At 72.0% G+C, this 56,293-nt stretch carries 51 protein-coding genes (2 of these 51 cut by a window edge); 29 read left to right on the forward strand and 22 right to left on the reverse strand.

Features of this window, described 5'->3' with window-relative positions:
* The 3 genes from P5G50_RS06665 to rhaS all read left to right on the forward strand — a co-directional run.
* Positions 1–663, forward strand: the 3' portion of a protein-coding gene (locus tag P5G50_RS06665) for an ABC transporter permease (protein WP_301210586.1). It extends 381 nt beyond the left edge of the window; only the last 663 of its 1,044 coding nucleotides appear in the window; its start codon lies beyond the left edge, outside the window; it ends in the stop codon at positions 661–663.
* A complete protein-coding gene (locus P5G50_RS06670; protein WP_301210587.1) occupies positions 660–1,700 on the forward strand; it encodes an ABC transporter permease in 1,041 nt (346 codons plus the stop codon). Before P5G50_RS06665 ends, P5G50_RS06670 begins: the two co-directional genes overlap by 4 nt.
* 61 nt (positions 1,701–1,761) lie before the next feature.
* Positions 1,762–2,808, forward strand: a complete 1,047-nt coding sequence (gene rhaS / locus P5G50_RS06675; RefSeq protein WP_435870846.1) for a rhamnose ABC transporter substrate-binding protein — start codon at positions 1,762–1,764, stop codon at positions 2,806–2,808.
* On the opposite strand, the gene P5G50_RS06680 is transcribed toward rhaS, so the two are convergent.
* Positions 2,798–4,570 (reverse strand): amylo-alpha-1,6-glucosidase, encoded by a 1,773-nt coding sequence (locus tag P5G50_RS06680; RefSeq protein WP_301210588.1) that lies wholly within the window; start codon positions 4,568–4,570, stop codon positions 2,798–2,800. The genes rhaS and P5G50_RS06680 overlap by 11 nt on opposite strands.
* Entirely contained in the window at positions 4,567–6,417 is a 1,851-nt protein-coding gene (locus P5G50_RS06685) for a glucosidase family protein (RefSeq protein WP_301210589.1), read from the reverse strand. The genes P5G50_RS06680 and P5G50_RS06685 overlap by 4 nt, the downstream gene beginning before the upstream one ends.
* Positions 6,418–6,558: 141 nt before the next feature.
* Between P5G50_RS06685 and P5G50_RS06690 the strand changes: the two genes are divergently transcribed.
* The 6 genes from P5G50_RS06690 to P5G50_RS06715 all read left to right on the forward strand — a co-directional run bounded on the left by P5G50_RS06690 (position 6,559) and on the right by P5G50_RS06715 (position 12,005).
* The gene (locus P5G50_RS06690; protein WP_301210590.1) at positions 6,559–7,899 is read left to right on the forward strand and encodes an ABC transporter substrate-binding protein; all 1,341 of its coding nucleotides are present in this window, start codon (positions 6,559–6,561) and stop codon (positions 7,897–7,899) included.
* Between the two features lie 54 nt (positions 7,900–7,953).
* Complete coding sequence (locus tag P5G50_RS06695; protein WP_301210591.1) at positions 7,954–8,880, forward strand: carbohydrate ABC transporter permease; 927 nt, start codon at positions 7,954–7,956, stop codon at positions 8,878–8,880.
* A 113-nt stretch (positions 8,881–8,993) separates the two neighbouring features.
* Positions 8,994–9,791 (forward strand): carbohydrate ABC transporter permease, encoded by a 798-nt coding sequence (locus P5G50_RS06700; protein ID WP_301210592.1) that lies wholly within the window; start codon positions 8,994–8,996, stop codon positions 9,789–9,791.
* Between the two features lie 34 nt (positions 9,792–9,825).
* Complete coding sequence (locus P5G50_RS06705) at positions 9,826–10,881, forward strand: LacI family DNA-binding transcriptional regulator (RefSeq protein WP_301210593.1); 1,056 nt, start codon at positions 9,826–9,828, stop codon at positions 10,879–10,881.
* Positions 10,882–10,929: 48 nt separating this feature from the next.
* Positions 10,930–11,487 carry a dihydrofolate reductase family protein gene (locus P5G50_RS06710; protein ID WP_301210595.1) on the forward strand — a complete coding sequence of 186 codons (558 nt, stop codon included), beginning with the start codon at positions 10,930–10,932 and terminating at the stop codon, positions 11,485–11,487.
* Between the two features lie 47 nt (positions 11,488–11,534).
* A complete protein-coding gene (locus P5G50_RS06715) occupies positions 11,535–12,005 on the forward strand; it encodes an MSMEG_6728 family protein (RefSeq protein ID WP_301210596.1) in 471 nt (156 codons plus the stop codon).
* On the opposite strand, the gene P5G50_RS06720 is transcribed toward P5G50_RS06715, so the two are convergent.
* From P5G50_RS06720 to P5G50_RS06730, 3 genes are all read right to left on the reverse strand, one after another.
* Entirely contained in the window at positions 11,990–13,435 is a 1,446-nt protein-coding gene (locus tag P5G50_RS06720; RefSeq protein ID WP_301210597.1) for a hypothetical protein, read from the reverse strand. The two genes, P5G50_RS06715 and P5G50_RS06720, sit on opposite strands and share 16 nt — an antisense overlap.
* Complete coding sequence (locus tag P5G50_RS06725) at positions 13,432–13,671, reverse strand: hypothetical protein (protein ID WP_301210598.1); 240 nt, start codon at positions 13,669–13,671, stop codon at positions 13,432–13,434. Before P5G50_RS06725 ends, P5G50_RS06720 begins: the two co-directional genes overlap by 4 nt.
* Positions 13,672–13,811: 140 nt before the next feature.
* Complete coding sequence (locus P5G50_RS06730; RefSeq protein ID WP_301210599.1) at positions 13,812–16,529, reverse strand: lamin tail domain-containing protein; 2,718 nt, start codon at positions 16,527–16,529, stop codon at positions 13,812–13,814.
* A gap of 95 nt (positions 16,530–16,624) precedes the next feature.
* Between P5G50_RS06730 and P5G50_RS06735 the strand changes: the two genes are divergently transcribed.
* Complete coding sequence (locus P5G50_RS06735) at positions 16,625–16,957, forward strand: hypothetical protein (RefSeq protein ID WP_301210600.1); 333 nt, start codon at positions 16,625–16,627, stop codon at positions 16,955–16,957.
* A gap of 3 nt (positions 16,958–16,960) precedes the next feature.
* On the opposite strand, the gene P5G50_RS06740 is transcribed toward P5G50_RS06735, so the two are convergent.
* Positions 16,961–17,596 (reverse strand): TetR/AcrR family transcriptional regulator, encoded by a 636-nt coding sequence (locus tag P5G50_RS06740; RefSeq protein ID WP_301210601.1) that lies wholly within the window; start codon positions 17,594–17,596, stop codon positions 16,961–16,963.
* Positions 17,597–17,680: 84 nt separating this feature from the next.
* On the opposite strand from P5G50_RS06740, the gene P5G50_RS06745 reads away from it, so the two are divergent.
* The 6 genes from P5G50_RS06745 (at position 17,681) to P5G50_RS06770 (ending at position 23,412) form a co-directional block, all read left to right on the forward strand.
* Positions 17,681–19,126 (forward strand): purine-cytosine permease family protein, encoded by a 1,446-nt coding sequence (locus P5G50_RS06745; RefSeq protein ID WP_301210602.1) that lies wholly within the window; start codon positions 17,681–17,683, stop codon positions 19,124–19,126.
* A complete protein-coding gene (locus P5G50_RS06750) occupies positions 19,123–20,787 on the forward strand; it encodes an amidohydrolase (protein ID WP_301210603.1) in 1,665 nt (554 codons plus the stop codon). Before P5G50_RS06745 ends, P5G50_RS06750 begins: the two co-directional genes overlap by 4 nt.
* Positions 20,788–20,830: 43 nt before the next feature.
* Entirely contained in the window at positions 20,831–21,598 is a 768-nt protein-coding gene (locus P5G50_RS06755; protein WP_301210604.1) for an SDR family NAD(P)-dependent oxidoreductase, read from the forward strand.
* A gap of 121 nt (positions 21,599–21,719) precedes the next feature.
* A complete protein-coding gene (locus tag P5G50_RS06760; protein ID WP_301210605.1) occupies positions 21,720–22,658 on the forward strand; it encodes a DUF2599 domain-containing protein in 939 nt (312 codons plus the stop codon).
* A 16-nt stretch (positions 22,659–22,674) separates the two neighbouring features.
* On the forward strand, positions 22,675–23,070 hold the full coding sequence (locus tag P5G50_RS06765; RefSeq protein ID WP_301210606.1) for a hypothetical protein: 396 nt from the start codon (positions 22,675–22,677) through the stop codon (positions 23,068–23,070).
* Positions 23,071–23,148: 78 nt separating this feature from the next.
* A complete protein-coding gene (locus P5G50_RS06770) occupies positions 23,149–23,412 on the forward strand; it encodes a hypothetical protein (RefSeq protein WP_301210607.1) in 264 nt (87 codons plus the stop codon).
* A 13-nt stretch (positions 23,413–23,425) separates the two neighbouring features.
* Here the strand turns inward: P5G50_RS06770 and P5G50_RS06775 are convergent, their stop codons facing one another.
* Genes P5G50_RS06775 through P5G50_RS06785 form a run of 3 tightly spaced genes read right to left on the reverse strand, consistent with a single transcriptional unit; the run spans position 23,426 to position 26,919 of the window.
* Positions 23,426–24,103: an NUDIX domain-containing protein gene (locus tag P5G50_RS06775; RefSeq protein WP_301210608.1), complete on the reverse strand. Its 678-nt coding sequence runs from the start codon at positions 24,101–24,103 to the stop codon at positions 23,426–23,428.
* A 52-nt stretch (positions 24,104–24,155) separates the two neighbouring features.
* Entirely contained in the window at positions 24,156–26,162 is a 2,007-nt protein-coding gene (locus P5G50_RS06780) for a potassium transporter Kup (RefSeq protein WP_301210609.1), read from the reverse strand.
* Positions 26,163–26,217: 55 nt separating this feature from the next.
* Positions 26,218–26,919, reverse strand: a complete 702-nt coding sequence (locus tag P5G50_RS06785) for a hemerythrin domain-containing protein (protein ID WP_301210610.1) — start codon at positions 26,917–26,919, stop codon at positions 26,218–26,220.
* Between the two features lie 57 nt (positions 26,920–26,976).
* On the opposite strand from P5G50_RS06785, the gene P5G50_RS06790 reads away from it, so the two are divergent.
* The 3 genes from P5G50_RS06790 (at position 26,977) to P5G50_RS06800 (ending at position 32,114) form a co-directional block, all read left to right on the forward strand.
* Positions 26,977–29,379 (forward strand): FUSC family protein, encoded by a 2,403-nt coding sequence (locus P5G50_RS06790; protein WP_301210611.1) that lies wholly within the window; start codon positions 26,977–26,979, stop codon positions 29,377–29,379.
* Between the two features lie 116 nt (positions 29,380–29,495).
* Complete coding sequence (locus tag P5G50_RS06795) at positions 29,496–30,626, forward strand: DUF998 domain-containing protein (protein WP_301210612.1); 1,131 nt, start codon at positions 29,496–29,498, stop codon at positions 30,624–30,626.
* A gap of 120 nt (positions 30,627–30,746) precedes the next feature.
* Positions 30,747–32,114: a flavin monoamine oxidase family protein gene (locus P5G50_RS06800; protein WP_301210613.1), complete on the forward strand. Its 1,368-nt coding sequence runs from the start codon at positions 30,747–30,749 to the stop codon at positions 32,112–32,114.
* A 643-nt stretch (positions 32,115–32,757) separates the two neighbouring features.
* On the opposite strand, the gene P5G50_RS06805 is transcribed toward P5G50_RS06800, so the two are convergent.
* Entirely contained in the window at positions 32,758–33,678 is a 921-nt protein-coding gene (locus tag P5G50_RS06805) for an aldose 1-epimerase family protein (protein WP_301210620.1), read from the reverse strand.
* A gap of 116 nt (positions 33,679–33,794) precedes the next feature.
* On the opposite strand from P5G50_RS06805, the gene P5G50_RS06810 reads away from it, so the two are divergent.
* Entirely contained in the window at positions 33,795–34,406 is a 612-nt protein-coding gene (locus P5G50_RS06810) for a VOC family protein (RefSeq protein WP_301210621.1), read from the forward strand.
* Positions 34,407–34,413: 7 nt separating this feature from the next.
* Here the strand turns inward: P5G50_RS06810 and P5G50_RS06815 are convergent, their stop codons facing one another.
* Positions 34,414–35,877, reverse strand: a complete 1,464-nt coding sequence (locus P5G50_RS06815; RefSeq protein WP_301210622.1) for a PucR family transcriptional regulator — start codon at positions 35,875–35,877, stop codon at positions 34,414–34,416.
* A gap of 92 nt (positions 35,878–35,969) precedes the next feature.
* Here P5G50_RS06815 and gabT point away from each other — a divergent pair, with 92 nt between their 5' ends.
* Together gabT and P5G50_RS06825 are read left to right on the forward strand one after the other, a co-directional pair.
* On the forward strand, positions 35,970–37,346 hold the full coding sequence (gene gabT, locus P5G50_RS06820) for a 4-aminobutyrate--2-oxoglutarate transaminase (protein WP_301210623.1): 1,377 nt from the start codon (positions 35,970–35,972) through the stop codon (positions 37,344–37,346).
* Positions 37,343–38,827 carry an NAD-dependent succinate-semialdehyde dehydrogenase gene (locus P5G50_RS06825; RefSeq protein WP_301210624.1) on the forward strand — a complete coding sequence of 495 codons (1,485 nt, stop codon included), beginning with the start codon at positions 37,343–37,345 and terminating at the stop codon, positions 38,825–38,827. The genes gabT and P5G50_RS06825 overlap by 4 nt, the downstream gene beginning before the upstream one ends.
* A 39-nt stretch (positions 38,828–38,866) precedes the next feature.
* On the opposite strand, the gene P5G50_RS06830 is transcribed toward P5G50_RS06825, so the two are convergent.
* Positions 38,867–39,082, reverse strand: coding sequence for a three-helix bundle dimerization domain-containing protein (locus P5G50_RS06830; RefSeq protein WP_301210625.1), 216 nt, complete (start codon positions 39,080–39,082; stop codon positions 38,867–38,869).
* 59 nt (positions 39,083–39,141) lie between these two features.
* On the opposite strand from P5G50_RS06830, the gene P5G50_RS06835 reads away from it, so the two are divergent.
* The 4 genes from P5G50_RS06835 to P5G50_RS06850 all read left to right on the forward strand — a co-directional run bounded on the left by P5G50_RS06835 (position 39,142) and on the right by P5G50_RS06850 (position 42,258).
* Positions 39,142–39,843 carry a PhzF family phenazine biosynthesis protein gene (locus P5G50_RS06835; protein ID WP_301210626.1) on the forward strand — a complete coding sequence of 234 codons (702 nt, stop codon included), beginning with the start codon at positions 39,142–39,144 and terminating at the stop codon, positions 39,841–39,843.
* Positions 39,840–40,724, forward strand: coding sequence for a Vgb family protein (locus P5G50_RS06840; RefSeq protein ID WP_301210627.1), 885 nt, complete (start codon positions 39,840–39,842; stop codon positions 40,722–40,724). Before P5G50_RS06835 ends, P5G50_RS06840 begins: the two co-directional genes overlap by 4 nt.
* Before the next feature lie 65 nt (positions 40,725–40,789).
* The gene (locus P5G50_RS06845) at positions 40,790–40,945 is read left to right on the forward strand and encodes a hypothetical protein (protein ID WP_301210628.1); all 156 of its coding nucleotides are present in this window, start codon (positions 40,790–40,792) and stop codon (positions 40,943–40,945) included.
* Positions 40,942–42,258, forward strand: coding sequence for a glycosyltransferase (locus P5G50_RS06850; protein ID WP_301210629.1), 1,317 nt, complete (start codon positions 40,942–40,944; stop codon positions 42,256–42,258). The genes P5G50_RS06845 and P5G50_RS06850 overlap by 4 nt, the downstream gene beginning before the upstream one ends.
* Before the next feature lie 78 nt (positions 42,259–42,336).
* On the opposite strand, the gene P5G50_RS06855 is transcribed toward P5G50_RS06850, so the two are convergent.
* The 4 genes from P5G50_RS06855 to P5G50_RS06870 all read right to left on the reverse strand — a co-directional run bounded on the left by P5G50_RS06855 (position 42,337) and on the right by P5G50_RS06870 (position 46,670).
* The gene (locus tag P5G50_RS06855; protein ID WP_301210630.1) at positions 42,337–43,833 is read right to left on the reverse strand and encodes a catalase; all 1,497 of its coding nucleotides are present in this window, start codon (positions 43,831–43,833) and stop codon (positions 42,337–42,339) included.
* On the reverse strand, positions 43,830–44,261 hold the full coding sequence (locus tag P5G50_RS06860) for a Fur family transcriptional regulator (protein WP_301210631.1): 432 nt from the start codon (positions 44,259–44,261) through the stop codon (positions 43,830–43,832). The genes P5G50_RS06855 and P5G50_RS06860 overlap by 4 nt, the downstream gene beginning before the upstream one ends.
* A gap of 83 nt (positions 44,262–44,344) precedes the next feature.
* Positions 44,345–46,072, reverse strand: coding sequence for a cation:proton antiporter (locus P5G50_RS06865; RefSeq protein WP_301210632.1), 1,728 nt, complete (start codon positions 46,070–46,072; stop codon positions 44,345–44,347).
* A gap of 22 nt (positions 46,073–46,094) precedes the next feature.
* A complete protein-coding gene (locus P5G50_RS06870) occupies positions 46,095–46,670 on the reverse strand; it encodes a TetR/AcrR family transcriptional regulator (RefSeq protein WP_301210634.1) in 576 nt (191 codons plus the stop codon).
* A gap of 175 nt (positions 46,671–46,845) precedes the next feature.
* Here P5G50_RS06870 and P5G50_RS06875 point away from each other — a divergent pair, with 175 nt between their 5' ends.
* Positions 46,846–48,585, forward strand: coding sequence for an MFS transporter (locus tag P5G50_RS06875; RefSeq protein WP_301230575.1), 1,740 nt, complete (start codon positions 46,846–46,848; stop codon positions 48,583–48,585).
* Positions 48,586–48,699: 114 nt separating this feature from the next.
* Here P5G50_RS06875 and P5G50_RS06880 read toward each other — a convergent pair whose 3' ends face one another.
* The 3 genes from P5G50_RS06880 to P5G50_RS06890 all read right to left on the reverse strand — a co-directional run bounded on the left by P5G50_RS06880 (position 48,700) and on the right by P5G50_RS06890 (position 50,595).
* Complete coding sequence (locus tag P5G50_RS06880) at positions 48,700–49,515, reverse strand: CPBP family intramembrane glutamic endopeptidase (protein WP_301212618.1); 816 nt, start codon at positions 49,513–49,515, stop codon at positions 48,700–48,702.
* On the reverse strand, positions 49,512–49,916 hold the full coding sequence (locus P5G50_RS06885; RefSeq protein ID WP_301212619.1) for a hypothetical protein: 405 nt from the start codon (positions 49,914–49,916) through the stop codon (positions 49,512–49,514). The genes P5G50_RS06880 and P5G50_RS06885 overlap by 4 nt, the downstream gene beginning before the upstream one ends.
* Before the next feature lie 121 nt (positions 49,917–50,037).
* A complete protein-coding gene (locus P5G50_RS06890) occupies positions 50,038–50,595 on the reverse strand; it encodes a GIY-YIG nuclease family protein (RefSeq protein WP_301212620.1) in 558 nt (185 codons plus the stop codon).
* A 196-nt stretch (positions 50,596–50,791) separates the two neighbouring features.
* Here P5G50_RS06890 and P5G50_RS06895 point away from each other — a divergent pair, with 196 nt between their 5' ends.
* Together P5G50_RS06895 and P5G50_RS06900 are read left to right on the forward strand one after the other, a co-directional pair.
* Positions 50,792–52,159, forward strand: a complete 1,368-nt coding sequence (locus tag P5G50_RS06895) for a ferredoxin reductase family protein (protein ID WP_301212621.1) — start codon at positions 50,792–50,794, stop codon at positions 52,157–52,159.
* An 89-nt stretch (positions 52,160–52,248) separates the two neighbouring features.
* Positions 52,249–52,995, forward strand: coding sequence for an FAD:protein FMN transferase (locus P5G50_RS06900; RefSeq protein WP_301212622.1), 747 nt, complete (start codon positions 52,249–52,251; stop codon positions 52,993–52,995).
* A 2-nt stretch (positions 52,996–52,997) separates the two neighbouring features.
* Here P5G50_RS06900 and P5G50_RS06905 read toward each other — a convergent pair whose 3' ends face one another.
* The 3 genes from P5G50_RS06905 to P5G50_RS06915 form a co-directional block, all read right to left on the reverse strand.
* On the reverse strand, positions 52,998–54,776 hold the full coding sequence (locus P5G50_RS06905; RefSeq protein ID WP_301212623.1) for a glycoside hydrolase family 15 protein: 1,779 nt from the start codon (positions 54,774–54,776) through the stop codon (positions 52,998–53,000).
* Positions 54,777–54,910: 134 nt separating this feature from the next.
* Positions 54,911–55,909 (reverse strand): class I mannose-6-phosphate isomerase, encoded by a 999-nt coding sequence (locus tag P5G50_RS06910; RefSeq protein ID WP_301212624.1) that lies wholly within the window; start codon positions 55,907–55,909, stop codon positions 54,911–54,913.
* Positions 55,910–55,924: 15 nt separating this feature from the next.
* Positions 55,925–56,293: the final stretch of a class I SAM-dependent methyltransferase gene (locus P5G50_RS06915; protein ID WP_301212625.1), read on the reverse strand. It continues 573 nt past the right edge of the window; 369 of the gene's 942 nt are visible here — the last part of the coding sequence; its start codon lies beyond the right edge, outside the window; the stop codon is at positions 55,925–55,927.

Consider the following 56,293-nt stretch of genomic DNA (forward strand, 5'->3'; position numbering starts at 1 on the left):
AACGGCGCGCTCGTCGCCTTCGGCAAGGTCCCTGCGCTGGTGATCACGCTCGGCACGCTGTACGCCTACCGCGGCATCGACGTGCTCTGGGCCGGCAGCAACCGCATCAACGCCAGCGACATGCCGCCCGGGTTCCTCGACCTCGGTACGGGATCGTTCCTCACCATCCCGTACCTCACGATCCTGGCGCTCGTCGTGCTGCTGATCGCCGGCTGGTACCTGCGCAACCGGCGCGGAGGCCGCGAGCTGTACGCGATCGGCTCCGACCCGGCCGCGGCCGAGCTGTACGGCCTGAAGGTCACCCAGCGCGTGCTCGTCGCCTTCGTGCTCTCCGGCGCGCTGGCGGGCCTCGCCGGGGTGCTGTTCGTCGCCAGGTACGGCACGGTCAGCTCGCAGACCGGCAGCGGGCTCGAGCTGCAGGCCGTCGGCGCCGCGGTCATCGGCGGTGTCGCCATCTTCGGCGGCAGCGGGTCGGTGTACGGCGCGGCGCTGGGCGCGGTGCTGCTGCTCACCATCAACCGGGCGCTGCCCATCCTCGGCATCCAGGACTTCTGGCAGCAGGCGGTCGTCGGCGTCCTCATCATCGGCGCCATCGTGCTCGACCGCGTGCTCGCCGTGCGGCTCTCGCGCCGCCTCGTCGCAGAAAGGGAGGTGACGGCATGACCGGCATCGACTCCGCCACCAGCACTGCCCCGGCGCGCAGCTACCCCGACTACAGCCGCCCGCTCTGGCAGCGCTGGGTGCTCACCCGCGAGTCCGCCGTCATCGCGGCGCTGGTGATCGTGGTCGTGGTCGCGGCCGCCGCGGTGCCGAACTTCGGCACGCCGATCACGCTCAGCTTCCTGCTGCTCGACATCACGCCCATCCTGCTGATCGCGCTGCCGATGACGCTCGTGATCGTGGCGGGGGAGATCGACCTCTCGGTGGCGAGCACGCTCGGCCTCAGCTCCGTGCTGCTCGGCGTGCTCACCAAGGCGGGCTGGCCGATCGAGGCCGCGATGGTCGTCTGCCTCGTCGTCGGGCTGGTGGCGGGGGCGATCAACGGCTTCCTCGTGACGGTCGTCGGCCTCCCCTCGCTCGCGGTCACCATCGGAACGCTCGCGCTGTTCCGCGGCATCGCGGTCGGCCTGCTCGGCACGACGGCGGTCACGGAGTTCCCCTTCTTCTGGCAGAACCTCGTGCAGGCGCGGTTCGGCACGAGCGGCATCCCCGTCGTGATGGTGCTCGTCGTCGTCCTGATCGTCGTGTTCGCGCTGCTGCTGCACGCGACCCCGTACGGCCGCGGGCTGTTCGCGCTCGGGCTCAGCTCCGAGACCGCGCAGTTCTCGGGCGTCAACGTGGCGCGCACGAAGTTCATCGCCTTCCTGCTGACGGGCCTGATCTCGGCGCTCGCCGGGATCTACTGGACGCTCCGCTACGGCAGCGCCCGCGGCGACAACGCCGTCGGGCTGGAGCTGTCCGTGATCGCGGCGGTGCTGCTCGGCGGCGTCTCGATCTTCGGCGGCAAGGGCGCGCTGCACGGCGTCATCGCCGGCGTGCTGCTCATCGGCGTGCTGCAGAGCGCGCTCCGCCTCGCCAACGTCAGCTCGGACGCCATCAACATCATCACCGGCGTCCTCCTCATCGTCTCCGTGCTCTCGCCGCGCATCATCGGCTGGGCACGGACCGCCCGCGCCTCCCGGCGACGATCACCCGCCTAGTGGCGATCGCACGCCGGCCGGGGCGCACCGCACCACCTGCACTCACCCATCGAAAGGAACAATGATGTTGCCCTCCACCCACCGCCGCACCACCACGCGGCTGCTCACCCTGGGAGCCGGTGTCGTCGCCGTCGCTCTCGCCCTGACCGCGTGCTCGAGCGGCTCCGGCGGCAACGGCTCCGGCTCGGGCGACAAGAACTACAAGGTCACCTTCCTGCCCAAGAACCTCGGCAACCCGTACTTCGACACCTCCGACAAGGGCGGCGAGACGGCGGTCAAGGAGTTCAAGGGCACGTACAACGAGGTCGGGCCGTCGACCGCGACGGCCGACGCGCAGGTCTCGTACATCAACACGCTCACCCAGCAGGGCGTCGGTGCGATCGTCCTCTCGGCCAACGACCCGACCGCCCTCGGCAGCGCCCTCACCCAGGCGAAGTCGGCCGGCGTGAAGATCGTGACCTTCGACTCCGACACCGACGCCAAGTACCGCGACGTGTTCGTCAACCAGGCGACCGCCGAGGGCATCGCGAAGGTGCAGGTCGACACGATCGCCAAGGAGATCGGGGACAGCGGCGAGATCGCCATCCTCTCGGCCTCGGCGAACGCCACGAACCAGAACGCCTGGATCGAGCTCATGAAGAAGGACCTCGCGGCCGACCACCCGAACGTCAAGCTGGTCGACACCGTCTACGGCAACGACGACGACCAGACCTCGTTCGACAAGACCGCGGCCCTCCTGCAGACCCACCCGGACCTGAAGGGCATCATCTCGCCCACCACGGTCGGCATCGCGGCCGCGGCGCGGTACCTGTCGACCTCGGACGCCAAGGGCAAGGTCAAGCTGACCGGCCTCGGCACCCCGAACCAGATGCGCGAGTACGTCAAGAACGGCACGGTCGACGAGTTCGCGCTGTGGAACCCGGAGGACCTCGGCTACCTCGCCGCCTTCACCGCGAAGGCGCTGATCGACGGCGACATCACCGGCAAGAAGGGCGACTCCTTCGAGGCCGGCAAGCTCGGCAAGTTCACCGTCGGCGACAACCAGACGGTGCTGCTGGGCGACCCGTTCGTGTTCAACAAGGACAACATCGACAAGTTCAACTTCTGATCGGATCCAGACGGCGGGAGCCGGTGGCCTGTGCACCCTGCGCAGGCTGCCGGCTCCCGCCCGTCTGCGCGGTGTCCGCGATGAGCAGCAGGAACACGGAGGCGGTCCAGCTCATCGAACGGTCGCGCAGTCCTGCGCCGGTCAGCGCGTCGAAGTTCTCCGCCATCCCCTCGGCGACGCAGGCGTCGGCGAAGGCGCGGCCGATGCTGGCGGCCAGGTCGGCGCGCCCGCCGCGGCGCAGGCCGTCGACCAGCAGGAGCGTGGTCGGCGCCCACACCGGGCCGCGCCAGTACCCGTCCGGCACATAGTGCGGGCTGGTGGGAGGCTCTGTCGCCGGGCCGTGCCCCGTCAGGTAGCCGCCGGTCACGAGCGTCTCCACCGCCGAGCCGAAGACCTCGCGCGGCAGCATCTCGCCGAGGGTCAGCGGCATCAGCGTCAGCAGACTGGCGGAAGGGATCGGTGTGCCCGTGCGGGTGTCGATGGCCGTGAACCGCTCACCGGTCCAGAACCGGTCGAGAAGGGTCGCGACCGTGTCCGCGGAACGCGCGCGCCACTGCGCAGCATCGGCCGGCCGGCCGAGACGCTCGGCGATCCGGGCGAGCGCGTCCTCCTGTAGGGCCAGGAAGGCCAGCAGGTCGGGGCTCTGCACGGGGACTCCCGCGCCGAACACCGTCGCGTTGTCCCAGCCGGAGTCGTTGCCGTGGTTGTACGACGGGACGCCGTCGCCGCGGTAGTCGCGATGCTGTCGCCACCATCGGGTCCAGCGCTGCAGCGGCCGGTCCAGAGAGGCGAGTTGCGCGTCGTCCAGGGCGCCGAGCCCCAGCAGGCGCGCCACGGTCCAGCCGTGGATGGGAGGCTTCGCGAAGTTGAACTGCACTCCGGCGTCGTCGATGTGGTCCGGCAGTCCGCCGTGCTCGTCCTGATGGTCGAAGATCGTCAGCAGCTGCCCGACGGCCGCGTGCGGGTCCCGGTGCAGGGCGAGCGCGTTGAAGCAGTGGTCCCAGCTCCAGATGTGGGCCATCCGGTTCTTCGAGACGAGCATCGACTCCCGCGTGAGGGCGCCGCCCGCGGGCACGAGGGCCGACCAGGTGACGTACGCGGCCAATCGCGCGGCATCGGCCAGGGCCGGGTCGGCCGCGTCGAGCCGCGGCAGCGCCGGAGCTCCGTGCAACGCCCACCAGCCCTCGAAGTCGTCCGCGGCCGCGGCGACGGCCCCGCCGAAGTCCGCCACGTCGTCCGGCGGCGGCGCGCTCCCGAACTCGTCGAGGACGAGCGTCGCGGCGCCGTCCACGGCCGAGATGTCGAGCACTCCGTCGGTGCTGTGCTCGGCCTCCCAGCCGCTCCGGAACTCCGAGCGGCCGGAGGTCAGCCGGAGCCGGTAGTTGCGGACGGCGCCGCTGTCGATGAAGCGCCAGGCGTCATTGCGCTCGGCGAGCACGACGTCGTACCGGTTGCGCACGCAGAACTCGAGCCGCAGGGTCCCGCTGAGCACGCGGATCAGCGCGCGCCCGGGGCCGGAGAGGGCGATCTCCGCCGTGCAGTCCCCGCCGGTGACGGTCAGTCTCCCCGCCTCCACCGAGACGCTCGAGACCTCGACGCCGCCGGGGAGGAGCCGCAGCACCTCCCGGTTCCTGGCGCCCCCGCGCACGGTGCGCAGGTAGAGGCCGGGGATCACCTGGTCGTCGGGCACCGACAGGGCGAGGAAGGATCCCCGCACGCTGAACGGCACCTGGCGGAGCGCGACCGGCAGCGGCGCGCTCATCCGGCGGCGCCCAGCAGTACGGTCTCACCCGCGGCGAGCTCGACGCGCTGCACGACTGCGTCGGGGACGACGCCGCCGAGGTCCACCTCGAAGGTGCGTGTCTCGTCCGCGAGATTCGTCAGGCGGAACCCGTGGTCATCGAGCGTCCAGCTCAGCCGGTAGGCGTCCTGCTCCAGCGTCACCGTGCCGGGGCCGCAGAGCGGTGCGATGCGGAGGTCGGCGGTCAGCGACGGCCGCAGGCCCAGGTACTCGTGCATGAGCACCCACGAGAACACGCACGGGTACTCGTAGTAGTGGGCGGCGCCGTGCCAGGGCGATCCGTCGACGTAGTAGACGTGGTCCATGTCGTAGCGCTCGCCCATGACCCAGCCGTCGGTACGCCCCTGCCGGGCGACGGTCTCGAGCTGCTGCCGCAGCATCCCGCTGTTCCCCCGCGACGACCAGTAGGCCGCATCCCAGCACCAGTACCGGCCGGCGGCGCAGAGGTCATAGGGGCCGCCGTCGCCGATCTCGCTCTCGGTGTAGTCCTCGACGCGGGCGGCGAGGAAGGTCGGGAAGCGCTGGAACTCGTCGAGCTCGCGCCCGACCAGCTCGTCGACCGCGCTGACCTGTTCGGCGGTGGCCTGCCCGAGCGCGGCCGGCAGCACGTTGGCGAGCAGGTGGATGTGGTCGTGCACGCGACCGGACCGGTCCACCCAGTCGGTGAACCTTCCCGCCTCCTCGTCCCAGTAGCCCTCGGGGAGCGGCTTCACGAGAGCGGCGGTCAGCTGCGCGGCGCGCTCGCGGTACAGCACCGCCCGCTCGCCGCGGCCCAGGAGCTCCTCGAGCTGGGCGAGCAGCCCGAACGACCGGATGGCGAGCGACGCCGACATGGTCTCGCGGCCGTCCTTGATCACCTGATCCTCGTAGTAGACGTCGGACCAGAGCCGGCCGAGCGGGTCGATGCAGCCCTCGACGAGCGAGGTGGCGCCCTCCAGCTCGCCGATGTGCTCGCCCAGCCACGCGAGGTCGCCGGTGCGGGCGATGTAGAACCAGACGGACTCGACAACCCCGATGTTGCCGGTCACCAGGAACATCACGGCGTTCTCGCGCCCGTCGAGGCTGTTGCGCCGCACGTGGTACTCGCGATCGCCGTCCGGCTGCACCGCGCACGGGTCGCGCCAGAGGCCGGTGGGATCCTCGCGCATCATCCGCAGCTGCAGCTCGATCATCCGACGGACGACGTGGAGGTCGGCTCGGTCTCCCCAGGCGAGCCTGCCTTTGATCTGGAACTCGTGGTCGACGTCGGGGTAGGTACCGAGGTACTTGTCGGCCAGGGTGCTGATCACGTACCCGGAGGAGTCGGGGTAGTCGGCTGCGACCGTGCGCTCGACGACGCTCGGCAGCATGGTTCCCCAGTAGAAGCCGGCCAGCGCGTCGGCGAGCAGCCCGCCGTCCGGGAGGTCGAGGGCGTAGGGGGCGCCGGTCACGTCCGCGTGCGGCCGGGAGCGGTGCCGCGTGAGCCGGGCCGTCTCGCTCGCGATGGTGACCACCACGTGGTCGCCGTCCCGATGCAGCTCGATTGGCCCGTCGCCCTGGAACAGCCAGGCCGGCTCGCCGCCCTCCGGTTCGGCGGGGAGGACCCATGCCGTCCCCGCGCCGTGCAGCGGGCCGGTCGCCGCGTCCCCGGGCACGATGAAGAGCTCGCCATCGGCGTCCCCGCCATCGAGCAGCACCGCCTGTCCGCCGAACAGCCGGAATTCGATCGCGCGGTCTCCGGCCACCCTCCGCGCGGTCCAGACGTCGCCGTCGACCGGGGTCAGTTCGGCCGAGGTCGAGGGGAGGGCGGAGGATCGGAGGGTGTGCATGGGGTGCTCCTTCGTCGGGGCCGGGGTCGTAGATCAGTTTGCAACTTTCTATTGCAACTTTGCAAGATGGTTTGCAATACTCACCTCGGAGCCCCGGCGCATCGCCGGTCCTGCCATCGATCAGAGAGGATCCCGATAGCAATGATTCCTTCACGCATCCGCTCGCGGCGCCTGGCCGCACGGGCCGGTGCCCTCGTTCTCGGCCTCGCGGTCACCGCCGGAGCCCTGACGGCGTGCAGCAGCTCCTCCGGGGACACCGGCGGAGACAAGACCATCACCGTGTGGGGCTGGGGCGACCCGGTCAAGGGCATGAAGGCCGCCGTCCCCTCCTTCGAGAAGGCGCACCCCGGCGTCACGGTGAAGGTGCAGGATGTCGGCAACCCTGCGATCTGGGACAAGATCACGACCGGCATGGCCGCCGGCGGGTCCGGCCTCCCGGACGTCATGGACATCGGCGCCGACTACATGAGCAACTACCTCGAGACGTTCCCGGACGGATTCGCCGACCTCACGCCCTACGGTGCCGACGAGCTCGAGAAGGACTTCCCGACCGGCCTCTGGGGCGGCGCGCAGAAGGCCGACGGACACCAGTACGGCATCCCGTTCGAGGTGAACACCAGCCTGATCTTCTACCGCACCGATCTGTTCCAGCAGGCGGGCGTCGACCCCGCCGCCATCACGACCTGGGACCAGATGCTGGACGCGGGCAAGAAGATCAAGGCCGCGACGGGCGCCTCCCTGTTTGCCGTCGACAAGGCAGCGACTCAGGCCGATGCCGCCAACTTCTGGCAGATGCTCGCGCGCCTGGACGAGACCTTCTTCTTCGACAAGAAGGGCGACATCGCCTTCAGCAGCGAGGGCGGCGTCAAAGCGCTGGAGTACCTGAAGGAGGCGAACGACGCCGGCCTGATCGCCGACGTTCCGCAGAGCCAGGGCACCACCTCGCAGGCCAAGGGCGAGACGCCCGTCGCTCTGCTGCCGCTGGCCTCGTGGGCGGTGAACACGTTCGCGAACGACGCCCCCGACATGAAGGGCAAGTGGGCGGTACGCACACCGCCGGCCGTCGAGCAGGGCGGGCTCACCTCGGCCTCCGCCGGCGGCACCTACCTCACGGTCGCGAAGTCCAGCAAGAACCCGAAGGAGGCGTACGAGTTCGTGAAGTACTCGATGGCCACGCTGGAGGGGCAGCAGGAGGTCTACAAGGGCGGAGGGCTCTTCCCGAGCTTCCGCCCCATGTGGGACACCGACGTCTTCAAGCAGGACAACGCGTACTTCGGCATCAACACGAACGATCTCGTGATCGACGCGCTGAACCAGAAGACGCCGCCGGACTACTACACCAAGGACTACGCGAAGGCGCTCAAGGCCTACGACGACGCGCAGACCCAGGTGCTGGTGAGCGGCGCCGACCCGAAGAAGGCCCTCGACGAGGCTGCCGACCTGCTTGCGCAGCAGACCGGCCGGAAGATCGCGAAGAACTGACCGACCGGCGCGGGTGCGGAGCTTCCGCACCCGCGCCCCGACCTCGGAAGAAGCATGTCCACCCTCACCCGCACCACGCAGGCTCCAGCCCGGGCGCAGGTCGGCACCAGACGGCGCCGCCCGCTCTGGCCGCGGCTCGTGCCGTTCGTGTTCCTCGCGCCCGTGATCGTCCTGTTCCTGGGCTTCAAGGCGTACCCGGTCGTGTACGCGCTCTACCTCAGCTTCACCTCGAACAAGGGCGGCATCGACGCCTTCGTGGGCGTCGACAACTACATCCGGCTGTTCGGGGATCCGCTGTTCGCACGGGCGCTCGTCAACACCGTCGAGATCCTCGTCATCCAGGTCCCGGTCATGCTGGTGCTGGCCGTGCTGCTCGCCGTCGCCTTCAACTCAAAGCTCCTGAAGGCGCGGGCGCTGCTGCGGGTGGCGTACTTCGTCCCGATCGTCATGGGCCTGGTCGCGTACGGCATCCTGTTCTCCGCGCTGCTGAACTACCAGGACGGCTTCCTGAACTTCCTGCTCAGCTCGGTCGGCCTTCCCAAGGTCCCCTGGCTGGCCGACCCGACGTGGGCGAAGGTGTCGATCATCCTCGCTCTCACCTGGCACTACACCGGCAACAACGCGGTGATCTACCTCGCACAGCTGCAGTCCATCCCCGAGGAGCTGTACGAGGCGGCGTCGATGGACGGCGCCACCCGCCGTCAGCAGTTCTGGTACGTCACCCTCCCCGGACTGCGCCCGGCGCTCATCCTGACCGTGATCCTGTCGACCATCGGCACCCTCCAGCTCTTCGACGAGCCGTACGTGCTCACGGGCGGCGGGCCGGACAACGCGACCCTCACCATCGGCATGTACCTCTACAACAACGCCTTCAAGTACTTCGACTTCGGGTACGCCTCCGCCATCGCCTACGTGCTCACGGCCATCGTCGCCGTGTTCTCGATCGCCCAGCTCGTCATCCTGCGCAGGAGGAACGCATGACCGCCGCGACAGCAGCGCCCGTCCGCGAGGCGGGCCGAACCGAACCTCGGCCTGGGCGCCGTCCTGCCCGGCGCAGCAGGCTCGTCTCGCGCACGGACCGGATCCTCAGCGCTGTGCTGACCACCGTGATCGCCCTCGGCGCGCTCGTCATGATCGGGCCCTTCATCTGGCTCTTCGTCGCGACGACGCACAACACCGCCGACATCTTCTCCTCGCCGCCGGCCCTGTTGCCGGGCGGACGGTTCTGGGACAACCTGACCGGGCTGCTCCAGTCGGTGCAGTTCGGCGACGCCATCCGGAACTCGCTCGTCGTATCGGTGACATACACGGTGCTCGGGCTGATCGTCTGCAGTTCGGCCGGCTACGCGTTCGCGAAGTTCCGTTTTCCCGGGCGCAACCTCATGTTCGGGCTGCTGATCGCCTCCCTGGCGCTGCCCGGCCAGGTGACTCTCGTTCCGCTGTTCAAGATCATGGTGCAGCTGGGCTGGCTGAACTCGTACCAGGCGCAGATCGTGCCCGACCTCGCCCTGCCGTTCGGCATCTTCCTCATGCGGCAGGCCATGCAGGCGGTGCCGGACGAGTTGTTGCAGGCGGGGAGGGTGGACGGTGCCGGCGAGTTCCGCATCTTCTTCCGCATCGTGCTGCCGACCATGAAGCCCTCGCTGGCCGCGCTCGCGATCTTCCTCTTCCTTGCACGGTGGAACGACTTCGTCTATCCGCTGATCATCCAGCGCACCCCGGACGCGTACACGCTGCCGGTCGCCCTGGCGACCTTGCGCGGGATCGGCACCACCGACTACGGCCAGCTGCTCACGGGCACGTTCCTGTCGATCCTCCCCGTGCTCGCCATGTTCCTGTTCCTGCAGCGCTACTTCGTCGCCGGGCTGCTCGGCGGCTCGGTGAAGCAGTAGCGCTTGTAGGCTTTCGACGGAGAGGAAGACAACCATGGCGATGGACGCATCATCGGGAGATGCGCCGGTCAAGCGCCGCCGGGCCTCGCTCGGGTCGGCGAACCTTGCCCAGGTCGCGCAGTTGGCCGAGGTCAGCGAGGCGACCGTGAGCCGGGTCCTCAACCGCAAGTACGGCGTGTCCCCGGCGACCCGTCAGGCGGTGGAGGAGGCCCTCCGCGAGGTCGGCTACGAGCGCCCGATGAACAACGAGCTCGTGCTCATGCTCACGCCCAACCTGCTCAACCCGATCTTCGCCCAGCAGGCCGACAAGATCGAGAGCGAGCTGAGCCCGCACGGTCTGAAGTCGATCATCTGCCAGGTCTACCCCGGCACCCCGCAGGAGCGGGACTATGTGGAGGCGCTGATCGACTCCGGTGTCGCCGCGATCGTCTTCCTGTCGGCGAGCAACACGCTGTTGAAGGCCGACCACCGCGTCGTGCAGCTCATCGCCTCTCGAGGCATCCCGTTCGTAAGCATCAACGGCGGCTTCCCCGAGACGGTGGCGCCGGTCGTCTCCACCGACGACTGGCGCGCGGCGGAGATCGCGGTCGCGCACCTTCACGACCTCGGGCACCGACGGATCGGCATGCTCGCAGGACCGGTCGACAACATCCCCGCCGACCGTCGGGTCGACGGCTTCATCCAGGCCATGGAGCGCCGCGGTATCGACGACCCCGAGCAGTTCGTCGCACGCAAGCACTTCAATTTCGAGGGCGGGCAGCAGGCCGCTTCCGCGCTGCTGGCGCTCGGGGTCACCGGACTCGTCGCATCGAGCGACGAGATGGCCCTCGGGGCGTACCGGGCGGTCGCTCGTGCCGGACTGAGTGTTCCCCACGACGTCTCGGTCATCGGCTACGACGATTCGGCGCTCCTCGACTTCACCGCGCCGCCCCTGACGACGGTGCGGCAGCAGACCGAGCGGATCGCCGAGAACGTGGGCCGGATCGTGACGTCTCTGATCGCGCAGCGTCCGGTCGGCACCGACGAGATCCTGATCGACCCCGAGCTCCACCTGCGCGGCTCGACCGCCATCCCGCCGGTCCAGGGCTGATCAGCGCCACCGCTCCCGTCGCCGCCACGCACCCGCTAGCCTGACCCCGTGCTGATCTACTCCATGGGCGTCTCCGCGGACGGGTTCATCGCCGACGATGAGGGCGGGTTCGCCTTCACGACGCCGAGCGACGAGCAGTTCCGGTTCCAATTCGCGCAGACCGCCGAGCTGGGCGGGTACCTCATGGGGCGCCGGCTCTACGAGACGATGCGGGTGTGGGAGACCGACGCCTCCCTCCGCGGCACAGGTATCGGCGCCGCGTTCGCCGACGCCTGGGCCGCGCTGCCGAAGGTCGTGTTCAGCCGCACGCTGAGCGCGGTGGAGGGCAACGCCCGGCTCGCCGAGGCGCCGCTCGCCGACGAGATCGCCGCGACCGTGGCGGCCACCGGCAAGGACGTGTCGATCGGAGGCGCGGACCTGGCCGCCGAGGCGATCGCCCTGGACCTCGTCGACGAGTACCGCCTCTTCCGGCACCCCGTGGTCGTCGGCGGCGGCACCCGCTACTGGCCGCCGCTGCCCGCGCCGCTGCAGCTCGGGCTGGTCGGCACGCGGACGTTCGGCGGGCGCGTGGTGTACGAGCAGTATCGTCGGCTGCGGTACGCCTAGGGGCTGACCCGCGTGACGCCGGAACCCCGCGGCGTACCGTGTGCCCCGTGCAGACCTTCCTGCCCTACCCGTCCTTCGCGCGCAGCGTGCGCGTGCTCGACCGCGCCCGGATGGGCAAGCAGCGGGTGGAGGCGCTGCAGGTCCTGCGCGCTGTCACCGTTCCCGGGTACGGCTGGCGGCACCATCCCGTCGCGAAGATGTGGCGCGGTTACGTGCCCGCGCTCACCAAGTACGCGCTGGAGTCGGCCGATGCGTGGATCGAGGCCGGTCACGCCGACACCGTCCGGCCGCAGGTGCTGGCGTTCGCGCCCGAGGTGGAGGGGATGGCGCAGGAGGAACTGGAGCTCCCGCCCTGGATCGGCGACACCGCCTTCCACCTCAGCCACCAGTCGAACCTCGTGCGCAAGGACCCGGAGTTCTACCGCGCGTTCTTCCCCGACGTGCCCGACGACCTCCCGTACGTGTGGCCCGCCGCTCAGGAGGGCCGGCAGCAGGCCGCGGATCAGGGCCGCCCGTAGGACAGGAAGTACGGGCTCTGCGTCTCACCGCCTCCCGACGCCTTCACGGTGAAGTACCCGAACGCCGCGAACCGCCGCCCGTCGCGCACCGACGGCCGCACGGTGATGTAGTCGCCCCACCGCGGCTCGCTGCCCGCCCCGGCGGTCGCCGTCGAGGTGTCGCGGAAGTAGACGACGTAGTCGCCGAGGATGCCGAAGCACGAGTTGGGGTAGTCGCTGCTGCCGCCGACCGCGACGCCGTAGCCGACGTCTCCGTTCGGTCCGATCGCCAGGCAGCCGTAGGCGAAGGCGTAGTCGTCGTTCCAGACCTGGCGCTCCTCCAGTCGGGTCCACGAGGTGCGGTCCACGCGGGCGAGGCGCACGTGGGCGTTCTTGAAGGTGGGGGAGTCGCCGCTCCCGCTCGCTGCGGCGTCCCACGCGATCCACAGGTCGTCGCCGCGGACCACCGAGGCCGAGACGTTCGCCACGCCGCGGGTGAGCCAGTCGATGCCGTCAGGATCCTTCGAGGAGAGATCGGTCGCGGTCGGGAACTGGCCGACCGTGATGTCGTGGAAGGAGTACACGCCGGCGCCGTCGTCGAAGAACATCGCCTGAAGGGTTGAAGCGTCCTTGATCGCGACCGAGTAGACGTTCGACGGGTTCTGCTGCGATAGGCACGAGAACTGGTACATCGCGTCGAGCGGATCGGTGTAGCCGTAGCCGAGCGCGCCTCCCGCCGCCAGCTCCTGCAGACTCAGCGAGACCACGATGCGACCTTTGCCGACGAGGTTCGTCGTCAGGTAGAGGTGGGACTCGTCGAAGGCGAGGTCCTGCCGGTCGGTCGCGGTCTTCGGGGCGCCGAACATCGACGAGGTGAAGTCCCACACGGTCCACGCCGTCTTCACGTCCGCCGCCACGTCCTTCGCCGCCGCGACGGCCAACCGGAACGTGCCGTCGCCGGAGCCGTCGGTGCCGTGCTGCATCATCCACGCGAACAGGTCCCGGTGGGGCACGTACGTCATCACCTGGTCGACCGCGCGGCCCACCGCTGCGGGCAGGAACGCGGTCGGGTCGACGTCGGTGAAGCTCCCGCCGCCGTCCGTCGACACCGACAGATACGAGTTGCCGAGCATCAGCACGACGTCGCGCTCGCCGTCGGCGCCGGTGGGGTCGGGAGGCTGCAGCACGCCCCGCGGCGGCGTCACCGGCGTGTAGGTCTCGAACACCACCTCCCCACGTTCGCCGGGCGCGGTGGGGGAGGGCGCGGTCGGCGGCGACTGATCGACGGGCTCCCCTGGCTTGAACGGGATGCCCTTGCGCTGCACGCGCTCGTCGAGGCCGCGCTCGGCCAGCCGGCGGCGCGGCTTCGGCAGCAGCTCGGGCTCGTGCGTGCTGGGCCGCAGCCCTTCTCCGCGCTGGAGCTTGCGCTCCTCGCGCTGCTGCTCGCTCATGACGACACCCCCCTGTGCCAGGCGATGCGCCCGCTGACGACGGCGAACGCGGCGAAGGCGACCGCTGCGGCGCCGAGGACCCAGAGCGCGACGCCGCGCTCGGCCTCCCCGCTGCCCTCGTCCGGGTCGACGCGGAGGACCGCCTCGATCCACTCCGGCTCCACCAGTGTCGCGACGAACGCGGTGACGCTCAGCACGGCGAGCACGACGGCGATCCAGAACAGGGTCCTGGCCATGGGCAACCACCCCCTCGCCGGGGCGGCTGGGCGCTCCGACGAGCCCGAGGATAGCCACGTGGCGTGCGTGCGGGGAGGGGGTTAAGAGCAGGAGGGCGGCCCGCTCGACGCGGACCGCCCTCCTGCTTACGTCCTCCCGGTCACTCGCTGACGGCGTCGCCCTTGCGTCGGCGGCGGATCACCAGCAGCGCACCGCCGGCGAGCAGCAGTGTGACCGCCGCGGCGATCCCGGCGATGCCGAGGTCCGAGCCGGTGGAGGCCAGGGCCGGGTCGACGACGGCGCTCGCGCCGTTCCCCGTGCTCGATCCGTCGCCTGCGGGCGCCGGACCGGCAGCAGCCGCGGTCACCGTGAACGCCGCGGAGGCGACGACGGTGCCGTTCACCGACGCCGTGACCGTGTGGGCGCCGGCCGGCACCTGCGGCACCGCGAAGGCGAAGCGCAGCGACCCGTCGTCGGCGGCCGTCGTCGCGCCCAGCTCGACCGGGGTCGAGTTGAACACGAACGACACGCGGCTGCCGGCGGCGAAGCCCTCGCCCTCGACGGTGACCGTCGTGCCGACCGTGCCGGAGCCGGCGGAGAGGCTCAGCGTCGCGGCCGGGTCCTCCGGCCCGCCCGGGGCGGGCACGCCCTGGTCGCCCAGCTTCAGGTCGCAGTCGATCCGGCCGCTGAAGAGGGCGTGGCCCTCGGTCGCGCTGCCGGCGCCGACGCCGTAGATGCCGTCGTCGGACCAGACGGCCTCCTTCGTCCCGTCGACGCAGGTCGACGACGGGGCCAGGGCGAACCCTTCGAGGTTGTTCACCGGGAGGCCGGCCGGCTTCGCGTAGGCGACGCCCGGCACGATCGCGCCGGTCGTGCTCACCTTCAGCAGCGTCGAGACGACGCCGCAGGTGTTGTCGCAGAGCGCCCAGATGCGCTGCGTGTCCGCGTTGTACTGCACGTCCATCACGTGGCCCATGCCGGTGTCGACCACGGCGACGCGCTTGAAGCTGTGGTCGCTGTTCAGGGCGTACGCGTACAGCTTGCCGTCGTTCTCGAGCGCGGCGAAGTAGAGGCCGGTGCCGTGGAGGGGGTAGTCGGCCGGCTTGTAGGTCTTACCGGTCGACTGGTCCACGAACCCGTACTTCGTCAGGTAGCTGTCGGGCACGAAAGTGACGCCCTCGAAGCCGAGGTTCGCCTCCGTCTTGTTGCCCGGGTGCAGCTCGGGGAACTCCGCCGTCAGGTCCCACTGGTCCGTCGCCACCAGCTGCGTCGCCGACGAGGTCGGGTCGAAGCGGAGGATCGAGTTCAGCGGGATGGTGTTGGCGGCGTTGTTGCGCTCCGTGGTGACGTAGAGCGCCCCGTCGGCGCCGATGGTCAGGCCCTCGGAATCGGGCTGGTTGGTCGCGGTGTCGGTGCTGCCCGGGAAGAAGATCTGCTTGCCGGCGCCCCAGCCGTTCGCGGTGTCCGCCACCCAGAGGCCGCCCTGCTTGACCATCCGGTAGACCCAGCTCTTGTTCTTGACCGAGTACAGGACGTTCGGGTCCTTCGGGTCGAAGACGAGGCCGCTGACGTCGCGGCCCTCTGGGCCGGTCGTCGTCTTCCACGCGCACTGCTGGTCGGCGACGGTCACGTCGGCGCTGCCGGGCCAGACGGCAGGGGTGAGCGCACCGGACGGCAGCGTGCCGGTGCCCGAGGGCGCCTCCGGCTCGCAGTTCAGCGTCGGCCCGTTGCCGCCGTCGGCGGGGTTGGTGAGCACGGTCTTGCAGGCGTCGGCGTTGGAGGCGCCGAAGCTCTTGTCCTTGACCGACACGAAGGCGCCGGTGCCGTCCTCGCAGCGGGCGTACGCACCCGCGCCGAAGCCGTTGGTCTCGTCGGTGCCCGCCTCGCCGGCGGTGTAGTCGACCGAGTCGACCAGCGTGCCCGCTGCTCCGTTCGCGCCGTCCGGGAGGTACACCTTCACGCTGTCGCCGCCGCTGCCGAGGCCCTTGGTCGACGAGAAGTACACGTAGCCGTGCGCCGGGATGCTGGTGGTCGCCGTGCCGTCGGGCAGCTTGGCCGCGAAGGCGGTGGCGGCGGAGGCCGCGCCGCTGTCGATCTGCAGCCAGCCGTCGATGCTGACGGCCGCGTCGCCGCTGTTGTACAGCTCCACAGCGTCGCCGACCGGGGTCGCGCCGTTGTCCGACGACACCTCGTTGATCCGCACGGACGACCAGTCGGGGGTGCCGCCGGCCGGGGCGAAGCGGCTGGTGCCGGGGGAGCCGATGTCGCTTCCGCCGGCCCCCGGGACCGAGAGGCGCGACGACTCCGTGTCGCCGACCGCCGAGAGCTGCCACTGCGACGCGTCGTTCGCGCCCAGCGCGGCCGCGGTCTTCGGGATGCCGGAGACGCCCTGCGTGCGCGGCCCCTTGGTCGTGTCGGTCGCCTGGTCGTTGTAGGTCAGCCGGTCGACGAGGTTCGCGACGGCGTCGGTGCCGTCGAAGATGTTGATCTCGTCGGCGCGGCCCAGGCCGACCGTGTTGCCGGCGAGGAACTTCACGCCGCCGCTGAGCCCCCACTCGGCCCGGAACGTCGCGTCGGCCGACTCGGTGACGATCGCCGACTCGCCGACGGCCAGGGTGCCGAGGCTGTCGAGCGGGACCGTGCCAGGAAGGCGGCTGTCGTCGTCGAACGACCAGCCGGCGAGGCTGACCGGCGCCGTGCCGAGGTTGGTGAGCTCGAAGAACTCGCCGGAGGAGTTGACCGGGTTGTACATCCACTCGGTGATCCGGACGTCCGGTGTCGCCGCGGCCTGCGCGGCGGTCGGGACCGCGATGGCGAGAGCGCCTGCGGTGGCGGCGGCCGCGATGGCCCCCGCAGCTCGGGTGAGGTGAAGTCGCATGGACCGGACGCTAGTGACGCCGCCGATCCGGCGCGGGAAGAGCAGGTGAACGGCAGGGAAACGCGCACGGCCCGGCGCGGGGCTAGGTTCGAGGGGTGGAGAGTCCTGTGCGCTTCTGCCCCAGCCGCAACGCCGGCCGCCGCTGCACGAAGCCGCTGGGCCACGCCGGTCTGCACCGCAACCAGGGCCTGCTGTGGTCGGATGCGGGCGCCGATCCCCTCCACTGCGCCGGTTCGGGTGAGCCGGGCACGTCGGCGGCGACTCTCCCGGACGGCTTCCCGGGCGGCCGCGCGCTGTGCCCGGTGTGCCTGCGCTTCATCCCCCTGGACGAGGGAGGCCGGGTCGACGCGCACGACACGAGCGACCCCGACGAGTCGGAGGCGGAGATCGCGGGCCGCCGGGAGTGGTTCAACACCCATGGGTGGTGACGGTCAGCCCCGCAGCGACCCCGCCTCCAGGCCCAGCGTCCACTCCACGACGTCCGCGACGAAGTGCACCTGCGCGGGGTCGCTCAGGTCGGCGGTGCTGTTGACGTAGGAGCCGCCTCCATCGACGGCGATGAGGATGCGGATGCTGGCGGCCTCGGGGTCCACGCGGGCGAAGTCGCCGGTGGCGATGCCGTCCTCGACGAGCGCGCGCAGCCGGGCGCGGTCGAGTGCGTCCTGCTCCTGCAGCGTCGCCTCGAGCGCCGGCGCGAAGCGCGAGAGATGCCGCGCGTTGAGCCACAGCCGCGCCAGCGGCAGCGACACCCCGGTCTCGATGTGGTGCACGAAGTGGCGCATCCGCTCCAGCGGAGGCCCGTCGGGCGGGAAGAAGCGCTCGCGCTCGATCGTCGCGGCGCGCACGAACGCCTCCTCGACCAGGTCCTCCGCGGCGGGGAAGTAGTGCGAGATGAGCCCGGGGCGCACGCCCAGCCGGGTCGCGACCGCCCGCAGCGTGATGCGTTCGAGCCCCTCGTCGAGCGCGATGACGGCCGCGGTCGCGAGGATCTCCTCCCGCCGCTCCCGCGCCGGCTTGCGGATCCGGGCGGCTTTGCCGACATCGGGAGCAGTCGCTCTTGACTCCATGGCACCCATGCTATTGAATAGGCGACCAACACGCGTATTGGGCACGTGACCAACAGCGATGATGCTGTGTCAGAGAGGAACGCCATGTCCCCAGCACCAACCGACGCCGAGACGGCCGCCGCCGAGCGGTTCGCCGACGCGCCGACCCAGCCCGAGACCCGCGGCATCGAGGTCGTCTCCGACGCGGAGCGGCACGGCCGCGCCCGCGACCTGTTCTTCGTCTGGGCGGCGCCGGGCGTCAGCATCCTCAACTTCACGATCGGGGCGACCCTGATCCTGCTCGGGCTGGAGGTGTGGCAGGCCATCGCGGTCATCCTCGCCGCCGCGCTGCTCTGGGTGTTCCCCGGCGTCATCGCGGCCAGCGGTCCCGCCGCTGGCACCTCCGGATCGGTGGTGACGCGGGCGATGTACGGCATCGTGGGCAACAAGCTGTTCGTCGCCTTCGTCGGCTGGTTCATCGGCGCGGTGTTCCTGTCGCTGACCTGGCTCGCGTCCTCGTTCATGGGCGCCGATCTGCTGCGCCGCATCGGGCTCGACGACCCGGTGTGGGTGCCGATCGGCGTGACCGTCGTGGTGTCGGCGGTGACGATCCTCGTCGCGATCTTCGGGCACGGACTGATCCTGCGGGTGTACCCGATCATGGCGATCGTGCTGTTCGCGATCTTCGTGCTCGTGTCGGCGTTCATCCTCCCGACCGTCGACTGGTCGTACCACCCGGCCGAGCCGCTCAGTGGAGGCGCTCTCTGGTCCGCTGTGTCGATCGGCTTCACGATCCTCGCCTCCACGCCGCTCTCGTTCATCAACAGCCCCGACATCGCGCGCTACCTGCCGCGGACGACCAAGCCGTCGCACATCGCGGCCGCCACGGCCCTCGGAGGCGCTCTGCCGTTCGTCGTCTTCACGGGCGTCGGCGTGCTGATGGCGACCGGCCTGAAGGCGAGCGCGTTCGACGCGGGGATCGACGTGGCGCTGTTCGACCTCCTGCCCGCCTGGGTCGGCCCGGTGCTCGTCCTCGGCGTGATCGTCAACACCATCGCCCTGAACGCCATGACCACGTACACGTCGAGCATGGCGCTGCAGGCGATCGGCTTCCGGCTGAAGCGCATCCCCGCCGCCATCATCGTCGGCGTGGTCGGCACGGCGCTCACCATCTATCTGGTGCTGTCGTCGAGCCTGCTGGAGGCCGCGAACCTCCTGCTGCAGTTCCTCGTCATCGTGTCGGGCCCGGCCATGGCGATCTACACGGTCGACGTGCTCCGCCGCCGGTACGTCTACGACAGCGTCGACCTGTTCGACGCGCGACGCGGCGGACGGTACTGGTTCACCGGCGGATGGAGCATCCCGGGCATCACCGCGCTGCTGCTCGGCGGCCTCGTCACCGCGCTGTGCCTCGCGACCGACGTCTGGGCCGGACCGATCGCCCAGGCCACCGGCCACATCGACCTGTCCGTCCCGGTCGGGATGCTCGTCGCCGCGGCCGCCTACGCACTGCTCACCCGCACCCGACTCGGAGAGGAGGGGCGCAAGTGAACGGGCCCCGCACGACCACCGCCACCGCGACGACCGAGACCGCCACCGGCTCCACCACCCTGTACCGCGGCGGCCGCGTCTTCACCGCCTCCACCGATCCGGCCGCCTCGTGGGCCGGCGCCGTGGCCGTGACCGGCGACACCATCAGCTGGGTGGGCGACCCGGCCGACGCGCCCGCCGCCGACCGCGTCGTCGACCTCGACGGCCGCCTGGTCCTGCCGGGCTTCACCGACGCCCACACGCACCTGCTCATGATGGGCGCCGCCCTCGCCCAGGTGTATCTGACCGAGGCGCGCGACCTGGCGGACCTGCAGCGGATGCTGCGGGAGGCCCGCGCGGCCGACCCCACCGCCACGGTCCTCCGGGGGCGCGGCTGGCTGTTCGACATCGTCCCGGGCGGGATGCCGACCGCGGCGATGATCGACGCCGCCGTCTCCGACATCCCGGTGTACCTGGATGCCAACGACTACCACTCCTGCTGGGTCAACGCCGCCGCGCTGGCCGAGCTCGGGATCACCCGCGACACCCTCGACCCCATCGGCGGCGAGATCGTCCGCGACGCCGCCGGCGAGCCGACCGGCCTGCTGCTGGAGACCGCCGCCACGCAGTACGCGTGGGCGCAGCGCGACGCCGCCACCACCGACGACGACCGCGATGCGCAGGTGGAGCGCGCGCTCGCCGCCTACCTCGCGACCGGCGTCACCGGCGTGGTCGACATGGCGATGGACGAGTACGGCCTCGCGGCGCTGCGCCGTGCGCAGGAGCGCCGGGGCGGCGAGCTGCCGATCCGCGTCGCCGCGCACTGGCTGGTGACCAACACCGGCGACGACGCGGCGAACGTGGCGCAGGTCGCGCACGCGGCCGAGCTGGCCGCCGAGCCCGCGACGCCCTGGCTGCGTGTGGTCGGCATCAAGCTCATCCTCGACGGGGTGATCGACGCGTGCACCGCGGCGATGCGGCAGCCGTACGCCGACGGCTCGAACGCCGATCCGATCTGGCCGCTCGAACGGCTGAAGCCGGTCGTCGTCGCGGCCGACGCGGCCGGGCTGCAGATCGCCCAGCACGCGATCGGCGACTACGCGAGCCAGATCGCGCTCGACGCTCTGGAGCACGCCGTCGCGCAGAACGGCGACCGCCCCCGCCGCCACCGCATCGAGCACCTCGAGTACGCGGCTCCCGGGACCGCGGAGCGGATGGCGAGGCTCGGCGTCACCGCGTCCATGCAGCCGGTGCACTCCGACCCCGCGATCTTCGAGAACTGGGTGGAGATGCTCGGCGACGACCGCGTCGAGCGCGCGTTCCCCTGGCCGGAGTACGAGGATGCCGGCACCCTCCTTGCGTTCTCCACCGACTCCCCGACGGCGCCGCACCACGCGCTCGCGAATATGTATGTCGCCTCGACGCGCGCCTCCGCCCTGAACCCGGCGATCGCCGCAGTGCAGCCGCAGCACGCGGTGCCGCTGGAGAACGCCATCGCGCACGCCACCCGCGACGCGGCCGCGTCCGTCGGCGACGCCGACCTGCGCGGCCGGATCGCGCCGGGGCAGGCCGCCGACCTCGCGATCCTCGACGCCGACGTCTTCGCGGAGGGGCCGGCCTCGCTGCTGCAGGCGCACGTCGTGGAGACGATCGTGGCGGGGCGGTCGCGGTACCGGGCGTGATCCAGCTGGGAGGATGGAGCTCCGACGACCCTGAGGAGCCCGCATGAGTACGCTCGACGCCTTCCGCCTCGACGGCCGGCACATCCTGGTGACCGGCGGCCGGCGCGGCCTCGGCCGGGCGATGGCGGAGGCCGTGGCCGAGGCCGGGGCGGCCGTCACGATCACCGCCCGCTCACGGGATGAGGCGGAGGCGGCGGCGGCCGAGCTGAGCTCGCGCGGCCTCCGCGCGCGCGGCGACGCGCTGGAGGTGACCGACCAGCAGGACGTGTCGCGCGCCTTCGCCGCGGCGGAGTCGGAGTTCGGACCGATCACCGGCCTGATCAACAACGCCGGTGTCTCCATCGGCGCGACCGCGCTGGAGACGACCCCCGAGGTCTACCGGACGGTCATGGGCACCAACGTCGACGGCGTCTGGAACTGCTCGCTGGAGTTCGCCCGCCGGCTCCCCGAGGGCGCCGACGCCACCATCCTCAACGTCGGCTCGATGTCGGCAGAGATCGTGAACCGCCCGCGCTGGCAGGCGCCCTACCTGGCGTCGAAGGCCGCCGTGCACCAGCTGACGAAGGCGCTCGCCGCCGAGTGGGCCGACCGCGGCATCCGCGTCAACGCGGTCGCCCCCGGCTACTTCCTCACCGAGCAGTCCCCGGTCGACCAGCCCGAGTATTACGCCGACTGCGTCGCCCCCGCCGCCCTGAAGCGCTACGGCCTGCCGGCCGAGCTGGGCCCCGCGGCGGTCTTCCTGCTCTCGGGCGCCTCCAGCTTCATGACCGGATCGATCGTGACGATCGATGGCGGGTACACGCTGTTCTAGGCGAGCCGGCTCTTGTGTGCAGACAAAGCGTTCTACTAACGTGAGAAATGTTACATCTGCGACAAGGGGATTCTCTATGCGACACCGAAGAAATGTGCTGGCTGGCGGCCTGATCGCGGCGATGGTCGTCGTCGTCGGCGCCGTGAGTAGTGCGGCGGCCGTAGACGGCGAAGGGTTTCAGAACGGTGGCGGCGCCGACGTCGCCGAGCTCATCGCGGCGGCCGCGCCCGATGCGCCGCTGGCTGAACCCGAGGTCTCCCGGGGCGTCTTGGTCGCGGAGTCGCGTGACGAGGCCATCAGCGTGGAGCTGCCGGTCGAGGGCGGCGGCCTCTCCCTCTCCGACTCCTCGACGGGCATCGAAGTCGGCGTCGGACTTCCTGAGGAGACTTCCACGGGTCGGCCAGAGGTTGCCGACGACGGAACGGTCGTCTACCGGGCGGATCCGGGGAGCGGGGTGGATGTCGCGGCACAGGTCGTCGAAGACGGTTCGGTGCGGATCCAGACGGTGATCGACTCGGCCTCCGCACCGCATGAGTTCACCTATCCGCTCGATCTGCCCGAGGGGGCGGTTCTCTCGATGACGGCCGATGGCGGAGTCGTGGCGACCGCCCCCGGCGGCGACTTCCTCCTCGGCATCCGCCCGCCGTGGGCGAAGGACGCCGAGGGACGCGACGTGCCGACGTCCTACCGATTGGACGGTGACTCCCTCGTCCAGTCAGTCGCCTCGCCCGACTCCGCGCAGTACCCGATGGTCGCGGACCCGTGGCTGGGCATCGCCCTGATCGACAAGGTGTCGAAAGCCTGGATCAGCGGCAAGGGATACCGCTACAGCGTGTTCCCGACCTGGTGGGGTCGAGGGGGAGCAGGCGCCCTCGCGCGCTGGGCCGCCTGGTCCGAGGCGAAGAGCAAAGGAGGCATCCCGCAGACGGCGACTCTGGAGAACCAGTTCCTCTGCCACTACGACTATCGCCCGTTGACGACGTTCAAGAGCTCGTGGAACCTCGAGGCGTACGCCCGCGACAAGGGGTACCTCTCGTTCATGGCTTCGCAGTGCAACTGAGGCGAGGGGAGCGGTGATGCGACGCAACAGCGTGGCTACGCACAGCGGCGTGGCCTCGGTGGTCACCCTGTGGGCTCTGACGGCGGTCGCGGTCGTGACGGGCGTCGTGACAGGCACGGTCGCCGGTTACCGTGCCGACGAAGCAGCGGGCGCCCCCGCCGGAGCGGCTGTCGATGACGTCTCGGCGCTGTCCGCAGCGTCGTGGGTGCTGGTGGTTTCGGCCCTCGTGACGTTCGTGGCAGCGATGATCGTCACGGTGCGTCGGGCGCGCGGTACGAACGTGCGCGCGGTCGCTCCCGTCCTGCTGATCGTGGTCGGAGCGGTGGCTTCCGTGTTCCTGCTCGGCGCCGCGGTGGTCTCTGTCGCGGGGCTCGTGTGGCTGGTCGTGACCATGCTGCGACGGCGCCGCTGAGGCGGGACGTCGGGCGGTGCGGTCATCCCGCCGCTGGGCGAGCGCCGCAGAAGGGCGGCGATCGCCATAATGAGACCCATGGACGAGGAGCCGCCGCGCGAGCACGGCGAGCACGTCCCTCCCACCCCCGACGCAGCCGTGCGCGGCTACTACGCCTTCCCGCCGCCCTCGAAGCTGTGGATGTACTACAACGGCGAGACCTGGGTGGGCGAAGCGCGGGAGCTGCCGTGGTGGCGGAAGCCGGTCGACTGGGCGTTCGCCCGCGCGCCTAGGGGCTCATTCGTGATCGTCGGTACCGTCGGAGCGATCGGGGTCGTGCTGCACTACCTCTTCCTGGCCTGAGCGCGCGCACGAGCTATGCCGCGAACGGCCCCCGCAACGCCGCCCACTGCAGCATCATGATCGTCTTCGCGTCCACGATGTTCGTGCCGATGCGGGTGAGGGCGTCGTCGAAGGCCAGCTCCAGCACCTCCACGTCCTCGCCCTCGTCGGCCAGCCCGCCGTGGGTGCCGTGGATCACGTCGCCGCGGCGGTAGGGGGCGGCGAAGAAGTGGAGGCGCTCGGTCACCGAGCCGGGGCTCATGTAGACCTGGAAGACCGGCTCCACCGTGCCGACCGCGAGGCCGACCTCCTCCTGCACCTCGCGGCGGATCGCCTCCTCGGGCGCGTCGTCGTCGAGCAGGCCGGCGGGCAGCTCCACGAGCATGCCGTCAGGGTGGCCGTTGACGTAGGCGGGGTAGCGGAACTGCCGCACGAGCAGCACCGTCCGCGCCTCCGGCTCGTACAGGAACAGGCACGCGCCGTCGCCGCGGTCGTAGGTCTCGCGCTCCTGCGCCTCCCAGCTGCCGTCGGCGCGCTGGTAGTCGAGGGTGGTGGCGCGGGTGACGTACCAGTTGGAGGCGAGCACCCGTACGTCGCGCACGCGCACCCGCGGGTTGCCGTCGAGGTCGCGGCCGGCGCGGTCCAGGCCGGTGCGGCCGCGGCGGTCGGGGAGGTCGACGCCGGGGGTGCCGGTGGCGCTGTCTTCGCTCATCGCCCCGAGTCTAGGGGAGCCCGCCGACCCGAAGACCGGTCCGGGAGCCCGCTCAGATCTCGACGTCGCTCCCCATCGTCACGGTCCGCAGCGGAGGCAGTCCGAACCGCGCCGCCGGGTTGGCCGCGTTGTGGGCGAGGGCGACGAAGAGGGAGCGGCGCCACGGCACCATGCCCTTGTGCTTGGTGGTGCGGATGGCGCCGCGGGAGATGAAGTACGACGCGTTCGTGAAGTCGCCCGGCTGCAGCGGCAGCACCCCGGTCCGGCACGCCGTCCGCAGCGCCCGGGGGATGTCGGGCTCGTCCGAGAAGCCGAAGCGGATGCTGAGGTGCTCGATCCCGTCGTCGGCGTACCCGAGGTCGTCATAGACGAAGGCGTCGCCCGGCGGCACGTGCGGCACCGGCGCCGTGCTCACCGACACGATGATCACGTGCTCGTGCAGCACGTGGTTGTGCTTCACGTTGGCCCGCAGCGCGAGCGGGGTGCTGTCCTTGTTCGGGTGCGGGAAGATCGCGATGCCGGGCACGCGGGGGAGGTCGGCCGTGCGCAGCTCCTCCACGAAGGCGGTGAGCGACCCCTCCTTCTTCTCCCGGTCGAGCTGCACGAGCTGACGGCCGCGCCGCCACGTCGTCATCACCAGGATGACGGCGGCCGCGATCAGCAGCGGCACCCAGCCGCCGTTGATGATCTTGGAGAGGTTGCCGGCGAGGAACGCGAGCTCCAGCCCGCCGAACGCGACCGCCGCGAGCACGATCTTCCACGGCGCCCACCGCCAGAGCGGCCGGGCGACGAGGAGCAGCAGGAGGGTGTCGACGACCAGCGCGCCGGTGACCGAGATGCCGTACGCGGTCGACAGGCGGTCGGACGATCCGAACGCCAGCATCACGGCCATCACGCCGATGAAGAGCAGCATGTTGACGGCCGGCAGGTAGATCTGGCCGCCCTCCCGCTCCGAGGTCTGCCGGATGGTGAGCGGCGGCAGCAGGCCGAGCTGGACCGCCTGCCGTGACAGCGAGAACGCCCCCGAGATGACGGCCTGGCTGGCGATCACCGTCGCAGCGGTGGCCAGGACGACGACCGGCAGCCGGCCCCAGTCCGGGATCATCAGGAAGAACGGGTTGGCCTTCGCCGCGGGATGGTGCAGCACCAGTGCCGCCTGGCCCAGGTAGTTGATGGTCAGGGCGGGGAACACCAGGAAGAACCAGGCCCGGCGGATCGGCGCCCGGCCGAAGTGGCCCATGTCGGCGTACAGCGCCTCCGCCCCGGTGATGACCAGCACCACGGCCCCGAGCGCGATGAACGAGATCGCCGGATGCGCGATGACGAACGCGATCGCGTACGTCGGCGAGAGCCCGAGCAGCACGGAGGGATACTGCACGACCATCCCGAGGCCCGCGGCAGCCAGGACGACGAACCACAGCACCATCACCGGGCCGAACAGCACGCCGACCCGGCCCGTCCCGAACCGCTGCACCGCGAACAGCGCGACCAGGATGACCGCGGCGATCGGGATGACGAGGTGCGAGATCGCGGGCACGGTGACGTGGAGGCCCTCCACCGCCGAGAGGACGCTGATCGCGGGCGTGATGATCGAGTCGCCGTAGAACAGCGAGACGCCCACGATGCCGATGACCAGCAGGATGCCCGCCTTGCCCGCCTTGTCCTTGTAGAGCCGCTGCGCCAGCGCGGCGAGCGCCATCACGCCGCCCTCGCCGTCGTTGTCCGCCCGCATCAGGATGCCGAGGTACTTGATCGACACGATGATCGTCGTGCTCCACACGATCAGCGAGATGACCCCGAACACGTCGCCCTCGTCGGCCCGCACGGCACCGCCGTCGAGCAGGAACACCGTCTTCAGCGCGTACAGCGGGCTGGTGCCGATGTCGCCGAACACCACGCCGAGCGCGGCCAGCGCGGCCGCCGCGAGGGCGGGCGGCCGGTGCGGCAGGGGCTGCTTCGGCCCGGGGCGCTTCGGCGGGATCGAGCCGCCGGCCGCTCCCGCTCCCTGCGCGCCGGTGGCGGGAGGGCGGCCCGTTCCGCTGGAGGCTGTTCCTCTCATTGCCGTCACGGTACCCCGGAAGGACGCGGCCGGCGTCGTCCGCCCGGTCGGTCTTCTAGCGCGTGACCCGCCCCTCCAGCGCCGCCCGGTACCGCGCGTACCGCGGCGCGCCGATCCATCGCCACGCGAGCACCGCCGGCGCCGGCAGGTGCTTCTTCTTCCACTCCGCGCCGCCGTCGGGCTGGGCGTCGAGGATCGCGCCGAGCATGTTCCACTGCTGCCCCTTCGGCGTGCTCGCCCGGCCGTGCTCGGCGAACCAGTCCACCTCGCGCTCGGTGATCGTGTGCTCCATCACGGGGACGATGTTCGTCTCCTCGTCGGGGAGGTGCTCCGCGAGCGACGCGTTGATGCCGACCAGGGCGCTGCGTACCGGCTGCGCGGCGGTCCGCGTGGGGTCGACCAGCCAGACCGCGACCGCGCGGTCGAGCGCGTTCAGGTGGACAAGCATCTCTGCATGCTGGCGTTTCATCCGCTCGACGTGGAGGGCGCACGACGGCGCCCGCTCGTCGATCGCCGGCCAGAGACGCTCGTCCTCGGCCTCGTGGTGCGCGTGCAGGGAGGCGGAGATCAGGTGCAGCTGATCGGCGACGACCGCGGCATGGGCCGTATCGCCCTCCGCGACACCGTCGACCAGCGCGGCGGCCTCGCCGAAGGAGTGCCGGAACAGGCGGTGGATCTCGATCATCCCGCTGGCGTCGCAGGTGACCGGCCCGTCGAGCGGCGAGGCGCCCGACGACGGCAGAGGTGTGGCTGACATGCGCGAACTCTACGACTCCCCGCCGCCCCTGCACGACTAGGGTGTGCGGGAGCCGTCGTGCGCTCCGGCGCCCGGCTGGAGGGAGGCCCCGTACGCGTCACCGCCTGGCTCGCGCGCCACGATCCCGGCTTCGGCGCGCTGCGCAGGGCCGGCCGGGCGGCGATCCTGATGCCGCTGCTGTTCCTCCTCGGCAGCCGCGTGATCGGGAGCCCCGACGTCGCGATCTTCTCGGCGTTCGGCACGTTCGCCCTGCTGCTGTTCGTCGACTTCGGCGGGCCCCTCCGCGAACGGGTGCAGGCCCAGACCGCGCTCGCGCTCGCCGGGGCGGTCCTCGTCGTGCTCGGCACCCTCGCGGCGCAGCCGGTGTGGCTGTCGGCGGTCGCCATGGCCGCCGTGGGATTCGTCGTGCTGTTCGCCGGATCGGTCAGCTCGGTCACGGCATCGGCCGGCACCTCCCTGCTGCTCGCGTTCATCCTCCCGGTCACCCTCCCCGGCACCCCGGAGTCGATCGGCCCGCGCCTGCTCGGCTGGGGGATCGCCTCGGCGGTCAGCATCGTCGCGATCACCGTGCTCTGGCCGGCGCCGACCCGCGAGCCGCTGCGCCGCCCGGCCGTCGAGGCGTGCCGCGCGTTGGCCGTCCGCCTCCGCGCCGAGGTCGCGGCGCGTGCGGCCGACGCGGACGCCGATGCCGCCGAGGAGGCCGCTCGCACCGCCTCCGCCGCCGACGACGCCGTGGCCGCGCTGCACGAGTCCTTCCTGACGACGCCGTATCGCCCGACCGGCCTGAGCACACCGGCTCGCACGGTGGTGCGCCTGGTCGACGAGCTGACCTGGCTGGATGCCGTCCTCGGCCCGTCCGGGAGGCCGCCCGGAGCTGCGACGGCCGCCGCCGCTCCCGCGTCCGCCCCGGTCGCCCTCACCCCGGCCATCGCCGCCGCCCGCCGCGTCAGGAGCGCCGCGGCCGACGTCCTCGACGAGGGTGCGGTCCTGCTCGCCCAGCACGCCGGCGACCCTCGCCCCGTGGAGGCCGCCCTCGACCGCCTCGCCGCCGCGCGCGCCGTGGTCGAGTCGACGACCCTGAGCGACGCCGACGCAGACCACGACGCGGACCACGACGACGACACCACTGCCACCGCCCGGACGCCCGACGCCGCGACCTCCGCCCCACCCCGCACGGCCCCCGCGATGGTCACCGCCCTCGACCCCGGCTTCCGGGCGCAGGAGCTCGCCTTCGCCGTCGCCGCCGTCGGCCGCAACATCGCCCTCACCGCGCGGGCGGAGCGGCGCAGCTGGTGGCAGCGGATGCTCGGCCGGCAGCCCGGCGACCTGCGCGGCCCGGTCGGCGCGGCGGCCGAGCGTGCCACCGGTTACGCGGGCCGCAACTCCGTCTGGCTGCGCAACAGCATCCGCGGGGCCGTCGCGCTCGGGCTGGCCGTACTGCTCGCGAAGGTCTCGGGCGTCGAGCACTCGTTCTGGGTGGTGCTCGGCACGCTCTCGGTCCTCCGGTCGAGCGCGCTCAGCACCGGGCAGACCGTGCTCCGCGGCGTGCTCGGCACCGCAGCGGGCGTGGTCCTCGGCGCCGGTCTCATGTTCCTGCTGGCCGGGGGAGGGCCGACCCTGCTCCTGATCGTGCTGCCGCTGGCCATCCTCGTGGCGGGCGTCGCACCGGCCGCGATCTCGTTCACGGCGGGGCAGGCGGCGTTCACCGTGCTGCTGGTCCTGCTGTTCAACATCATCGCGCCGGCCGGCTGGACGGTCGGCCTCATCCGCATCGAGGACATCGCCCTCGGCTGCTCGGTCAGCCTCGTCGTCGGCGCCCTGTTCTGGCCCCGCGGCGCCGCCGCCTCCCTCCGCAAGGCGCTCGCCGACGCGTACCTGGAGGGCGTCCGCTACCTCCGCGCCGCCGTCGCCGCAGGGCTGGGGAAGCCCTTGGATCCCACCTCCGATCCACGCGCCCACGCCCTCCGCGCCGCGGCCGCGTCCCGCCGCCTCGACGATGCGTTCCGCACCTACCTGGCCGACCGTGGAGCAAAGCGCCGTCCGCTCGCCGAGATCTCGTCCGCCGTCGCCGGCGTGGCGCAGGTGCGGCTCGTGAGCGATGCCGTGCTCGAGCTCTGGCGGGTGGAGGCGATCGATCCGCTCGCCGCGGACGCCGCCCGCGGCGACGTGGCCGCCTCCCTCGACCACCTCGAACGCTGGTATGCCGAACTGGCCGCGCGGCTCGTCGCCGGCGACCCCCTCCCCGAGCCCGACGACGCCGACCGCACCGCCGTGGAGCGGCTCGCGGCGGCGGCGATCGCTGCGGCGTCGGCCGCGCCTCCCGCGCGATCCCGTCGCCCCACCGTTGTGCGCCTCATCTGGACCGCCGACTACCTGGAGGTGGTCCGCCGCCTCGAGCGCGCCATCGTCACCCCGGTCGGCACCCTCCGCGACGACACCGCGCCCCGCATCGGCGCCTGACGCGGCCGCGCGGCCCACCGGGCGAACGGCGCCGTAGCCGCACCCCGCGGCGCGGCGTTACGCTGCCCGCGTCACGACCCTCCCGGCCGTGACGGGGTCGAGGGAGGGAGCGCGCCATGGTCGCCACACAGCCGCATCCGCAGCAACCGGGAGCAGGGAGCGCACGCACCCCGCGCTCCACCCGCACCCCCGCCCTCAGCCGCGAGGGCGCCGCCATCGTGGTCGCCGCCGGAGGTTTCGTCGTCGCGCTCGTGATCGGCCTCCTCGCCTTCTGGGGTCGCAGCCTCCCCATCGACGGTCCCGGCTCGCTCTCGCAGACGGCCGCTCTCGTCGCCGCGGTGCTCGCGCTCGCCGCCTACCTGGGCGGGAGGTGGTGGCCGCGGGAGGGGCTGACCCCGTTCCGCACGGGCTCCCGCGCCTCCGGCGTCGACGTCTTCGACACCATCGTCATCGCCGTCGCGCACGCCGTGATCGCGCTGCTGGGCTGGGTGGCGCTCGGCGCGGTGCTGGCCGACGGCTTCCAGGACGCCCAGGTCTACTGGCTGGCGGGCTCGGTCCTCGCCGGGGCGATCGGCGGGGTGACCGCGTACACGGCGTTCCTCTCGGCGGCGGGGATGAACCTCCTGCGGCTGTCGACCGTGCTCGCCGTCTTTGCGATCGTCGGGCTGCTCGCCAGCATGCTGTCGGCACCCGACCCGCACTGGTGGCACCTGCACCTGAGCGCCCTCGGGATGTCGCAGAGCGTCTCCTCGTTGACCTTCAACCTCACCCTGATCGTCGCCGGCGTGATCGTCACCGCGATCGCCCGCTACGCGACCGACGCCCGTGGCATCGCCGACCCGCGGCAGCACGCCGCCGCGCTGCGCATCCGCGTGTGCCTGATCCTGATCGGGGTGCTGCTCGCGGGGGTCGGCCTCTTCCCGCTCAACGTGTCGGCGATCCTCCACAACGTGTCTGCCGTCGGGATGCTGCTGACGTTCTCCTTCGTCGTGTTCTGGGTGCGGTCGGCCGTTCCCCGGGCCCCACGATCCTTCTTCCTCCTCGGCTACGTCTTCTTCGCCGCCATCGTCGTGATGGCCGTCTTCTACGTGATCGGGTACTACGTGCTCACGGCGACGGAGCTCGTGGCCGGCGTGCTCGTCTTCTCCTGGCTGATCGTCTACCTGCGCATCGGTGCCGCGGCGACCCCGCGGGAGCCCGTCGATGGCCCGCCCGACACACCCGCCGAGACACCCGCCGCCGGGTGAGGACGTACGCGTCGTCGATCCGCCGCTCCCTCCTTCGACAGCCTGTACAGCCGGAGGCCGCGGGTGCGCGCCTAGCATCGCGGTGACCCGGAGCCCTGACCCCGGTGAGGAGTGATAGCCATGGACAGCATCGAACGTGACGTCGTCATCGTCGGCGCTGGCGCATCCGGCCTGACGGCCGCGACGGAACTGACCAAGGCCGGCCTGACGGTCGCCGTCCTCGAGGCGAGGGACCGCGTCGGCGGCCGCCTGTGGACGGACGACATCGACGGCGCGACCCTCGAGATCGGCGGCCAGTGGGTCTCGCCCGACCAGGACGCCCTGATCGAGACGCTCGCCGACCTCGGCCTGGAGACCTACCCGCGCTACCGCGACGGCCTCAACGTCTACCTCGGCGCGAACGGCGAGCGCCGCACCTTCGAGGGCGAGATCTTCCCCGTCGCCCCCGCCACCGAGCGCGAGATCGTCGGCCTCATCGAGCGCCTCGACGCGCTCGTCGCCGAGATCGACCCCGAGGCGCCCTGGAAGCACCCGCAGGCCAAGGAGCTGGACGAGATCTCGTTCCGCCGCTGGCTCGAGACCCAGACGGACGACGAGGAGGCCCGGCGCAACATCGGCATGTTCATCGCCGGCGCGATGCTCACCAAGCCCGCCCACGCCTTCTCGGCGCTGCAGGCCCTGCTCATGGCCGCCAGCGCCGGCAGCTTCTCGAACCTCGTCGACGCCGACTTCATCCTCGACCGCCGCGTGAAGGGCGGCCTCCAGCAGGTCCCGCTGCTCCTGGCCCAGCGCCTCGGCGACGACGTGCACCTCGGATCGCCCGTGCGCACGGTGCGCTGGGACGAGGAGGGTGTGACCGCGATCACCGACACCCTCCAGGTGAAGGCGCGCTTCGCCGTCCTCGCCGTGCCGCCCGTGCTGATCAGCCGCATCTCGTACGAGCCGCCGCTGCCCCGCCGGCAGCAGCAGCTGCACCAGCACCTCTCGATGGGCTTCGTCATCAAGGTGCACGCCGTCTACGAGACACCGTTCTGGCGCGAGGCCGGGTACTCGGGCACCGCGTTCAGCCCGTTCGAGCTCGTGCACGAGGCGTACGACAACAGCTACCACGGCGACCCGCGCGGCACGCTCGTCGGCTTCGTCTCCGACGAGGCCGCCGACGATGTCTTCCGACTGAGCCCGGAGGAGCGCAAGGCGCGCATCCTCGAGTCGCTGTCGCACTACTACGGCGAGCAGGCCCTGAACCCGGTCGTCTACTACGAGAGCGACTGGGGCAGCGAGGAGTGGACCCGCGGCGCCTACGCCGCCAGCTTCGACATGGGCGGCCTCGCGCGCTACGGCGCCGACCTCCGGAAGCCGGTCGGGCCCATCCACTTCTCCTGCAGCGACATGGCGGGCAAGGGCTACCAGCATGTGGACGGCGCGATCCGCGTCGGCCGCGAGACGGCGGCCGCGATCGTGCAGACCCTGGCGGGCGCCGCCCGCTGACAGACGGCGCGCGGCCCGTCGTGGAGGGCCGCGTGCTCCACACCTCCCGTGGATGCGGAGGATCGGACGGGCCGGCCCGGGAGGGGCCGGCCCGTTCCACATGTCGCCGCCCGCCGAAATGCATTCATAGCCCCTCGAAAGGCTGTGAAATGTGCAATCAGACGTGTAGGATCGCCTTACGAGACGCCGTCGACTTCGTCCGGCTCTCGTAGCGGGCGGTTCCTGAACGGGTACAGGTCGTTCCGCGGCGTGGCGCGACCTAGCGTGCCGCGCCTGTGCCCCCGGCTGTTTCGGGTTCAGCCGGGGGCATCACTCTGCGCACGGCCCGGCGGCCCGGCCGGCCCGCCTCCGCCACGGCCCGGCTCGCGCCCCGCCTCCGCCACGGCCCGCCTCCGCCACGGCCCGCCATCCCCACCACCCGTTGCCAACTCCGGAGATCGCGCCCCACGCGGCCCACTTCTCCGGAGTTAAGGTTGCTTCGTGCCGATCTCGGCCGCCATCTCCGGAGTTGCGCGCACGCATCGAGGCACGCCGCTAACTCCGGACCTCACCGCCCGCGCGGCTCCGAACGCACGTAGATCCGGACACTCCGCGCTACGAGCGGCGAACCTCCGGAGTCACCCGCCGACCGCGACGCCGCGCCTCACACCGCCCGGATGGTCCACGACGCCGACGCCGACGCTCCCGGCTCCAGCACGATCAGGTCGGTCCCCGAGTTGTACGCGTCAGGAGGGCACGTCATCGGCTCGACCGCGAGCCCGAGGCGCGAGCTGGCCGGGTCCGGCTGGTCGGCCGTGTGCACCTGCACCCACGGGCACGAGGAGTCCCACGACACCTCCACACCGCTGCCGTCGGTCGTCGTCAGCCGCACCACGGCCTCGCCCTCCTCGCCGCGCCGCAGCCCGGTGAAGGCGTGGTCGATGAAGGTGTCGCCGATCACCCGCGGCGTCCGGAAGTCGAAGACGCCACCCTCCTCGGTGACCGGGACCAGCCCGGTCGGGATCAGCCGGTCCTCGGTGACGGTGAGCACCTGCGACGCGGGGAGGCTGAGCGTCCAGTCGTCGACGCGCCCGTCGCCCGCGACGAGGTACGGGTGCGGCCCGGTGCCCCACGGCGCAGCGGTCGGGCCGGTGTTCGTGCCGGTGACGGTGGTGTGGAGGCCCTGCTCGTCCAGGCGGAAGGCGACCGTGACCTCCACCCGGTGCGGGTAGCCCGCCTGCGCCTCGATCGTCGCGGCGAACGTCGCGCTGTCGCCGGACCGGTCCACCGCCGCGAAGTCGAGCCAGCTGACGAGCCCGTGCAGGGCGTGCCCGCGGTTCGGCTCGGTCAGCGGCAGCTGCTGCTCCACCCCGGCGAACGTGTAGCGGCCGTCGACCACCCGGTTGGGCCAGGGCGCGAGCGTGGCTCCCCGGTACGCGGGCCGCACCTCGTCGGCGTCGAACGGCACGACGAGCGGCCGTCCGCGGTGCTCCAGGGTGCGGAGGCTGGCGCCGACCGACGCGATCGTCGCGTGATAGTCGCCCGCGGTGAGGCCGAAGTGGGTGCCGGAGATCGGAGTGCTCATTCGCCCATTCTGGCGAGAACGGGCGCGACGGCACAAAGCGGTTCTGCACGAAGCGGTTCCGCACGAAGCAGCTTTGGAGAAGCGCCGCCCGCGCAGCGCTCCCTACCGTGGTCTGCATGACGAACATCGACCATGTCACCCTCGAGGTGACGGACGCAGCAGCAGCCGAGCGGTTCTACCGGGACGCTTTCGGGCTGGAGGGGCAGGTGCGGTTCCGTGAGGGCGCCTCGCCGAGCAGCGGCTTCCGCGGCTACACGCTCTCGTTGACGGTGGCCCAGCCCGGAGACGCGGAGGCCTTCATCGCGTCGGCGCTCAACGCCGGCGCCCGCACCGTCGTCCCGCCCAAGAAGTCGCTCTGGGGCTTCGGCGGCATCGTGGAGGCTCCCGACGGCGCCCTGTGGAACATCGCGACCTCCGCCAAGAAGGACGCCCGCCCCGCCGAGCGCGCCTTCGAGCACCTGGTCCTCCTCATCGGCGTGGAGGATGTGGCGGCGAGCAAGCGCCTGTACGTCGAGCGCGGGCTGAAGGTCAACAAGAGCATCGGGTCGTTCGTGGACTTCGACATGGGCGACGGCATCGGCTTCGGCCTGTACAAGCGACGGGCGCTCGCGAAGTCGGCCGGCGTGCCGGAGGAGGGCAGCGGCTCCCACCGCATCCTGATCGGCGGGCGCGGGCCGGCGTTCACCGATCCCGACGGCTTCGTGTGGGAGGAGACGCGGGAGGCATGAGCCTCCCTCACCCCGCCGCCCGCAGCGCCGCATACAGGTCCGCCCGCGCCGCGAACCCCGACAGGTCCCGCCCGAGCAGCCGCTCCGCCTCCGCCACGCGCGCCCGCAGCGTGTGCCGGTGCATCCCGAGCCGTTTGGCCGCCACGTCGTAGACGCCGTCGCAGTCGAGCCACATCCGCAGCGTCCCGGGCAGGGTGGGGTCGGCCTCCGTCAGCGGGGCGAGCGCGGTCGTGGCGACGGCCCTGGCGTCGGGTGTCTGCAGCAGTGCGAGCATGCCCGCCGCGGCCACGTCGTCGAACGCCGGCACCGGGTCGTCGGCGCTCGCCCGGCCGCGCGCGACCTCCGCCTGCCCGAGCGCCGCGCGCAGCCCGGTGAGCGGGGCGGGGCCCGAGACGCCGCCGCGCAGGCCGAACCGCGCCGCCAGCTCGGCCGCGGGCGCCGCGTCCGCCGACGCCGACTCCAGCAGCACCAGCTCGTGCCCGTCGCGGGCGAAGAAACCGCCGCCGTTGGTCTCGAGCCAGTCCGTCGCGGCGGCCAGCGCCGTTCCGGTCAGGGCGGTCACGCGTACGGGAGGCTCCGGCAGGGGCCCCAGCGCGGGCTCGGCCACCGCCGCCGCCAGCTCGGTCTCGCCGGCCAGCAGCGCCCGCCAGACGGAGGTGCGCAGCCGCGACCGCGCGGCGTCCGCCGCCCGGCTCTGCTCCAGCGCCAGTCCGGCGAGGGCCACCACGCCGGTGACGACCTGCTGCGCCGCCTGGTCGAGTCCGTCGGAACCGACCGCGAGCACACCGCGCAGCCTCCCCGCCGCCCCGAGGGTCTGCAGCGCGAACGGCCCGGCATCGGTGGTCGCGCTGCCCGCGGCCCGGCGGCGGCTGCGCAGGAGGGGATCGGCGGCCGCGCGGAGCGCCTCCCTCGCCTCCGCCCGCAGCGCTCCCGACGGAGCGATCCGGTCGAGCGCTCCGTCGGCGCCGATCAGCGCCACCGGCCGGTCGATCTGGCGGGCGAGCTCCGACAGCACGGCCGCGAGCGGGTCGGGCCGCAGGGCCGCGAGCGAGATCGCACGCGAGGCCCGCAGCGCCCAGGTGTTCCGCGCGTACTGGTCGGCGGCCACCCGGTCGGCGAAGAACCGGGCGATGGCGATGAACGGCGTCCGGTACGGCACTTCGAAGAGGGGGAGGCCGTGCCGCGTGCACGCCTCGACCAGCGGCTCCGGGGTGCCGGCACGCACCACCTCGGTGCCGAAGCCCAGCCCTGCGATCCCGTGCGACACCAGCCGTTCGACGTACGGGTCGACCTCCTCGGGCGTCCCGGTGATCAGGAGCACCTGGCCGGGGGAGAGGAACGGCGTCGGGTCGGCGAGCTCCGAGCTGTGCGCCCACGGCACGGGGGTGTCGAGCGCGCCGACACCGGCGGGCGTGAGGAGGCGGAGGTCGAGCTCCGGCCGGGCGAGGAGCTGGGCGAGCGTCGCGGGCATGTCCATCCGATCCGCCAGGGTGTCGATCCCTGACGCCAGAATTGTACGTGGCGTCCAGGCGAGAGGAGGCGACCGCTTCTTACGATTCCCGCATGACCATCACTCCGCCTCTCACCAGCCCGGGCGTCGTCGGCGCTCCCACCGGCGGACCGTCGCTCCCGCAGGAGCGCCGGCTCGTCACCCCGATCCCCGGCCCGGAGTCGCGTAAGCGCTCCGAGCGCAAGGCGCAGGCCGTCGCCGCCGGCGTCGGCGCCACCATCCCCGTCTTCGCCGTCGCGGCGGGAGGCGGCGTGCTGGTCGACGTCGACGGCAACTCGCTCATCGACTTCGGCTCCGGCATCGCCGTCACCGGCGTCGGCAACTCCGCGCCGCGCGTCGTCGAGGCCGTGACCGCGCAGGTCGCCGCCTTCACACACACCTGCTTCACCGTCGCGCCCTACGACTCCTACGTCGACGTAGCCGAGGCGCTCAACCGGCTCACCCCTGGCGACTTCGCCAAGCGCAGCGCGCTGTTCAACTCCGGTGCGGAGGCGGTGGAGAACGCGGTCAAGATCGCCCGCCACTACACCGGCAAGCAGGCCGTCGTCGCGTTCGACCACGCCTACCACGGCCGCACGAACCTCACGATGGGCCTCACCGCCAAGAACCAGCCGTACAAGAACGGCTTCGGCCCGTTCGCGCCCGAGATCTACCGCGCCCCGCTCAGCTACCCCCTGCGCGACGGCGGCCTGACCGGTGCGGAGGCGGCGAAGCGCGCCATCTCGATGATCGAGAAGCAGATCGGCGCCGCCAACCTGGCCGCGGTCATCATCGAGCCGATCCAGGGCGAGGGCGGCTTCATCGTCCCGGCCGACGGCTTCCTCCCCGCCCTCCAGGAGTGGGCGAACGCCAACGGCGTCGTCTTCATCGCCGACGAGGTGCAGACGGGCTTCGCCCGCACCGGCACCATGTTCGCCTCCGAGCAGTTCGGCATCACCCCCGACCTGATCGTCACCGCGAAGGGCATCGCCGGCGGCCTCCCGCTCTCGGCGGTCACCGGCCGCGCCGAGATCATGGACGCGCCGCAGGTCGGCGGCCTCGGCGGCACCTACGGCGGCAACCCGCTCGCCTGCGTCGCCGCGCTCGCCGCGATCGAGACGTACGAGCAGGACGGCCTGGTCGAGCGCGCCCGCGAGATCGGCACGATCCTGTTCGAGAAGCTGGGCGCCCTCCGCGACGCCGACCCGCGCGTCGCCGAGGTGCGCGGCCGCGGCGCCATGGTCGCCATCGAGCTGATGGACCCGGAGACCGGGGAGCCGGATGCCGCGCTGACCGGCAAGGTCGCCGCCGCTGCCCACGCGGCCGGCGTCGTGCTGCTCACCTGCGGCACCTACGGCAACGTGATCCGCTTCCTTCCGCCGCTGAGCATCCCGGACCACCTCCTGATCGAGGGGCTGGACGTCGTCGCGGAGGCGGTGGCGAACGCATGACCGCGATCGACACGGCACCCGAGTTGACGACCCGCGAGTCCGAGCTGCTCGCCCGCATCCCCGACGGCCTCTTCATCGGAGGTGCGTGGGAGGCGGGTAGCGCCCCGCAGATCGAGGTGCAGGACCCGGCCACCGGCCGCGTCATCAAGCGCATCGCGAACGCCACCCCCGAGGACGGCGTCCGCGCCCTCGACGCCGCAGCGGCCGCGGCCGACGCGTGGGCGGCGACCGCTCCACGCGTCCGCGCCGAGATCCTGCGGAAGGCGTGGGAGCTGCTCCAGGAGCGCCGCGAGGACTTCGCCCTCCTCATGACGCTCGAGATGGGCAAGCCGCTGGCCGAGGCAGGCGGCGAAGTCACTTACGGCGGCGAGTTCCTGCGCTGGTTCTCCGAGGAGGCGGTGCGCATCTCCGGCCGCTTCGGTCAGAACCCCGAGGGCACCGGCACCATGGTCGTCTCGCAGCGCCCGGTCGGCCCCTGCTACCTGATCACGCCGTGGAACTTCCCGCTCGCGATGGCCACGCGCAAGATCGCGCCGGCGCTCGCCGCCGGCTGCACGGTCGTCGTGAAGCCGGCCGAGCTGACCCCCCTGACCACTCTCTTCTTCGCGCAGCTGCTCGAAGACGCGGGTGTGCCCGCGGGTGTCGTCAACGTGGTGCCGACGAGCAACGCGCGGGCCCTCTCCGAGCCCATCATCGCCGACCCGCGGCTGCGCAAGCTGTCGTTCACCGGCTCCACGCCGGTGGGCCGCTCGCTGCTCGCGCAGGCCGGGCAGAACGTGCTCCGCACCTCCATGGAGCTCGGCGGCAACGCCCCGTTCGTGGTGTTCGAGGACGCCGACCTGGACAAGGCGGTCGAGGGCGCGATGCTCGCGAAGTTCCGCAACATCGGCCAGGCCTGCACCGCCGCCAACCGCTTCCTCGTGCACGAGTCCGTCGCCGACGAGTTCGCCCGCCGCATCGCGGAGCGGGTGGAGGCGCTGCAGCTCGGCCGCGGCACCGACGACGGCGTGACCATCGGCCCGCTGATCGACGACCGCGCCGTGGCCTCCATGGGCGCGCTCATCGCCGACGCGGTCGAGCGGGGGGCCCGCGTGCTCACCGGCGGAAGCGCTCCGGAGCGCGACGGCTTCTTCTTCGAGCCGACCGTCCTCGTGGACGTGCAGCCCGGCAGCGACATCCTCCGCGAGGAGATCTTCGGCCCGGTGCTCGCCATCGGCACCTTCTCGACCGAGGAGGAGGCCGTGGCTCGCGCCAACGAGACCGAGTACGGCCTCGTCGGCTACGTCTTCACGCAGGACCTCGCCCGCGGCCAGCGCATGATCGACGGCATCGACACCGGCATGATGGGCCTCAACACCGGCCTGGTGTCGAACGCCGCCGCGCCGTTCGGCGGCGTGAAGCAGTCGGGCCTCGGCCGCGAGGGCGGCCTCGAGGGCATCCACGAGTACCTGAGCACCAAGTACACGCTGATCCCGGCGTGATCCAGGAGGGCCTCGCCGCCGACCTGCCCGGGAACGGGCTCAGGACCCGGCGGTGAGGTCCTTCTTCACCTCGTGCTCCACGAGCACCGGAACGAAGTCGCGCACCGCCGCGTCGTCGAACTCCTCGTGGTGCTTCTCGACGAGCTCGTCGATCCGCGCGCGCGGGACCTCCGGGAACCGCTCGGCCAGGCGCTCCGCCGCGTGCTCGACGGCGACCGTCTCGTCCTCGGGGATGTCGTTCTTCTCGATCGTCATGCCGTGGATTATGCACCCCGGGAGTGAACGGCGGGCACTCTCCATGCCAGGCTGGTGCCATGAGTGACGAGTCGATCGAAGTCGTAGTGGTCCGGGTGTTCACCGACGAGCGCGGGGTGAACGGCAACGAGCTGGGCATCGTGCGCAGCTCCGCCGTCACCGCGCAGCGCGAGCAGCCGATCGCGACCGCCCTGGGGTTCAGCGAGACCGTGTTCGTGGACGAGCTCGACGAGGAGCGGTTCGAGGCCGCCATCCGCATCTTCACGCCGGCCAGGGAGCTGCCGTTCGCCGGCCACCCCAGCGTCGGCACCGCCTGGTGGCTGGCCGAGTCGCGCACCCCGGTGGGCGTGCTGCGCGAGAAGGCCGGCGACGTGCTGGTCGAGGTGGACGAGGAGCAGGAGGTCGCCTGGGTCCGCGCCCGCGCCGAGTGGGCGCCCGACTTCGAGTGGCTGCCGCTCCAGTCCCCGGAGGACGTGGAGGCGCTCGACGCTCTGGCATTCACCACCGGCCACCATTACGCGTACGCGTGGATCGACGAGGAGGAGGGGCGTCTGCGCTCGCGCATGTTCGCTCCCGACATGGGCATCATCGAGGACGAGGCCACGGGTGCAGCGGCCGTCGCGCTCACCGCGCGGCTGGGCCGCTCGCTGCGCATCGAGCAGGGCGTCGGCTCCGAGCTGATGACCGAGCTGCTCGAGGACGGCTGGGTGCGCGTCGGCGGCCGGACCGTGTACGACCGCACCATCGACGCCACGCTGTGACGGCGTTCGAGAGCATCCCCGTCGGCGATCCGGGCGAGGGCCCGTACGGTGTCGCCGCGACCGCGGACGGCGCCGTGTGGTTCACCCTCGTGCACGGCGGCCGGGTCGGCCGACGCGACGCCGACGGCTCCGTCGCCTTCCTCGCCGTGGGGGAGGGGTCGCAGCCGTCGGTCGTGACCGCGGCCACGGAGTCGACGGTGTGGGTCACGGACACCGCCGGCGACCGGCTGCTGCACCTCGGTCCGGGTCCCGCGGGCGGCCGCCCGGTGGTCATCGGGGAGGTCGCGGTGCCGACCTCGGGCGCCCAGCCGTTCGGCGTCGTCGCCCTCGACGACGGCACGGCCTGGTTCACCGAGCTGGGCGCCGACGCGCTCGGCCGCGTCGACATCCTCGGGCGGGTGGAGGAGTACCCGGTCGGGCGTGAAGGCTCCTTCGTGTCGATGGTCGCGGCCTCCGGCGACAGCATCTGGTTCACGCTCAATGCGGCCTCTGCGCTCGGGCACGTCCGCGGGGGCGACGCGGCCATCGTCTTCACCGAGCTCCCCGCCGGTTCGGGCCCGGTCGGTGTCGCGGTCGCGGAGGACGGCGCCGTCTGGGTCGCGCTCCTCCGGGCCGACGCGCTCGCCCGCCGCACGCGCGACGGGGCGGTGTCGATCATCCCGCTCGGCGAGGGTGCCCGCCCGCACGCGGTGGCGGCGGACCCCGACGGCGGCGTGTGGGTGAGCCTCTGGGGTGCGCATGCTCTGGCGCACGTGTCGGCCGAGGGGGAGGTGGAGGTGCGCCCGCTCCCCGACGGCGCCCGCGAGCCGCACGGCGTCGCCGTCGACCGCGCGGGCCGGGTGTGGTCCGCGGCCGAGTCGGGAGTACTCGTCAGCACCTGACCCGGCCAAGTAACACATGTTGTGCATGTAATATATGGAACTCCTGACGATCAAGGAGTTCCCCCATGTACGACGAATCCCTCGCCTTCACCGGTCTCGGCACGGTGGTCATCGGCTCGGCAGTCCTCGACTTGTGGTGGGTCGCGGCAGGAGCCGGCGTCGCCATCGTCCTCGGCATCGGCGTCGCACGGCTCGCTGCGCGACGTCGCGCGCACCGGTGAGGGGCGTCGGGTTCGTCGCCTTCGCCCTGATCCTGACCGCCCTCTCGGCGCTCTGGTGGGCCGCAGGCGGCCCGAGCTGGTACGGCGTGGCGGTCATGAGCCTGCTGGCCATCAAGCTCGTGCTGTCCTGGCGCGGCGGGGTCCGGCCGGCGGGCACCGCGCGGCGGCTGGAGCGGTTGCGCTCGTTGCGCGTCGGCGTCGCGATCCCGGTCTACAACGAGGATCCTGAGATGCTGGCGGCGGCGCTCGGCTCGCTGCTCCAGCAGACGCGCCTGCCGCAGTCGATCGTGGTCGTCGACGACGGCTCGCCCGACCCGCGGGCCCTCGCGGAGGCCGAGCGCTGGGTCTCCCGCTTCGCGCAGGCCGGCGTGCGCCTCGAGGTCATCGCCTTCCCGCAGAACCGCGGCAAGCGGGAGGCGCTCGTCGCGGCCCTGGAGGCGCAGTCCGGCACCGACCTCCTCGTCGGCGTCGACTCCGATACCGTGCTGGACCGGCGGGCGCTGGAGGAGGCGCTCGTGCCGTTCCTCGACCCCCGCGTCACAGTCGTGACCGGGCTGGTGCTGGCCCTCAATCACAACCGCAACCTGCTGACCCGGCTCATCGACATCCGCTACGCGAACGCGTTCCTGTTCGAGCGGGCGGCCTATTCGGCGCTCGGCTCGGTGCTGTGCGCCTGCGGCTCGCTGTCGGTGTACCGCACGGACATCCTCCACCGCTACAAGGAGGACTTCCTCACGCAGACGTTCCTCGGGCGTCCTGCCGTGTTCGGCGACGACCGGCGGTTGACCAACTACGGGCTGCTGGAGGGGCGCGCGATCTTCCAGCGCACAGCCATCGCGTACACCGCGGTCCCCGAGCGCTGGGGGCACTTCCTGCGGCAGCAGGTCCGCTGGAACAAGTCGTTCTTCCGCGAATCGCTGTGGGTGCTGCTCCACATGCCCGCCTCGAAGTGGGCGTTCTGGCTGACGGCCACCGAGATGCTGACCTGGGCCGTCTTCTCGGTGGCGGTCGGCTGGGCGCTCGTCGTCGCGCCCGCGTTGACGGGCTCCCTCCTCGTCGGCCCCTATCTGCTGTACGTCACGCTGGTCAGCTACGCCCGCTCCGTGCGCTACCTCGACCTCACCGGGGTCAAGCAGAGCAGGAAGGACCGCACGATCGGCTTCCTGATCTCTCCGCTGTACGGCCTCGTGCACATCCTGCTGCTGATGTGGCTGCGCCTCTACGCGCTGGCGACCCTCCGGTCGGGGAGCTGGGGCACACGTGCGTCGGTCGAGGTCGCGCTGACCCCGGACTCCCTCCACGGCAAGCTCTGACGACGAAGGGCGCCTGATGGTCGTCATCCGGTTGGAATAGCGACCACCAGACGCCCTTCGGCGGCGTGGCGGGTGCGGTTACTCGCCGACGCCCACGTACTCGGCGGCCTCGTCGGCGTCGGCGGGAGCGCCCGCGGCGAGCCGCTCGCGCAGCTTCCGGCCCAGCTCGGCATCGACGTTTGTCCAGTACTGGATGGCGCGCTCGCGGATGTCCTCGCGCTTCACGCCGCCGACCGCGCCCGCGATCGTGTCGAGGAAGCGGGCCTTCGCCGCCTCGTCGTACACCTCGCGGTACAGCGTGCCGGCCTGGCCGAAGTCGTCGTCCTCGGCATGCAGGGTCGCTGCGGCGCGGGTCAGCTCCCCGTCCGACTCCCACGATCCGGTTCCGGCGAGCTCCGGCTGCGCGGCCGGGCCGCCGAACGAGTTCGGCGCGTAGACCGGCGTGCCGGCCGGGTTGAAGCCGTGGCGGGCGGCGCCGTCCTGCGAGTAGTTGTGCACCGGGGCGACCGGCGCGTTCACAGGGAGCTGGTTGTAGTTGGTGCCGACGCGGTAGCGCTGCGCGTCGGGGTAGGAGAAGACCCGCGCCATCAGCATCTTGTCCGGGCTGATGTCGATGCCGGGGACGGTGTTGGCCGGCGAGAAGGCGGCCTGCTCGATCTGCGCGAAGAAGTTCTCCGGGTTCTCGTTCAGGGTCATCGTGCCGACCTCGATCAGCGGGTAGTCCGCGTGCGGCCACACCTTGGTCAGGTCGAACGGGTTGAACCGGTACGTCTTGGCGTCCTCGTACGGCATGACCTGCACCGACACCTTCCAGGCAGGGAAGTCGCCGCGGTCGATCGCCTCGTACAGGTCGCGGCGGTAGTAGTCCGCGTCCTCGCCGGCGATCCTCTCCGCCTCGGCGCCATGCATCTCCTCGTTGCCCTGCAGCGCGTGGAAGTGGTACTTCACCCAGAACCGCTCGCCGGCCGCGTTGATCCACTGGTAGGTGTGCGAGCCGTAGCCGGGCATGGTCCGCCAGGAGCGGGGGAGGCCGCGGTCGCCCATCAGGTAGGTCACCTGGTGCGCCGACTCGGGCGAGAGGGTCCAGAAGTCCCACTGCATGTCGGCGTCGCGCAGGCCGGAGCCCGGGAGGCGCTTCTGCGAGTGGATGAAGTCGGGGAACTTGATGCCGTCGCGGATGAAGAAGACGGGCGTGTTGTTGCCCACGATGTCGTAGTTGCCCTCGGTCGTGTAGAACTTCACCGAGAAGCCGCGGACGTCGCGCCAGGTGTCGGGGGAGCCCTGCTCGCCGGCCACCGAGGAGAAGCGCACGAGCGTGCGGGTGGTGGTCGCGGGCTGGAACAGGGCCGCGCGGGTGTACGCGGACACGTCGCCGATGACCACGAACTCGCCGAACGCACCGCCGCCCTTCGCGTGCACGATCCGCTCCGGGATGCGCTCGCGGTTGAACTGCGCGAGCTTCTCGACCAGGTAGCGGTCGTGGAGGGCCGTGGCGCCGTCCCGGCCGGAGGTCAGCGAGTGCGCGTCGCTGGCGACCGGGGTGCCGGTCTGGGTGGTGGTGAACTCGTTCGTCATTCTTCTCCTCGTTCTCTCTGGCAGGACGGGCACAGACCCCAGAAGGTCACCTCGGCCGTTGCCACCGCGAATCCGCCTGCGTCCGAGGGATGCAGGCAGGGCGCGTGGCCGACCACGCAGTCGACGTCTCCCACCGCGCCGCACGAGGTGCAGACGATGTGGTGGTGGTTGTCGCCGGTGCGCCGCTCGTACCGGGCCGGGGAGCCGGCCGGCTCGATGCGGCGCAGCAGCCCGGCGGTGGTGAGGTCGCCCAGCACGTTGTGCACGTTCTGGATCGACGTGCCGGGGAGGGCCGGCAGCACCGCGCGGTAAACCGACTCGGCGTCCGCGTGCGGCAGTCCGGTCAGCGCGTCGAGGACCGCCAGGCGGCCCTGGGTGACGCGGAGGCCGGAGTCGCGCAGAGCGCCCTCGAGCTGTGCCGTGTCCATACCCCCGACACTATCGTGGTTGTTTTGAATAACTCAAAACAATGCATGCATTCGGGCGTGGCGCGCTCCGCCGTGCCCGATCGTCAGCGGGCGCGCGAACGGAGGCGGGTCTCCTCCAGGTCGAGCATGGCCTGGGCCTCGGTGAGGATGCGCGACGGGTACGAGCCGCGGGCGCGTTCCTCCAGGAGGCGGTCGCGTTCGGCGTTGACGACCGCCAAGCGCAGCGCGCGGAAGACGTGGTGGGGCCTCGACTCCGGGGGCTCCTCCGCCAGGCGGATGCGCTCCCAGGCCGACTCGGCGCGCAGGAAGGACGTCTGCCGCACCCGCTCCACCACCTCGGGGTCTACCGGGGCGGTCGTGCCCGCTGCGCCCTCCGGGTCGTCGAGCACGCGGATCCCCGCCTCGCTGATGTCGTCGAGGAGCTGGGCGAGGAGGCGGCGGTCCTCCTTGACGTCGACGCCCTGCAGGCCGAGCGCGCGGATCAGCCAGGGCAGTGTCCCTCCCTGCAGCACCAGGCTCACGAAGGCGACGGTGAACGCGATCAGGATCAGCTGCGGCCGGTAGGGGATGTCGGTGGGCAGCGACTGGGCGGCGGCGAGCGTGACCACGCCGCGCATCCCGGACCAGCCGAGCACGACGGCGCCCTTCCAGTCGATGGCCTCCTGGCGAAACTCCTCCAGGTCGTTGCGGTGGCGGAGGTAGCGCTGCTCGGCCCGCTGCTTGCGCAGCGACTGCCAGCGGTACCTCACCGGATGGTCGCGGAAGTACTGGATCATCAGCCACTCGCGCAGCACCGATCTCTCCGCCCGCTCCGCGCGTCTTCGGAGCGAGTAGATGAGGGGGAAGATCAGCAGGTAGCGGATGATCACGAGCGACAGCATCGCGATCAGTCCCAGCAGGATCGAGTCCCACACGCTGAGCACCTCGGGGTGGTCGACGTCCTTGACGAGGGTGCGGAGCTCCAGGCCGATCAGCAGGAACACGCCGTTCTCGAGCAGGAACTGGATCGTGCGCCAGTTGATCGCGTCGCTGATCCTCGCCTGGGCGCTGAAGGCACGGGGTGCCGCGTGCCCGGTGTAGAGCCCCGTGATGACCACGGCGAGGACGCCCGACCCGTGCAGCGCCTCCGTCGGTGCGAAGGCCGCGAACGGCACGACGACCGAGAGCGCCGTGTCGAGCACCGGGTCGTTGAGCTTGGAGCGCACCCACACCGAGACGAAGCCGACGACGAGCCCGATGACGAGGGCGAGGATGACCGCCGTGATGAAGTCGACGACGCCGGCGAACGGCGTGCTGAGCGAGCCGACCGCGGCGGCGAGGGCGGTGCGCAGCAGCACCAGGGCGGTCGCGTCGTTGACCAGGCCCTCTCCCTCCAGCACGGTGAGCAGCCGCGGCGGGAGGCCGAGCCGGCGCCCGATGGAGGTCGCGGCGACCGCATCGGGCGGGCTGATGATCGCGCCGAGGGCGATGGCCGCCGCGAGGTTCAGATCGGGGAGGAGCGTGTAGAGGATGAAGCCGGAGGCGAAGGCCGTGATGATCACGAGCACGATCGAGAGGCCGGCGATGGGGGCCAGGTTGCGCCGGAAGTCGGTCAGCGGCACGCTGATCGCCGCCGCGTAGAGGATCGGGGGCAGCAGACCGTCGAGGATGATCTCGGGCGGCACCTCGATGTCGGGCACGCCGGGCAGCACCGACAGGGTGACGCCGACGATCACGAGGATGATGGGCGCCGCGACGCCGAGCTTGCGGGCGAACGCGGCCACGCCGACGATCACCGCTACCGCGATGACGGCGTATACCCCGAGCTCCATATGTCCAATCGTATGAGAACGTTCAGGGTCGGCGGGCGCGCAGTCCGTCGATGGCCATCGCGATGACGCGGTCGCGCTGCTCGTCGTCGTCGAACGCGACGCCGGCGATGCCGGAGACCATGCGGATCACGTCGCCGATGGTGGCGTCCGCCCGCACCTCCCCGGCCTCCTGGGCCCGGCGCAGCAGCGGCTCGCCGGCCTCGTAGAGCGAGGTGCGGCAGGTCAGCATCACGGCGGAGTCCTTGTTGAGCCCGTCGAGGAGGGCGTGCTTCGTGCCGATGTAGCTCACGAACCGGCGCAGCCAGGCCTCGAAGCCGACCCACGGGTCGAGGGAGGCGGCGTTCTCGGCCGCGTGCACGACGGCGTCGACCTCGTCGACGTAGACCGCCTCCACGAGGGCGTCCTTGGTGGGGAAGTTGCGGTACAGCGTGCCGATGCCGACGCCGGCGTTGCGGGCGATCTCCTCGAGGGAGGCGCCGGTGCCCGCCTCGGCGAAGCACTCGCGCGCCGCGCCCAGGAGCGCGTCGAAGTTGCGACGGGCGTCCGCGCGCTGCGGGCGGACGATGCCGGCGCGGGTCGCGGTGTCGGTGCCGGTCACTGCTGTGTCCTTTCGGGAGGTCGAGGAATTCGGGGGTTGCGAAGCGGAGGCACCCTCCGGTAATGTCTTCATCGTAACCGGAGGCAGCCTCCGAACGGAGCCTCCCTCCAATTGTACGCCCGTCCCGGGCTCACCGGGGCCGGCATCCCCTCGAGAAACGGAAAACATCACCGACATGTCTCGATCCCGTCCTGGCGCCACCTTCGCCGTCCTGGCCCTCAGCGTCGCCTCCTTCGCCACCCTCCAGTCCCTCGTCGTCCCCGTCCTCCCCGTCATCCAGTCCGACCTCGGCACCACGACCGCCGGCGTCACCTGGACGATGACGGCGTGGCTGATCGCCGCCGCGGTCGCCACCCCGCTCCTCGGCCGCGTCGGCGACATCGTCGGCAAGCGCCGGGTCTTCGTGCTCGCGCTGCTCGCCGTCGCGCTCGGCAGCGTGATCGCCGCCGTCTCGCCGACCATCGGCTGGCTGATCGCCGGCCGCGTCGTCCAGGGCATCGGCGGGGCGATGTTCCCGCTCGCCTTCGGCATCATCCGCGACGAGTTCCCTGCGCGGCGCCTCCCGTCGGCGATCGGCGCGATCGCCTCGATCATCGCCATCGGCAGCGGGCTCGGCACGGTCCTCGCCGGACCGCTCGCCGACGCGCTCAGCTGGCGCGGGCTCTTTCTCGTTCCGGTCGCGCTGACCGTGGCCGGTGCGGTGCTCACCCTCATCGTCGTCCCCGAGTCGCCCGAGCGCGCGACCGGCGGCGTCAACCCGTGGGCGGCCCTCCTGCTCTCCGGCTGGCTGATCGCGCTCCTGCTGCCGCTGAGCACCGGCGCGCAGTGGGGTTGGTCGTCGCCGCAGGTCGTCGGGCTCTTCGCCGCGGCCGCCGTGCTGCTCGCCGCGTGGATCGTGGTGGAGCTGCGCTCGAGCCACCCGCTGGTCGACATGCGCCTGATGCGCGAGCCGGGGGTGTGGAGCATGAACGCGGCCGCCGTCTTCATCGGCGCCTCCATGTTCGCGGTGTTCTCGTTCTTCCCGCGCTTCGTGCAGACGCCGGTCGAGACCGGGTACGGGCTCGGCGCCACCGTCGCCGGCTCCGGCATGCTCATGCTGCCGATGCTGGTCACCATGGCCGTGACCGGCTTCGTCAGCGGACCGCTGGCCCGCTGGATGGGCTTCCGGTCGCAGATCGTCGCCGCGGCGGCCCTCATGGCGGCGGCGAGCCTGTCGCTCGCGTTCCTGCACGGCTCGCTCGCGGCCGTGGCCATCGCCTCCGGCGTCTTCGGCCTCGGACTCGGTCTCATCTACGCGGCGATCACGAGCGTCGTGGTGCAGAGCGTGCCCGCCACGCAGACCGGCGTGGCGAGCGGGATGAACGCCAACCTCCGCACGGTCGGCTCGGCGATCGGCGCGGCCGTGATGACCGCGCTGGTGACCGGCACGATCGCCGGCGACGGCCTCCCCGCCGAGGCGGGTTACACCGAGGGCTTCGCGACCGCCGGCGTGCTCGCCGCGGGCGCGGGCCTGGTGACCGTGGCGGCCGCCGTGGTGCTCCGCGCCCGGCGCCGGCGCGAGGCGCAGGACGCCGAGCTCGCCGCGCTGGCCGGGCTGGCCCGGCTCGACGCCGACGCGCGGACCGCGCCGCTCGCTCCCGCGGAGCCTGCCGAGCTCCGCGCCGTGCCGGCCGACCTCGCCGAGGCCACCGCCCTGGCGGATGCCGCCGAGCTGACCGACGTGGCCGCGCAGCGTGCGGAGGCGGTCGCGGCGGAGGATGCGACGGCGCTCCGGGCGGCGGCAGCGACCCTCCGCGCCGAGGCGGCCGACATGGCCACGCTCGCCGCCGAGCGCGCCGAGGCCGAGGAGATGGCGCGCCTGGTCGCCGCCGTCGAGGCGGACCTCGCCCCGGCCCGCCCCACCCGGGCCGCCTGACCCCGCCACTCCCGACCCGGCCCCGACGCGAAACCGCCGAGTACGCAGAATCTCTGCGTACTCGGCGGTTTCTGCCGTACTTCGCGCGTACTCGGCGGTGGGGGGAGGGGAGGGCTAGGCGTGCGCGTTCAGGGTCGCGAAGGTCGCCGCGATCAGGTTGAACGTCATGTGCGTGACGATGCCCGGTCCGAGGCGGCCGAGCTTCGCGGCGTAGACGCCGTTGACGATGCCGAGGCACAGCGTCGTCAGGCCGAGGGTCACCATCGTGACCGGGCTGCCGATCCCCTCGCGCAGGTGGGCGGCGGCGAACAGCAGCGCGCTGAGCCCCACCGCCAGGATCGCGGCGGTGGCACGGCGGCCACGGGTCGGCTCGCCGGCTGCTCCGCGCAGGATGCTGTTGCGGATGCCGCGCAGCAGCAGCCCGCGGAAGATCAGCTCCTCGAAGAACGGCGCCACGATCGCCACCGCGATGAAGCCGTTGATCAGCAGCCACCAGCCGTCGTCGCCGGCGGCGACGTCGTTCGAGACCGGCTTGGCGCCGAACAGCCCCTCGACGAGGACCGTGAGCGGCGCGGTCACGACGAGCAGCGCCATCCCGCTGCCGATGCCGACCAGGATGTCGTACCAGCGGAAGCGGAGGCCGTAGTCGGCCACGAGCGAGCCGGTGCCGCGCGTCCGCGTGACGACGAGCACGGCCACGAGCACCGCGCCGTAGCCGATGACCCAGGCGAGCAGGTCGGCCCAGTCCGGGTCCAGGTGCGTGAGGGAGAGGATGCCGAGCAGGGCAGCGAAGATCGCGGCGACGGCCAGGATCGCCACGAGGCCCGCGGGCGCGCCCCAGCGCACCCGCGGGTCGGGGGCATAGGGCGCGGCCGCCGAGGCGGGCGCCGCGGCCGGAGCGGCAGGGGCCGGCGAGGTGGGCGAGCTCATGCGCGGCGGAAGAACGGCTTGGCCGACGACAGCCACTGCAGCACCACAGCCGCGACGACGGCGAGCAGCTCGAGGATCGCGAGCACGTTGCCGGTGATGATCGACACCAGCAGGCTGAGCACGATGATCGCGCCGAGCACGGTCAGCACGATGCGGGCCCAGTTGGCGCCGCGCAGCAGGAAGATGGCGAAGACGACGCGGATCGCGGCGCCGATGATCGCGCCCGCGACGGAACCGACCATCGCGCCGCCGGCCATGGGGCCGCTGAGCGACTGCGTCGCGGCGACGACGGACGGGAACGAGACCGCGAAACCGATCAGGCCGATCGCGGCGCTGGCGATCCAGAGCCAGAAGGCGGCGGTGACGACGGTGGGCCGGGCGGTGGTTGCGGAGATGGACACGTGGTTCCTCCAGTGGTCGGGACGGTGCGGCGGGTGGACAGAGCTGTCCACGCATTGCCTATCGGACGCCCGGCCCGCGGCGTCAGGCGATGGCGTGTCAGCCGTACCGCCGAGCCCGTGCTCACACCGCCCGGGCCGCCTCCTCGCTGCGCCACCGCGCGAGCAGCGCCCACGGGTCGGGATGCCCGTCGCGCAGAGCGGCGACGTGCGTCAGCAGCCGCTCGTCGGTCTCGAACCACTCGGTGCCGGGTATGCGGAGCGTCGCGAACGCGGCGTGCCGGCGCTGCTCGAGCGTGCGGTCGCCGCGCTCGAAGGCGAGCACCTCGTCGTGCGGAAGGGCCGAGAACCGCTGCGCGGGGTTGGCCGTCGTCCCGATCTTGATGCGGTCCCGGTAGCGCAGGTAGTAGACGACGTCGACGCGGGAGGCGGCAGGGCCGGGCGGGGGAGGCTCGCCGACCCTCCACTCGCAGACCGCGCAGAGCCACCCCGACGGATACCGCACGCCCAGCCGCGAGCCGCAGAACGCGCACGGCGACGGCAGCACGTCGGTCACGCCGTACGCGTCCTCGACCCACTCGTGCGCCTCCAGCAGATGGTTCAGGCACAGTGCGAGCGGCGCCCCGGGGTGCTGCGGGGCGTCGCAGAGGGCGCAGGCGCCCTGCGGTGCGGCTGATGACACGCAGCGAGGCTAGCGCGGGCCACGGACACCGGGCGCATGCTGCGAGCACGCAGTGTTGCGGCGTCGGCCACGGACAGTCGCCGAACGGGCACGCAACCGGCCCGCGGCCGTCGATCCATGCGTCGTAATGGAAAGCGGGAGGGGTGCCCCGATCCCTCCCACCTCCTCCCGTCCCGCCCCTCCCGACCGAGGACCCATGACCACGCTCGCCGAACCCGCACGCCCGCTCCCGCGCACCACCCGCGCGCGCCCCCGCCTCGACGCCGTCGGGCTGCGTGTGCTCATCGCCGCGGGTTACGTGCTGGCGGTCGTGATGTGGTCGCTCGAGCTGCCGGACGGCCCGGTGCCGCCGCCGTCCGAGCTCGCGCGCGCGGTCGGGGAGCTGACCGGTATCTCCGCCGGCTACCTCACCTGCCCACAGCTGCTGCTCGTGGCCCGCGTCCCCTGGTTCGAGCGTGCCGTCGGGCTCGACCGGCTCGTGGCGTGGCACCGGTGGCTGGGGACGGCCGTGCTGACCTTCGTCGGCATCCACGTCACCTGCAAGGTCGTCGGCACGATGTTCCTCGACGGCTCGGTGCCGTGGGATGCGTTCGTCACCGTGCTCACGTCGTTCCCCGACATGGTCACCGCCCTGATCGGCACCCTGCTCTTCCTCGCCATCGGCGTCAGCGCGGTGCGCCGGCTGCGTCGGCTGCTCTCGTACGAGGCGTGGTGGCTGCTGCACCTCACCTCCTACCTCGCCGTCTACCTGACCTTCCTGCACGAGCTCAGCGCGGGGACGCACTTCATCGCCAACGACTGGAACCGCGCCGCCTGGATCGCTCTGTACGTGGCGACGGCGGCCGCCCTCGTGATCTGGCGGTTCGTCGTGCCGACCCTGCGGGCCTGGCGGCACCGGCTGCGGGTCGTGGCGGTCGTGCCGGAGGGCGACGGCATCGTGTCGATCTGGTTCAGCGGGCCCCGCGCGCACCGGCTCGGGGTGGAGGCGGGCAACTTCCTGCTCGTGCGGTTCCTGGCCCGCGGGCACCTGCTGACGGCGCACCCCTACTCGGTGTCGCGGATGCCCGACGACGGCCTCCTGCGCATCACGGTCGGCGCCTCCGGCGACCACTCCAGCCGGGTGAAGGAGCTGACCAAGGGCACCTACGCCGTGGTCGAGGGCCCGTACGGCCGCTTCACCGCCGACCGGGTGAGCCGGCCGCGCGTCGTGCTGATCGCCGGGGGAGCGGGCATCGGCCCCCTGCGCGTGATCGCGGAGGAGCTCGTCCGTCGCGGGCTCGAACCGGTGCTGCTCTACCGGGCGCAGTCGAGCGGGCGGCTGGCCCTGCTCGGCGAGCTTCGGAGGCTGCCGGGGCTCACCGTCCTCCCCCTCGTCGGCCGCCGGTCCGACCTCGGCTGGGATCCGCTGTCACCGGCGATGCTGGCGTCGGTGCTGCCGCGACCGCACGAGTGGGAGGCGTTCCTCTGCGGGCCGGAGGGGATGATGCGTGCCGTCGAGGGCTCGCTCCTGGCGCTCGGGATGCCGCGCCGCTTCATCCACCGCGAGACGCTCAGCATGTCCTGACGCACGGCTCGTCCTGAGCATGATCAGAGCGCGCCCATAGGTGGCGCCGAGGTTGCCGCGCGATCCTGGCCTCCCGACGGGAGGCGGACATGACCACGGTCGAGACGGTGATGGGCATCCCGATGTCGATCGACGTGCGCGACGACCTGCCGCAGGCGCAGGTCGCCGAAGCGGTCGCGGCCGCCTTCGCGAGCCTCCATGCCGCGGACCGCCGGTTCAGCAGGCACCGGCCGGACAGCGAGCTGAGCGCCCTCGACCGCCGCGAGCTCGCGCCGGGCGACGGCAGCGCGGACGTGCGCGAGGTGCTGGCCATCGGCGAGCGGATGCGGGAGGCGACGGGAGGCGCGTTCGACGTGCGACTGCCCGGCGGCGGCTTCGACACAGACGGGGTGGTGAAGGGATGGGCGGCCGAGCGGGCGGCGCGCGTGCTGCGGGCCCACGGCCTCCGCACCTTCTGCCTCAATGCGGGCGGGGACGTCGTCGTCGGTGCCGCCCCCGACGGCTCACCCGGGTGGAACGTCGGCGTGCGCTCGCCGCGGCATCCCGACCGCATGCTGGCCGTGCTCACCGTCGCGGAGGCGGCGGTCGCCACCTCGGGCGCCTACGAGCGCGGCGAGCACATCCGCGACGGCCGGACGGGCGCTCCCGCCCACGAGCTCGCCAGCGCCACCGTGTTCGCCGGCGACCTGACCACCGCGGACGTGCTGGCGACCGCCGTCTTCGCGCTGGGGGAGGCCGGCGTCGCCTGGGCCACCGGCCACGGCGCCCGCGGGGTGCTCGCGCTCACGGCCGACGGGAGGCTGCTCGCCGCCGGGGACCTGCCGCTGGCGCGCTGAGCTCAGCTCCGCCGCAGCTCGTCGATGGTCAGCGCCGCGTCGATCAGCCCCAGGTGCGACAGCGCCTGCGGGAAGTTGCCCCAGAACGACCCGTCGACATCGAACATCTCGGCGTACAGGCCGACGTCGTTCGCGCGGTCGCACAGGTCGTCCATGAGGGTGCTCGCCTCCTCCAGCTCTCCGACGCAGGCGAGCGCCGCCACCAGCCAGAACGAGCAGGCCGTGAACGGCCGCTCGCCCTCGGCGCGCGCACCGGTGAAGCGGTGCAGCAGCGGTCCGTCCCCTCCGCCCAGCTCGCGCCGCAGCGCCGTGATCGTGGAGCGCATGCGCTCGCCGCGGTCGAAGCCGCTCGGCGCGTGGAGCAGCACCGAGGTGTCGAGGTCCTCGGCGCCGGCGACCATCGTGTAACTGCCGAGGCGATCCGACCAGCAGCGCTCGTCCACCCACGCGTGGATGACCTCCGCCTCCCGCCTCCAGCGTGCCGGGTTGCCGTCGATCTGACCGAGCTCCACCAGCTCGAGCGCCGCCTGCAGCGCCTGCCAGCAGCCCATCTTGGAGGAGGTGTGGTGGCGCAGCTCGGTCAGCTCCCACATCCCCGAGTCGGGCATCCTCCACACGTCGCACACCCGGTCGGCGACGTCGCAGAGCAGCCGCCGGGTGGGGATGTCGAGCACGTTCCCCTCGCGCGCGTAGGCGACCGCCACGCTGAGCAGGTCGCCGAAGACGCCGAGCTGCAGCTGGTCGGCCGCCCGGTTGCCGGTGACGACCGGCCCGATGCCCTGGTAGCCGGGCGCCTCCCGCACCACCGGTTCGGCCCGGGAGGCGTCGTGCAGCCCGTAGAGCACGCGCAACTGCGAGACGTCGCCCTTCACCGCCCGCAGCAGCCAGGAGATGGAGGCGTGGGTCTCCTCCCGCAGCCCGAAGCGCGAGAGCGCGCGCAGGGCGTAGGCGGTGTCGCGGACCCAGGCGTAGCGGTAGTCCCAGTTCTTGCTGCCGGAACCGGTCTCGGGGAGGGAGGTGGTCGCCGCCGCCGCGATGGCCCCGGTCGGCGCGAACAGCAGCAGCTTCAGTGCGAGCGCGGACCGGTGCACTTGCTCCGGCCACGGCCCCTCGTACGAGAAGGTGCGCGACCAGTGCTCCCAGTTGCCGATCGTGCGGTCGATCCCGATGTCGACGTTGCCTGCGTCGGGGATGTGGAGCGGCCCGTCCTGGGTGGCGACGACGGTGAGCGTGCGGCGGCTGCCTTCGCCGATCCGGATGCGGCCGCCGAACCGCGGGGCGTCGTCCTCCCCGCCGTCGCCGCCGACCGCGTCGTCGAGCCCCGCGATGGCGAGTGTGACGGCGTCGGCCCGCAGCACGCGCACGCCGTCGATGCGCTCGGCCCAGGGCGCCGCCGTGCCGAGCATCGTGCCGGGCTCGACCGCCCACTCCATCACGACCGTCCCGCTGACACCCTCGATGCGGCGGGCGAGCTCGAGCCAGGGGAGGCGGCCGGCCACGCCGGTGACGAGCGCGTCGGTCACCCGCACCACGCCCTTCTCGGTCGTGAACGTCGTCTCGAGCACATTGGTGCCGGGCAGGTAGCGGCGCTCGGTCTCGAACGCGGTGACGGGCCGCAGCACGATGCGCCCGCCCAGCTCGGCGTCGACCAGCGCGGCGAAGACCGGGAGCGAGTCGAGGTCGGGGACCGGCATCCAGTCGACGGTGCCCTCCGTGTCGATGAGGGCGACCGTCCGGCCGTCGCCGAGGGCCGCGTGCTCCTCGATGCGTGCGCTGTCCATCAGCGGCCACGCAACCAGGGCGGCCCGGCGCGATCAACCCCCTGGATCCGGTGGCCGAGTCGTGAGTCATGGCGGGTTCGCACGCCGAGAAGCGAGCAGATGTCGCGACTCGGCGGGGAACCGTGGGCGGTGGCTCAGCGCGGCGGGCGGCAGCGGATGGCGTGGAGGTCGCCGGTCACGGTGAGCGGGCCGTCCGCGTGGGCGGTCAGCACGGTCATTCCGCGGTGCAGCGGGAGACCGGGGGAGGCGGAGGCCGCGCCGGCATCGAGCATCCCCTCGCCGTCGACCACGACCAGCACCGAGAAGCCCGGCTCGAGCTCCTGCGCGCCGCCGCGCACGCGGTCCGCCCGGAAGAACGCGTCCGCGGCGGCCGGGAACAGCGAGTCGCCTTCGCCCCCTCCGCGCAACGCGTCGAGCGCGTCGAGGTCGGTCACGCCGCGGTTCAGCGCACCGGCGGCCGTCGCCAGGTCGAGACCGAGCAGCGCCTCCCGCTCACCGAGGGCCCGCCGCTCGAGCAGCAGGGACAGGTCGGTCGGCTGCTGCAGCTCGACCAGCGTCACGCCCGGCCCGATGGCGTGCATCAGCCCGGCGGGGACGAGGAGGGTGTCGCCGGCGGCGAGCGGGACGCGGTTCATCGCGTCGAGCATGGCCTCCGCATCCTGGGTCTCCCACCAGCGCTGCAGCTCGGCGAGCGGCACCTCGCGACGGAAGCCGAGCGTCGCGTACGCGTCCGGCGCGGCGTCGATGATCGCCCAGGCCTCCGTCTTGCCGTGCGGGCTCGCCAGGTGCCGCGCGGCGAACGCATCGTCGGGGTGGAGGTGCACGAACAGCCGCTCGGCGGTGTCGAGCAGCTTGACCAGCAGCATGGTGTCGGAGCCGTACCGGCGCACGTGCTCCTCACCCAGCCACGCGACCGGATCGTCGGCCACAGCGTCACGCAGCGTACGACCGTCGGGCAGCACCGTGAGCCCGGCGCCGCCGCCGAACAGCTCGGTCGTGGAGCCGACGAAGTCCTCCGGCGTGGCCGGCCCGGGCTGCGGCACCCCGCGGAAGCGTGCGATGCCGGCGCCTCCCCGGTACGGCCGGTCAGCGGGCTGGTTGGGCCCGAGCGGGAGGGGCGTCGTCATCGGCATGGACAGCAGGCTAGTTCACGCCCGCTCACCGTCCCACCACCGCAGCACGCGCAGCGCCCGCCAGGTGACCCAGCGGCTGGGCCACCCCTCCCGCTCGTCGAAGTCGAGCAGCGTCGGACCCTCGTGCACGTTCTCGAGAGCCCAGCGGCCGTCGGCGTCGGCCTTCGACCGCAGCAGCTCGACGGCGTCGGCCAGCCGCGGGTCGCGGAGGTCGCGCTCCCGGAAATGGTCGAGCCCGCGGAGCACGTCGTGGAACCAGCGCACCGGGTACGAGAGCATCGTCATCCGCGGGTCGGCGACGGCGCCGGTCGAGCGGCGGCGGAAGACGCTCCGCTCCAGGAGGTACTCCTCACCCGTCCGCAGCGCCTCCCGGTGCTCGTCGGT

The sequence above is a fragment of the Leifsonia williamsii genome (assembly GCF_030433685.1).
GTDB classification, from domain to species: Bacteria; Actinomycetota; Actinomycetes; order Actinomycetales; family Microbacteriaceae; genus Leifsonia; species Leifsonia williamsii.

Bases quoted from the DNA above. Each gene is read 5' to 3' on its own strand.
- P5G50_RS06670 (WP_301210587.1), top strand. From the start codon at position 660: ATGACCGGCATCGACTCCGCCACCAGCACTGCCCCGGCGCGCAGCTAC.
- rhaS (WP_435870846.1), top strand. From the start codon at position 1,762: ATGATGTTGCCCTCCACCCACCGCCGCACCACCACGCGGCTGCTCACC.
- P5G50_RS06680 (WP_301210588.1), bottom strand. From the start codon at position 4,570: ATGAGCGCGCCGCTGCCGGTCGCGCTCCGCCAGGTGCCGTTCAGCGTG.
- P5G50_RS06685 (WP_301210589.1), bottom strand. From the start codon at position 6,417: ATGCACACCCTCCGATCCTCCGCCCTCCCCTCGACCTCGGCCGAACTG.
- P5G50_RS06690 (WP_301210590.1), top strand. From the start codon at position 6,559: ATGATTCCTTCACGCATCCGCTCGCGGCGCCTGGCCGCACGGGCCGGT.
- P5G50_RS06695 (WP_301210591.1), top strand. From the start codon at position 7,954: ATGTCCACCCTCACCCGCACCACGCAGGCTCCAGCCCGGGCGCAGGTC.
- P5G50_RS06705 (WP_301210593.1), top strand. From the start codon at position 9,826: ATGGCGATGGACGCATCATCGGGAGATGCGCCGGTCAAGCGCCGCCGG.
- P5G50_RS06720 (WP_301210597.1), bottom strand. From the start codon at position 13,435: ATGAGCGAGCAGCAGCGCGAGGAGCGCAAGCTCCAGCGCGGAGAAGGG.
- P5G50_RS06725 (WP_301210598.1), bottom strand. From the start codon at position 13,671: ATGGCCAGGACCCTGTTCTGGATCGCCGTCGTGCTCGCCGTGCTGAGC.
- P5G50_RS06730 (WP_301210599.1), bottom strand. From the start codon at position 16,529: ATGCGACTTCACCTCACCCGAGCTGCGGGGGCCATCGCGGCCGCCGCC.
- P5G50_RS06740 (WP_301210601.1), bottom strand. From the start codon at position 17,596: ATGGAGTCAAGAGCGACTGCTCCCGATGTCGGCAAAGCCGCCCGGATC.
- P5G50_RS06745 (WP_301210602.1), top strand. From the start codon at position 17,681: ATGTCCCCAGCACCAACCGACGCCGAGACGGCCGCCGCCGAGCGGTTC.
- P5G50_RS06755 (WP_301210604.1), top strand. From the start codon at position 20,831: ATGAGTACGCTCGACGCCTTCCGCCTCGACGGCCGGCACATCCTGGTG.
- P5G50_RS06760 (WP_301210605.1), top strand. From the start codon at position 21,720: ATGGTCGTCGTCGTCGGCGCCGTGAGTAGTGCGGCGGCCGTAGACGGC.
- P5G50_RS06765 (WP_301210606.1), top strand. From the start codon at position 22,675: ATGCGACGCAACAGCGTGGCTACGCACAGCGGCGTGGCCTCGGTGGTC.
- P5G50_RS06770 (WP_301210607.1), top strand. From the start codon at position 23,149: ATGGACGAGGAGCCGCCGCGCGAGCACGGCGAGCACGTCCCTCCCACC.
- P5G50_RS06775 (WP_301210608.1), bottom strand. From the start codon at position 24,103: ATGAGCGAAGACAGCGCCACCGGCACCCCCGGCGTCGACCTCCCCGAC.
- P5G50_RS06780 (WP_301210609.1), bottom strand. From the start codon at position 26,162: ATGAGAGGAACAGCCTCCAGCGGAACGGGCCGCCCTCCCGCCACCGGC.
- P5G50_RS06785 (WP_301210610.1), bottom strand. From the start codon at position 26,919: ATGTCAGCCACACCTCTGCCGTCGTCGGGCGCCTCGCCGCTCGACGGG.
- P5G50_RS06795 (WP_301210612.1), top strand. From the start codon at position 29,496: ATGGTCGCCACACAGCCGCATCCGCAGCAACCGGGAGCAGGGAGCGCA.
- P5G50_RS06800 (WP_301210613.1), top strand. From the start codon at position 30,747: ATGGACAGCATCGAACGTGACGTCGTCATCGTCGGCGCTGGCGCATCC.
- P5G50_RS06805 (WP_301210620.1), bottom strand. From the start codon at position 33,678: ATGAGCACTCCGATCTCCGGCACCCACTTCGGCCTCACCGCGGGCGAC.
- P5G50_RS06810 (WP_301210621.1), top strand. From the start codon at position 33,795: ATGACGAACATCGACCATGTCACCCTCGAGGTGACGGACGCAGCAGCA.
- P5G50_RS06815 (WP_301210622.1), bottom strand. From the start codon at position 35,877: ATGCCCGCGACGCTCGCCCAGCTCCTCGCCCGGCCGGAGCTCGACCTC.
- gabT (WP_301210623.1), top strand. From the start codon at position 35,970: ATGACCATCACTCCGCCTCTCACCAGCCCGGGCGTCGTCGGCGCTCCC.
- P5G50_RS06825 (WP_301210624.1), top strand. From the start codon at position 37,343: ATGACCGCGATCGACACGGCACCCGAGTTGACGACCCGCGAGTCCGAG.
- P5G50_RS06830 (WP_301210625.1), bottom strand. From the start codon at position 39,082: ATGACGATCGAGAAGAACGACATCCCCGAGGACGAGACGGTCGCCGTC.
- P5G50_RS06835 (WP_301210626.1), top strand. From the start codon at position 39,142: ATGAGTGACGAGTCGATCGAAGTCGTAGTGGTCCGGGTGTTCACCGAC.
- P5G50_RS06845 (WP_301210628.1), top strand. From the start codon at position 40,790: ATGTACGACGAATCCCTCGCCTTCACCGGTCTCGGCACGGTGGTCATC.
- P5G50_RS06855 (WP_301210630.1), bottom strand. From the start codon at position 43,833: ATGACGAACGAGTTCACCACCACCCAGACCGGCACCCCGGTCGCCAGC.
- P5G50_RS06860 (WP_301210631.1), bottom strand. From the start codon at position 44,261: ATGGACACGGCACAGCTCGAGGGCGCTCTGCGCGACTCCGGCCTCCGC.
- P5G50_RS06865 (WP_301210632.1), bottom strand. From the start codon at position 46,072: ATGGAGCTCGGGGTATACGCCGTCATCGCGGTAGCGGTGATCGTCGGC.
- P5G50_RS06875 (WP_301230575.1), top strand. From the start codon at position 46,846: ATGTCTCGATCCCGTCCTGGCGCCACCTTCGCCGTCCTGGCCCTCAGC.
- P5G50_RS06880 (WP_301212618.1), bottom strand. From the start codon at position 49,515: ATGAGCTCGCCCACCTCGCCGGCCCCTGCCGCTCCGGCCGCGGCGCCC.
- P5G50_RS06895 (WP_301212621.1), top strand. From the start codon at position 50,792: ATGACCACGCTCGCCGAACCCGCACGCCCGCTCCCGCGCACCACCCGC.
- P5G50_RS06900 (WP_301212622.1), top strand. From the start codon at position 52,249: ATGACCACGGTCGAGACGGTGATGGGCATCCCGATGTCGATCGACGTG.
- P5G50_RS06905 (WP_301212623.1), bottom strand. From the start codon at position 54,776: ATGGACAGCGCACGCATCGAGGAGCACGCGGCCCTCGGCGACGGCCGG.
- P5G50_RS06910 (WP_301212624.1), bottom strand. From the start codon at position 55,909: ATGCCGATGACGACGCCCCTCCCGCTCGGGCCCAACCAGCCCGCTGAC.